This window comes from Arthrospira sp. PCC 8006, assembly GCF_046480465.1.
Lineage (GTDB): Bacteria > Cyanobacteriota > Cyanobacteriia > Cyanobacteriales > Microcoleaceae > Limnospira > Limnospira platensis.
In genome coordinates this window covers 1-57,671 of the sequence record NZ_PKGG01000001.1, presented here as the reverse complement: position 1 = coordinate 57,671, position 57,671 = coordinate 1, and the positions used below count along the sequence as shown (strand labels likewise).

General features: G+C 44.6%; 58 protein-coding genes and 1 pseudogene (1 of these 59 running past the window's edge). 16 read left to right on the top strand and 43 right to left on the bottom strand.

Annotation, left to right across the window (positions count from 1 at the left end; translation table 11 throughout):
* From B9T16_RS00295 to B9T16_RS00270, 6 genes are all read right to left on the bottom strand, one after another.
* Window positions 1–124 carry the 5' portion of an alpha/beta hydrolase gene (locus B9T16_RS00295; RefSeq protein ID WP_410243845.1) on the bottom strand. Its footprint begins 1,535 nt before the window's first position, so 124 of the gene's 1,659 nt are visible here — the first part of the coding sequence; the start codon lies at window positions 122–124; its stop codon lies beyond the left edge, outside the window.
* Between the two features lie 367 nt (window positions 125–491).
* Window positions 492–842 (bottom strand): photosystem II reaction center protein Psb28, encoded by a 351-nt coding sequence (gene psb28 / locus B9T16_RS00290; RefSeq protein ID WP_006617415.1) that lies wholly within the window; start codon window positions 840–842, stop codon window positions 492–494.
* 80 nt (window positions 843–922) lie between these two features.
* Complete coding sequence (locus B9T16_RS00285; protein ID WP_315669706.1) at window positions 923–2,182, bottom strand: hypothetical protein; 1,260 nt, start codon at window positions 2,180–2,182, stop codon at window positions 923–925.
* Between the two features lie 31 nt (window positions 2,183–2,213).
* Complete coding sequence (locus B9T16_RS00280) at window positions 2,214–2,642, bottom strand: NUDIX hydrolase (RefSeq protein WP_006617413.1); 429 nt, start codon at window positions 2,640–2,642, stop codon at window positions 2,214–2,216.
* A 38-nt stretch (window positions 2,643–2,680) separates the two neighbouring features.
* On the bottom strand, window positions 2,681–3,139 hold the full coding sequence (locus tag B9T16_RS00275; protein WP_410243844.1) for a DUF3531 family protein: 459 nt from the start codon (window positions 3,137–3,139) through the stop codon (window positions 2,681–2,683).
* A gap of 136 nt (window positions 3,140–3,275) precedes the next feature.
* Complete coding sequence (locus B9T16_RS00270; protein ID WP_410243843.1) at window positions 3,276–4,274, bottom strand: Sll0314/Alr1548 family TPR repeat-containing protein; 999 nt, start codon at window positions 4,272–4,274, stop codon at window positions 3,276–3,278.
* 137 nt (window positions 4,275–4,411) lie between these two features.
* Here B9T16_RS00270 and B9T16_RS00265 point away from each other — a divergent pair, with 137 nt between their 5' ends.
* Both B9T16_RS00265 and rsmG read left to right on the top strand, forming a co-directional pair.
* The gene (locus B9T16_RS00265) at window positions 4,412–5,080 is read left to right on the top strand and encodes an ABC transporter ATP-binding protein (RefSeq protein WP_006617410.1); all 669 of its coding nucleotides are present in this window, start codon (window positions 4,412–4,414) and stop codon (window positions 5,078–5,080) included.
* The gene (rsmG, locus tag B9T16_RS00260) at window positions 5,077–5,841 is read left to right on the top strand and encodes a 16S rRNA (guanine(527)-N(7))-methyltransferase RsmG (RefSeq protein WP_014273976.1); all 765 of its coding nucleotides are present in this window, start codon (window positions 5,077–5,079) and stop codon (window positions 5,839–5,841) included. The genes B9T16_RS00265 and rsmG overlap by 4 nt, the downstream gene beginning before the upstream one ends.
* A 244-nt stretch (window positions 5,842–6,085) precedes the next feature.
* Here the strand turns inward: rsmG and aroH are convergent, their stop codons facing one another.
* Both aroH and sppA read right to left on the bottom strand, forming a co-directional pair.
* Window positions 6,086–6,472: a chorismate mutase gene (aroH, locus tag B9T16_RS00255; RefSeq protein ID WP_006618235.1), complete on the bottom strand. Its 387-nt coding sequence runs from the start codon at window positions 6,470–6,472 to the stop codon at window positions 6,086–6,088.
* Between the two features lie 92 nt (window positions 6,473–6,564).
* Entirely contained in the window at window positions 6,565–7,386 is an 822-nt protein-coding gene (gene sppA, locus B9T16_RS00250) for a signal peptide peptidase SppA (RefSeq protein ID WP_410243842.1), read from the bottom strand.
* Between the two features lie 362 nt (window positions 7,387–7,748).
* Here sppA and B9T16_RS00245 point away from each other — a divergent pair, with 362 nt between their 5' ends.
* The 3 genes and pseudogenes from B9T16_RS00245 (at window position 7,749) to treY (ending at window position 13,501) form a co-directional block, all read left to right on the top strand.
* Entirely contained in the window at window positions 7,749–8,780 is a 1,032-nt protein-coding gene (locus B9T16_RS00245; RefSeq protein WP_410243841.1) for a DMT family transporter, read from the top strand.
* A gap of 38 nt (window positions 8,781–8,818) precedes the next feature.
* Window positions 8,819–10,639: pseudogene (gene treZ / locus B9T16_RS00240) on the top strand (malto-oligosyltrehalose trehalohydrolase).
* A gap of 51 nt (window positions 10,640–10,690) precedes the next feature.
* A complete protein-coding gene (gene treY / locus B9T16_RS00235; RefSeq protein ID WP_410243840.1) occupies window positions 10,691–13,501 on the top strand; it encodes a malto-oligosyltrehalose synthase in 2,811 nt (936 codons plus the stop codon).
* A 4-nt stretch (window positions 13,502–13,505) separates the two neighbouring features.
* Here the strand turns inward: treY and radC are convergent, their stop codons facing one another.
* From radC to B9T16_RS00210, 5 genes are all read right to left on the bottom strand, one after another.
* Window positions 13,506–14,237 (bottom strand): RadC family protein, encoded by a 732-nt coding sequence (gene radC / locus B9T16_RS00230; protein WP_410243839.1) that lies wholly within the window; start codon window positions 14,235–14,237, stop codon window positions 13,506–13,508.
* 206 nt (window positions 14,238–14,443) lie between these two features.
* A complete protein-coding gene (locus tag B9T16_RS00225; protein WP_410243838.1) occupies window positions 14,444–16,507 on the bottom strand; it encodes a calcium-binding protein in 2,064 nt (687 codons plus the stop codon).
* A gap of 505 nt (window positions 16,508–17,012) precedes the next feature.
* Window positions 17,013–18,275 carry a glycosyltransferase family 4 protein gene (locus tag B9T16_RS00220; protein ID WP_006618228.1) on the bottom strand — a complete coding sequence of 421 codons (1,263 nt, stop codon included), beginning with the start codon at window positions 18,273–18,275 and terminating at the stop codon, window positions 17,013–17,015.
* Window positions 18,276–18,293: 18 nt separating this feature from the next.
* Window positions 18,294–19,880, bottom strand: a complete 1,587-nt coding sequence (locus B9T16_RS00215) for a sulfotransferase domain-containing protein (RefSeq protein WP_410243858.1) — start codon at window positions 19,878–19,880, stop codon at window positions 18,294–18,296.
* Window positions 19,840–19,998 carry a hypothetical protein gene (locus B9T16_RS00210; RefSeq protein WP_014273980.1) on the bottom strand — a complete coding sequence of 53 codons (159 nt, stop codon included), beginning with the start codon at window positions 19,996–19,998 and terminating at the stop codon, window positions 19,840–19,842. The genes B9T16_RS00215 and B9T16_RS00210 overlap by 41 nt, the downstream gene beginning before the upstream one ends.
* A 23-nt stretch (window positions 19,999–20,021) precedes the next feature.
* Here B9T16_RS00210 and B9T16_RS00205 point away from each other — a divergent pair, with 23 nt between their 5' ends.
* Window positions 20,022–20,729 carry a methyltransferase domain-containing protein gene (locus B9T16_RS00205; protein ID WP_410243837.1) on the top strand — a complete coding sequence of 236 codons (708 nt, stop codon included), beginning with the start codon at window positions 20,022–20,024 and terminating at the stop codon, window positions 20,727–20,729.
* Window positions 20,730–20,809: 80 nt separating this feature from the next.
* Here B9T16_RS00205 and B9T16_RS00200 read toward each other — a convergent pair whose 3' ends face one another.
* A complete protein-coding gene (locus B9T16_RS00200; RefSeq protein WP_317267206.1) occupies window positions 20,810–21,394 on the bottom strand; it encodes an NADPH-dependent FMN reductase in 585 nt (194 codons plus the stop codon).
* A 6-nt stretch (window positions 21,395–21,400) separates the two neighbouring features.
* Window positions 21,401–22,138, bottom strand: coding sequence for a pirin family protein (locus B9T16_RS00195; RefSeq protein ID WP_410243836.1), 738 nt, complete (start codon window positions 22,136–22,138; stop codon window positions 21,401–21,403).
* A 635-nt stretch (window positions 22,139–22,773) separates the two neighbouring features.
* Between B9T16_RS00195 and B9T16_RS00190 the strand changes: the two genes are divergently transcribed.
* Window positions 22,774–24,354, top strand: coding sequence for an NAD(P)H-quinone oxidoreductase subunit N (locus tag B9T16_RS00190; RefSeq protein ID WP_410243835.1), 1,581 nt, complete (start codon window positions 22,774–22,776; stop codon window positions 24,352–24,354).
* A gap of 94 nt (window positions 24,355–24,448) precedes the next feature.
* Here the strand turns inward: B9T16_RS00190 and cmoB are convergent, their stop codons facing one another.
* Together cmoB and cmoA are read right to left on the bottom strand one after the other, a co-directional pair.
* Window positions 24,449–25,414 carry a tRNA 5-methoxyuridine(34)/uridine 5-oxyacetic acid(34) synthase CmoB gene (cmoB, locus tag B9T16_RS00185; RefSeq protein ID WP_410243834.1) on the bottom strand — a complete coding sequence of 322 codons (966 nt, stop codon included), beginning with the start codon at window positions 25,412–25,414 and terminating at the stop codon, window positions 24,449–24,451.
* Window positions 25,415–25,473: 59 nt separating this feature from the next.
* Window positions 25,474–26,229, bottom strand: coding sequence for a carboxy-S-adenosyl-L-methionine synthase CmoA (gene cmoA, locus B9T16_RS00180; protein WP_410243833.1), 756 nt, complete (start codon window positions 26,227–26,229; stop codon window positions 25,474–25,476).
* Window positions 26,230–26,380: 151 nt separating this feature from the next.
* On the opposite strand from cmoA, the gene B9T16_RS00175 reads away from it, so the two are divergent.
* Window positions 26,381–26,992, top strand: coding sequence for a LysE family translocator (locus tag B9T16_RS00175; RefSeq protein WP_410243832.1), 612 nt, complete (start codon window positions 26,381–26,383; stop codon window positions 26,990–26,992).
* Here the strand turns inward: B9T16_RS00175 and B9T16_RS00170 are convergent.
* The 13 genes from B9T16_RS00170 to B9T16_RS00110 all read right to left on the bottom strand — a co-directional run bounded on the left by B9T16_RS00170 (window position 26,963) and on the right by B9T16_RS00110 (window position 38,498).
* Window positions 26,963–27,610 carry a cyclase family protein gene (locus tag B9T16_RS00170; RefSeq protein ID WP_014273988.1) on the bottom strand — a complete coding sequence of 216 codons (648 nt, stop codon included), beginning with the start codon at window positions 27,608–27,610 and terminating at the stop codon, window positions 26,963–26,965. The two genes, B9T16_RS00175 and B9T16_RS00170, sit on opposite strands and share 30 nt — an antisense overlap.
* An 82-nt stretch (window positions 27,611–27,692) precedes the next feature.
* A complete protein-coding gene (locus tag B9T16_RS00165) occupies window positions 27,693–28,403 on the bottom strand; it encodes a tRNA1(Val) (adenine(37)-N6)-methyltransferase (RefSeq protein ID WP_410243831.1) in 711 nt (236 codons plus the stop codon).
* 8 nt (window positions 28,404–28,411) lie between these two features.
* A complete protein-coding gene (locus B9T16_RS00160; protein ID WP_410243830.1) occupies window positions 28,412–29,572 on the bottom strand; it encodes a U32 family peptidase in 1,161 nt (386 codons plus the stop codon).
* A 14-nt stretch (window positions 29,573–29,586) separates the two neighbouring features.
* Window positions 29,587–30,837 carry a peptidase U32 family protein gene (locus B9T16_RS00155; RefSeq protein WP_410243829.1) on the bottom strand — a complete coding sequence of 417 codons (1,251 nt, stop codon included), beginning with the start codon at window positions 30,835–30,837 and terminating at the stop codon, window positions 29,587–29,589.
* Between the two features lie 14 nt (window positions 30,838–30,851).
* Window positions 30,852–32,144, bottom strand: a complete 1,293-nt coding sequence (locus B9T16_RS00150) for an S-layer homology domain-containing protein (protein ID WP_006617576.1) — start codon at window positions 32,142–32,144, stop codon at window positions 30,852–30,854.
* Between the two features lie 51 nt (window positions 32,145–32,195).
* Window positions 32,196–32,879: an SDR family oxidoreductase gene (locus tag B9T16_RS00145; RefSeq protein ID WP_006617575.1), complete on the bottom strand. Its 684-nt coding sequence runs from the start codon at window positions 32,877–32,879 to the stop codon at window positions 32,196–32,198.
* Window positions 32,880–32,923: 44 nt separating this feature from the next.
* Entirely contained in the window at window positions 32,924–34,102 is a 1,179-nt protein-coding gene (gene bioF / locus B9T16_RS00140) for an 8-amino-7-oxononanoate synthase (RefSeq protein WP_410243828.1), read from the bottom strand.
* Between the two features lie 12 nt (window positions 34,103–34,114).
* Complete coding sequence (locus B9T16_RS00135) at window positions 34,115–34,345, bottom strand: hypothetical protein (RefSeq protein WP_006618852.1); 231 nt, start codon at window positions 34,343–34,345, stop codon at window positions 34,115–34,117.
* Window positions 34,336–35,211, bottom strand: a complete 876-nt coding sequence (locus B9T16_RS00130) for an ion transporter (protein ID WP_410243827.1) — start codon at window positions 35,209–35,211, stop codon at window positions 34,336–34,338. Before B9T16_RS00130 ends, B9T16_RS00135 begins: the two co-directional genes overlap by 10 nt.
* 116 nt (window positions 35,212–35,327) lie before the next feature.
* On the bottom strand, window positions 35,328–36,557 hold the full coding sequence (locus B9T16_RS00125; RefSeq protein ID WP_006618850.1) for an HhoA/HhoB/HtrA family serine endopeptidase: 1,230 nt from the start codon (window positions 36,555–36,557) through the stop codon (window positions 35,328–35,330).
* A gap of 33 nt (window positions 36,558–36,590) precedes the next feature.
* Window positions 36,591–36,860, bottom strand: coding sequence for a hypothetical protein (locus B9T16_RS00120; protein WP_006618849.1), 270 nt, complete (start codon window positions 36,858–36,860; stop codon window positions 36,591–36,593).
* A 24-nt stretch (window positions 36,861–36,884) separates the two neighbouring features.
* Window positions 36,885–37,865: a DnaJ C-terminal domain-containing protein gene (locus tag B9T16_RS00115; protein ID WP_006618848.1), complete on the bottom strand. Its 981-nt coding sequence runs from the start codon at window positions 37,863–37,865 to the stop codon at window positions 36,885–36,887.
* Window positions 37,866–38,057: 192 nt separating this feature from the next.
* Complete coding sequence (locus B9T16_RS00110) at window positions 38,058–38,498, bottom strand: Hsp20/alpha crystallin family protein (RefSeq protein WP_317269606.1); 441 nt, start codon at window positions 38,496–38,498, stop codon at window positions 38,058–38,060.
* A gap of 303 nt (window positions 38,499–38,801) precedes the next feature.
* Between B9T16_RS00110 and B9T16_RS00105 the strand changes: the two genes are divergently transcribed.
* Window positions 38,802–39,008 (top strand): hypothetical protein, encoded by a 207-nt coding sequence (locus B9T16_RS00105; protein WP_006618846.1) that lies wholly within the window; start codon window positions 38,802–38,804, stop codon window positions 39,006–39,008.
* Window positions 39,009–39,096: 88 nt separating this feature from the next.
* Here B9T16_RS00105 and msrB read toward each other — a convergent pair whose 3' ends face one another.
* Both msrB and B9T16_RS00095 read right to left on the bottom strand, forming a co-directional pair.
* Window positions 39,097–39,495: a peptide-methionine (R)-S-oxide reductase MsrB gene (gene msrB, locus B9T16_RS00100; RefSeq protein WP_006618845.1), complete on the bottom strand. Its 399-nt coding sequence runs from the start codon at window positions 39,493–39,495 to the stop codon at window positions 39,097–39,099.
* A gap of 46 nt (window positions 39,496–39,541) precedes the next feature.
* Window positions 39,542–39,970, bottom strand: a complete 429-nt coding sequence (locus B9T16_RS00095; protein ID WP_014273992.1) for a DUF2996 domain-containing protein — start codon at window positions 39,968–39,970, stop codon at window positions 39,542–39,544.
* 450 nt (window positions 39,971–40,420) lie between these two features.
* Between B9T16_RS00095 and B9T16_RS00090 the strand changes: the two genes are divergently transcribed.
* On the top strand, window positions 40,421–42,034 hold the full coding sequence (locus B9T16_RS00090; RefSeq protein WP_410243826.1) for a cation:proton antiporter: 1,614 nt from the start codon (window positions 40,421–40,423) through the stop codon (window positions 42,032–42,034).
* A gap of 47 nt (window positions 42,035–42,081) precedes the next feature.
* Here B9T16_RS00090 and B9T16_RS00085 read toward each other — a convergent pair whose 3' ends face one another.
* Window positions 42,082–42,969 carry a hypothetical protein gene (locus tag B9T16_RS00085; protein WP_006618842.1) on the bottom strand — a complete coding sequence of 296 codons (888 nt, stop codon included), beginning with the start codon at window positions 42,967–42,969 and terminating at the stop codon, window positions 42,082–42,084.
* Window positions 42,970–43,003: 34 nt separating this feature from the next.
* Entirely contained in the window at window positions 43,004–43,507 is a 504-nt protein-coding gene (locus B9T16_RS00080; protein WP_014273994.1) for a hypothetical protein, read from the bottom strand.
* Window positions 43,508–43,705: 198 nt separating this feature from the next.
* On the opposite strand from B9T16_RS00080, the gene B9T16_RS00075 reads away from it, so the two are divergent.
* From B9T16_RS00075 to B9T16_RS00055, 5 genes are all read left to right on the top strand, one after another.
* Window positions 43,706–45,097, top strand: coding sequence for an NAD-dependent malic enzyme (locus B9T16_RS00075; RefSeq protein WP_006618840.1), 1,392 nt, complete (start codon window positions 43,706–43,708; stop codon window positions 45,095–45,097).
* A 218-nt stretch (window positions 45,098–45,315) separates the two neighbouring features.
* Window positions 45,316–45,849: an adenylyl-sulfate kinase gene (gene cysC, locus B9T16_RS00070; RefSeq protein WP_014273996.1), complete on the top strand. Its 534-nt coding sequence runs from the start codon at window positions 45,316–45,318 to the stop codon at window positions 45,847–45,849.
* Between the two features lie 186 nt (window positions 45,850–46,035).
* Complete coding sequence (locus B9T16_RS00065) at window positions 46,036–46,557, top strand: phosphoribosyltransferase (protein ID WP_410243825.1); 522 nt, start codon at window positions 46,036–46,038, stop codon at window positions 46,555–46,557.
* Window positions 46,558–46,649: 92 nt separating this feature from the next.
* Complete coding sequence (locus B9T16_RS00060) at window positions 46,650–47,075, top strand: helix-turn-helix domain-containing protein (RefSeq protein WP_410243824.1); 426 nt, start codon at window positions 46,650–46,652, stop codon at window positions 47,073–47,075.
* A 182-nt stretch (window positions 47,076–47,257) separates the two neighbouring features.
* Window positions 47,258–48,337: a glycosyltransferase family 4 protein gene (locus tag B9T16_RS00055; protein WP_006618836.1), complete on the top strand. Its 1,080-nt coding sequence runs from the start codon at window positions 47,258–47,260 to the stop codon at window positions 48,335–48,337.
* Here B9T16_RS00055 and B9T16_RS00050 read toward each other — a convergent pair.
* From B9T16_RS00050 to fbp, 6 genes are all read right to left on the bottom strand, one after another.
* Window positions 48,327–48,683 (bottom strand): (2Fe-2S) ferredoxin domain-containing protein, encoded by a 357-nt coding sequence (locus B9T16_RS00050; protein WP_006618835.1) that lies wholly within the window; start codon window positions 48,681–48,683, stop codon window positions 48,327–48,329. The genes B9T16_RS00055 and B9T16_RS00050 overlap by 11 nt on opposite strands.
* 41 nt (window positions 48,684–48,724) lie before the next feature.
* Window positions 48,725–49,615, bottom strand: a complete 891-nt coding sequence (locus B9T16_RS00045; protein WP_006618834.1) for a hypothetical protein — start codon at window positions 49,613–49,615, stop codon at window positions 48,725–48,727.
* Window positions 49,616–49,636: 21 nt separating this feature from the next.
* Complete coding sequence (locus B9T16_RS00040; protein WP_072002869.1) at window positions 49,637–49,816, bottom strand: hypothetical protein; 180 nt, start codon at window positions 49,814–49,816, stop codon at window positions 49,637–49,639.
* Window positions 49,817–49,876: 60 nt separating this feature from the next.
* Window positions 49,877–51,208: a glucose-6-phosphate dehydrogenase assembly protein OpcA gene (opcA, locus tag B9T16_RS00035; protein WP_006618833.1), complete on the bottom strand. Its 1,332-nt coding sequence runs from the start codon at window positions 51,206–51,208 to the stop codon at window positions 49,877–49,879.
* 57 nt (window positions 51,209–51,265) lie between these two features.
* Window positions 51,266–52,795, bottom strand: coding sequence for a glucose-6-phosphate dehydrogenase (gene zwf, locus B9T16_RS00030; protein WP_006618832.1), 1,530 nt, complete (start codon window positions 52,793–52,795; stop codon window positions 51,266–51,268).
* 67 nt (window positions 52,796–52,862) lie between these two features.
* A complete protein-coding gene (gene fbp, locus B9T16_RS00025) occupies window positions 52,863–53,936 on the bottom strand; it encodes a class 1 fructose-bisphosphatase (protein WP_006618831.1) in 1,074 nt (357 codons plus the stop codon).
* Between the two features lie 186 nt (window positions 53,937–54,122).
* Between fbp and B9T16_RS00020 the strand changes: the two genes are divergently transcribed.
* Window positions 54,123–54,989, top strand: coding sequence for a peptidoglycan recognition family protein (locus B9T16_RS00020; RefSeq protein WP_006618830.1), 867 nt, complete (start codon window positions 54,123–54,125; stop codon window positions 54,987–54,989).
* Window positions 54,990–55,221: 232 nt separating this feature from the next.
* Here B9T16_RS00020 and B9T16_RS00015 read toward each other — a convergent pair whose 3' ends face one another.
* The 3 genes from B9T16_RS00015 to B9T16_RS00005 form a co-directional block, all read right to left on the bottom strand.
* Complete coding sequence (locus B9T16_RS00015) at window positions 55,222–56,148, bottom strand: TraB/GumN family protein (protein ID WP_410243823.1); 927 nt, start codon at window positions 56,146–56,148, stop codon at window positions 55,222–55,224.
* Between the two features lie 109 nt (window positions 56,149–56,257).
* Window positions 56,258–57,271, bottom strand: coding sequence for a cytochrome d ubiquinol oxidase subunit II (gene cydB / locus B9T16_RS00010; protein ID WP_006619268.1), 1,014 nt, complete (start codon window positions 57,269–57,271; stop codon window positions 56,258–56,260).
* 85 nt (window positions 57,272–57,356) lie between these two features.
* On the bottom strand, window positions 57,357–57,671 hold a 315-nt coding region (locus tag B9T16_RS00005; protein ID WP_410243822.1), incomplete at its 5' end, for a cytochrome ubiquinol oxidase subunit I.

Sequence of the window (57,671 nt, the reverse complement as noted above, 5' to 3'; positions counted from 1 at the left end):
ATATGACCATCTCCTCGGCGCTGTGAGCGGGGCTTAATGATGCGATCGCGCTCAAAACTACAGAAGATAAACCCACCCCAAATATTTGCGATACAGACGAAAACCATTTACCAGTCACAGCCATAAATTTCAATGAATTAATTTTATAATAACTTTCGCTAATATATCAACCCGAATCGATTTAATTTTTAAAAGATTGTTAAGAATTGATACATTTTTATTGAAAATTGCTTGCAAAAAGTTGACGAGATTATAGGGGTTGTGGTATCCTCGAAGAAATCGTTACCAAGGGCTTATTGTGTCTTCATCCCCAAATAAAGCCTACAACCCTTATTCTATCGTAATCCAGAATATTATCTCGGCAAAATTTAAAATTCCCGATGCACGAGTTTTACGAGAAAATCGGAGCGTCATTTTCCACCCTATTGACAAAAACCCAATTTTGTGATATGCAAGCCCCGTCCTCTGAAAAGGGCGGGGTTGTTAACAAATCAATTGGCATTATACTCAAAGCCATGGTCATCAGCGTAGCGATGCAAAAATCTCATCACCCGCCCAAAAATATCCTCAGAATGAACCTCAAAAGTACATTCGGCTTTCGAGAGTTCGTCATCTCCCACATAGAAGAACTTAACACCTGTGGGACTGACGCGGATTTCTCCTTCCTCATCCCGGAGCCATAAATGGCTAATTTGTTTGCGATAAGCCCTGAGTTTTTCGATCGCCTTGAGTTGATTAAAGACTAAAACGACAATCTTGGTGTTGCTGTCTCGGCGTTTGCGGAGGCTAACCCCACCCAGCTCCTCGTCAAGTCCATCGATAAACTGGATAGATGTAGACACAGCCTATTCCTCCATAGACTTTAGTCCGAGTTTAACTCTGAATTAAGTACAAACACTCAAAACCTCATAAAACTTAACTCTTAGGGGTTAGAGAAACTGTTGATTCTACCACCACCAATCACGCGACCGGGAGTGCTGCGAGGAGCAGTAAAGGGGGCCTGTTGCTGAATCACTTGATTTTGATTATTTGGGTTTAAATTGGTGGGACCTACCACATAGTTATTGGGATTAGGGGTGGCAGGCTGAAAGTTGGAAAAACCAGAATTGTCCGTCTGAGGCTGATTACGCCCAAAAGGATTAGTTCCGGTGTAGTTATATTGTCCGTGGGGGTTAGCGCGGTTGGGGGGTAGCACAGGGGCTGGTGGTACACCACCTGGCTGGGTTCCAGATAATGGCTGAGGTAGGGAACGGTTAGTTTGATATGGGTTGGGGGCTACATCAACAGTGGCTGCATTAGTTCCATCAATAGGAGCTACAGTTCTGGGAACCACCCAACTCGCTTCGGGAATTTGAACTGGGGGTGCGTATGCGGGTAGAGGAATACCAGAGGCGGTGTTGGTGTTATTATCCCCATTTGTCGATGATGGGGTAGCCACCTGACTATTGCTGCTTCCAGTGACTATCAGAGGGTTGAACATCCCTTGAGTTGGGGTTTGGGTTTCGCCTTCGGATTCACTTGTCGATGATGAGAAAGACTGACCCATCGCCGCCTGTAGTGGGGTGGGTGCTAAGGGGGAGTTAGTTAGGGTTTCTTGATTGTCCTGGTCAGTTGAGTTTCCCCACCCTAATAAACCAAAGGATCCGGGTCTATTATTTTGGGTATTTTGGGTATTTTGCAGAGCCTGGCTGGTAGCATTAAAGGGACTGGTGGCTGTGGGTTCGGGGAATGGTTCAGGTAGGGTGCTGGTTATTTCAGTGGGTCGTGAGTTTCTGGAACTCTCAGTTTGGGTATTTTGATCAGACCTAGAGTTACGGCGGCGAACTTCCTCGAATACGTCTTCTCCGCCTTGGATAGGATTGTTAAATAGGCTAACATCCTCAGGGGAGTTTCGGCGTAATTCTTCGATTAGTAAGCCTGAACTGTCAATTTCGGCAGCGATCGCCAATTCTTCGGGAGATAGTCCACTTTCGGAGGTTTCCGATTCCCAGTCAATCCGATAGAGTTCGGGATTTTCTGAGACTTCCCATACAAATATACTCACTAGGGAAATCACACCAATGGGTCCCCACACCCTCGGCTGGGCGATCGCCTTGAGTTTGGCAATGATCGGGTTAACTGGTTTTTCAACTTGATCGTGGTTGTGATCGTGATGTTGATGATGGTGTTGTTGATGTGACATGATGGATCACCTATTGAGTACAAGGACAGGACTACCCCAGGAATTTGATAAAGCCTTCAGGAACAAGTTGAGCTTCTCCTGACTTAAATCTCTCCACCCGAACCCAGAGGGCTAATTTTTGGCGATCGCCTTCCTTAAAGGGGATTTGCTCCTGTTGATAAAATTGGCGATCAACAAATTTACATCTATACAGTTGAATAATTTCATGCCCCTGACTACCATTATAAACGAAAATGCTTTCCAGGCAATCTAGGTATTCTATATCAGTAATTTCCGCGTTGAGTTCTTCGAGAAATTCCCTTTGCAGTGCATCTCGACTATGTTCGCCAAAATCTACACCTCCTCCTAAAGCACGATAAAAGGTTATTTGTTTTTCCTGGTCGTATCCCTGAGACACCAAAATGCGATCGTTATCCTCAATTAATCCTAGTGCAATTACCCTGATTTTCTGTTTAGCCATGATTCAATTATAATCTAATTAGATTTGAGGGGGACAATTCAAGAGATGCGATCGTTAGCAAAATCAGGATCATGACGATTATTGGAAACTGGCCAATCTTTATTTTGTCCGCCAATAATTAACTCTTCTATGGTAACATAATCTTCACTCAGTTGTTCCAAAGAATTAATCAAAACATCCAAAGCCAAAGCATCACTGGTTCCCAAATCAAACCAACAACGCGCCCACAGTCCCTCATATTCTACTTCCCCCATATTGTGCATCAGTGCCATCATAGCATCATGATTTCTGTCATTCTCATAGGTCATATAATTGAGGTCAACACCCACTTCTTGCACCTGCATTTTTTCCGCATTAAATCCCCCCAATTTACCCAACAAAAACCAGGAATTCAGAACCTCCTCAATATACTGTCTTTCTACCATGGAAGGAATCGTGCTAAACCTTAACCAAATCCAGACATCAAATTGATTAAACTCTCGAAACTTTACATCCATGAGACCAGATTAAACCTCTCTATTTTGGGTGATGATTAAGGTAGATTAACCCCCAATCAATCTGCCATTATATTACCGGAAATAACCGGAAATTATCGGGCATGACAGATAAATTGAGGGGGTGTTGATCAGCCTGTTATAAAGGCGGTAACTGAGTGGGTCCCCATAAGCCATTAGTATCTCTGATGGTATTGCGTAGGGGATGACAAGGGCGGTCTAGGCTATCAATATTATTAAGAGTTTTGCACTGCTCATAAAAAATCTGAGCCACGGTCAGCTTAGGAAGTTGATCAGGTTGTGATAATGCTACATTAAAGCTCTGGTAAGCAGCATCCAATAGCTGAGGGTTATTTTTCTGCCTACCCATAGAGGCGAGAATCTGAGCTTTGAGATAGAACAATTCTGGATGAAAAGGCACTTCTTCTAAGGCTTGGTTAACCATAGTTAAAGCCAGGTCTAATTGGTCAAGATCTCGATAGGCGATCGCAATTCCCCAAAGGGCGAGATAACGAGGACCAGCGTAACGTTGCAGGCGCTCTACAGCAGCCATGGGGTCAGAAAAGGGCAAATTTAAACCCAGAAATAAATCCATATATCCCTTGAGCAAATTTAGCTCGGGGTCTTGAGGATCAATTTGTTCGGCGGCGTTCATCAATCGTAGCACAGTTTGCAGCTTATTTAAAGCCTGGGGAGCMCCCTTAATAGTTCCTTGAGTTTGGACAATATAAGCACCCTCTAAAAAATGACCCACCGCCATATAAAGATTTCCCCGTAGAGGGTCAGAAACCATAAGAGATTGAGCAGTTTGCAGAGTTAGGTCGGCGTAGCGTTTCATAGCATCCCAGTCTTGAGCCTGATAAGCTAGAGAGGCTTGGAGAGCAAAAACCATTGGTTCATTAGTACCAAGCTGTTCAGCCTGTTTGAGGTACTTTTGCGCCTCAACATAGTGTCCTCGCTCAAACATAGCCCGAAAGGCGGCTTCGGTTTGCTCACCCATAACCCTAGGATTATTAGTGCGGAAGGGGTCAGCCGCAGTAGCAGTTAAAGATAACAGAGCGATCGCAATAGGGGTAATACCAAACAGGGTGATAGTTTTGGGGTGAATGGATTTTATAAGATTTGATAAGCTAATCATAGGGATCTTTCCTTGAAAATGCTAATGGGCTGGAGTTTTGCCAAAATTCAGCCCCTAGGTTAATCGAGTCATGCTATCATCTGCACCTAGTTGGTGCCAGGATTGATAGGTTTGAGTAACATTTAGAATTCCTCCAAATGCTATATATCAGAAATTTGCTTTATCATCCGGCCGCCTGCAATGCTCCCATTCTGAATAATATTAATTTAGAACTGCCTCCGCAACAGTTAGGCTTGATTGTGGGCCGTAGCGGTTCTGGTAAAAGTACATTACTAGAAATTTTAGCGGGTCTGGCTCAAAAAACCAAAGGGGATATTCGCTGGCGTGAACAGGAGTTAACCTCTGAACAACTACCGCAACTGGCGGGTTTAGTGTTTCAGTTTCCAGAGCGACATTTCTGCGGCGGCTCGATTTTGGAAGAGTTGCGACTGGGACACCCAGAAATCAGACTCGATATGATGCAAAATGCTTTGGGGGAAGTGGGGCTAGAGAGTCTATCCTTAGAAAAGGCTCCCCATTCCCTCAGTGGCGGACAGCAGCGACGGTTAGCCTTAGCGGTACAATTAATCAGACAACCTCATTTATTGATGTTAGATGAGCCGACAGCGGGCTTAGATTGGTCAATGCGGCGGCAGTTGGTGGCTTTGCTGGACAAGTTAAAATCTCACTGGACTTTATTGGTTGTTACCCATGATGCGGGGGATCTGTTGGAAATTGCCGATTGTTGTTGGCGACTTGATCATGGCAATTTGCAACCTGCTGACCCGCAGACTTTGCTGAAAAATGTCGATCCGGCTGTGGTGTGACGATAGTTTTGGAGGAATTGGGTTTGGGGGAAATTCAGTCGGAAGGTTGGGAAACTCTGGGTTGGATACCTAGCGATCGCCAACTGCAAATATTTAATGTACTCTATGAGCAGATTTTGGCGGGTAATCAACGGCTTAATTTAACCCGCATTACTGATCCGGTGGGGTTTTGGGAAAAGCATTTATGGGATTCTTTGCGGGGGGTCGCACCCTGGTTGTCTGGGGATAAATTGCCTTTGCGGGTGATTGATATTGGTACTGGGGCGGGTTTTCCTGGTATTCCGATCGCGATCGCTATTCCCCAAGCAGAAGTCACATTGCTTGATAGTACCGGTAAGAAAATTGCTTTTTTACAAACTCTAGTCCCTCGTTTGGGTCTGGAAAATGCTATCCCCTATTTGGGACGGGTAGAAGCGATCGCCCAACAGTCTGACCATCGCCAAACTTATGATTTAGTCGTATTACGGGCTGTAGCGGCTGCTACGGTGGCGGCTGAATATAGTTTACCCCTATTGAAAATTGGCGGGGTGGCGGTACTATATCGCGGTCAATGGACCCCACAGGAACAGCAGGATTTAGAAAATGCGATCGCTCCCTTGGGCGGTAAACTAGACTCCGTGGAAGCCTTTGTCACTCCTGTAACCGAAAGTGTCCGCCACTGCGTCTATTTACGGAAAATTAAACCCACACCCGATCGCTTTCCCCGTCCTGTTGGTATTCCCACCCAAAAACCCCTAGGGTCTCCCGAATCCAACTCGTAGGGTGCGTCAGACCCCCGAAATCGTCATGAAAAGCCGGTGATCAACAACTGACGCACCATTTCCCCCGGTCTGTATGGTAGGGTGCGTCAGACCCCCGAAATCGTCATGAAAAGCCGGTGATRAACAACTGACGCACCATTTCCCCCGGTCTGTATGGTAGGGTGCGTCAGACCCCCGAAATCGCCATGAAAAGCCGGTGATGAACAACTGACGCACCATTTCCCTAGGCTGGGGGATGATTTGATCAATGATTTAAGGATGTTAAACTCCAGTCAGGGCGGAGGTTTTTTGCACCTCGTAAATAGGGATGATGTACTTGAGTTTTGTGACTGGGAAAATTGACATGAACGAGAAAGCGAATACAGCGTTCTAGGCTACCCTTGACATACATTTGCTGGACATCTAACAGGGGAACATTTTGCCAGTGGGGACGTTCTCTGGCGATCGCCGCCGGAAAAACCGCATCCAAATCGCGAGTCACAGAAAAAGTCGTACTGATAATCTGTTCTGGATCTAACTGGTTGCGAGTTTCCAATTCATCCAGTAGCTCTGTCACCGCTTCGCGAATTGCGTCAATGGAATTTTCCCTAACCGTAGTTGCGCCACGAATCGCTCGAACTTGCCACTCCACGCCAAATCCTCCTATGATGCTTAGTAGTATAGGTTAACAGGTGGTCAAACACCACCTCGCCTGTGATTGTTTAACCGCCTGCGTGGGAATGTTTAAGGTCGATACAGCCACAGGGGTAAACCACTGGTTCCCAACTCAAATTCTACCCAATTTCGGGCATCTGAGATACTGTTAGTCGCCGCCAGATTATTACTGAGAACCCGATTTAATAAAGATTTCGRCTTCTCTAGGGTACAGCATTCAGTTTTATCGGGGTCAAGATTCACCATTTCCGCTGTCCACCGACGGGCATCTTCTTCACTTCCCAAGCGATCGATCACCCCCAACTGTAGGGCTTGTTCTCCCGTAAAAATGCGCCCATCAGCAAAAGAGCGCACCGCCTCAATTTCCAAATTTCGAGACTCAGCCACAGTGCTGACAAACTGTTGATAACTCGTATCAATCAATTCTTGAAGAATTTGCTGTTCCGGTTCCGTTAATTCCCGGTCAAAAGCTAAAATATCCTTATAAGGTCCTGATTTTATTACCTTAAAAGAAACGCCAACTTTTTCCAGTAGTCTTTCTAAGTTATTTCCCCGCAGAATTACACCAATACTGCCTGTAATAGTGCCAGGATTAGCCATAATATGTTCAGCCCCCATGCCAATATAAACACCACCAGAGGCAGAAATATTGCCAAAACTGGCAACAATTTTGACTTTTTTTCTTAAAGATTTAAGGGCGCTATAAATTTCCTGGGAGTCGCCAACGGTGCCGCCAGGACTATCAATCCTCAGCAGGAGGGCGGGAAATTTCCGTTCTTCAACGGTTTTCAGTGCCTCTAAAACCCGCTTGCGGGTATCACCAGCAATAGCACCACTAATTTCGATGCGAGCAATTTGTTTACGAAAACGAGACTTAAATGGCCAAATCATGAACTTTTGGGGCTTAATCAAATGGGACGGGTATGGCCGAGACCACCAAACAGCCAAAATTGGCTAAGGCTAAACACCTAGTATATATCGAGGAGTACAGCTACCTGATTTAAGTATAATCCTACGGGGGGCTATATTAGCCGATGTGATCCGCCCTGCCTAGACTTTTTGGCAGTTAACCCCTATGATGGGAACGGTAACTTAACGAAACTACATATAGCAGGGGACAGGGAATCAGGAACACCGGACATAAAAAGGCCAAAATCTAGGTTTCACGTTGCGTCTACTGCTATAAATAGCACAACTCACCCCACCGAATCGGGTGAGTGTATATTAAAAGATTCCTGGGAGAAAACTTGCCAATGCTAACAAAGCAGACCAACACGGATTTACCCTTCAAACCATTATTGCTGATCGCGCCATTTTTCCTATGGGGTACGGCAATGGTAGCCATGAAAGGGGTAATTCCCCACACTACACCGTTATTTATGGCGGGGATGAGATTGGTTCCGGCGGGGGTGTTGGTTCTATTATTTTGCTTCATCCAAGGAAGACCTCAACCTAAAACCTGGAAAGCCTGGCTATGGATTGGCCTATTTGCTGTGGTGGATGGGGCTTTGTTTCAGGGTTTCCTGGCTGAAGGACTGGTGAGAACTAATGCGGGTTTGGGGTCGGTGATGATTGACACCCAACCTCTGGCGGTAGCAATTCTCTGTCTGTGGCTGTTTAATGAAAGCATCCGCTTTTGGGGATGGTTGGGGTTGGTAATTGGGGTGATTGGTATTAGTGCTATTGGTTTACCTGATCAGTTGATTTTGGGGTGGTTGAACTTGCTACCTGCAGAAGAAATTGTGACTGTACAACTATTTGAGAGTGGCGAATGGTTGATGCTATTGGCGGCTTTGTCTATGGCGGTGGGGACGGTTTTGGTGCGCGGAGTATGTCGCCACTGTGACCCGGTGGTGGGGACGGGTTGGCACATGATTATTGGCGGTTTGCCTCTATTTCTGTTGTCTGGCGGCTGGGAGGCTGACCAATGGGTTAATATTGATGGCGGCGGTTGGATGGCGATCGCTTATTCGACTATTTTTGGCAGTGCGATCGCTTATGGCTTATTCTTTTATTTCGCTTCGAGTGGTTCCCTAACTAGCCTCAGTTCCCTCACTTTCCTAACCCCTATTTTTGCCCTGCTATTTGGTAATCTGTTTTTAGGAGAGGTACTCACTCCTTTACAATCAATGGGCGTGGGATTAACCTTGGTGAGCATCTATCTGGTCAATCAGAGAGATACCTTGGCTGATAAGTTCAAATTTGGTCACTCTGCTACTGAGTCTATCCCCTCAGAAACTACTCAACCTATGGAGGTATCCCTACCAGTAAAAATCCCCGAGTAGGAAACCTAAACTGTTAACCTAAACTGCGAGGTCAGACTATGAAAATTGGTGCCAACTATCTGGGAGGCGATCGCTGTGAATTTGTCGTCTGGTCTCCCATTCGAGAAACTGTCAATCTGCAAATCGAGACCCCATCACCTCGGTTAGTTCCCATGACTCAGGACTCTGAGGGATACTGGCGCGTGACCGTTTCTGATGTACCAGCAGGGACCCGCTATCGTTACCAACTTGATCGCGATACCATTAGACCTGACCCCGCCTCTCAGTATCAACCAGAAGATGTACACGGACCCTCTCAGGTCGTTAATCATGATGCCTTTAATTGGCAAGATGGCAACTGGTTAGGAGTCCCACTGGCAGATTTAATTATCTATGAATTGCACGTTGGCACTTTTACCCCAGAGGGTACTTTTGAGGCTATTATTCCCCGTCTGGGAGAATTATTAGACTTAGGCATTACCGCCATTGAATTAATGCCTGTTTCCCAGTTTCCTGGTAGTCGCAACTGGGGTTATGATGGCGTTTATCCCTACGCTGTTCAGGCTTCCTATGGGGGACCCGAAGGATTAAAAGCCCTCGTTAATGCCTGTCATCAACAGGGAATGGCAGTAGTGTTGGATGTGGTATATAACCACTTCGGACCGGAGGGGAATTATACCCGTGATTTCGGACCTTATTTTACTTCTAAATATCAAACCCCCTGGGGTAGTGCCATTAACTATGATGATGCTGGTAGTCCGGGGGTGCGGAATTTCGTGGTAGAGAATGTTCTCTATTGGTTCCGTGATTATCATATTGATGCACTGCGATTAGATGCAATTCATGCTATTTATGACTTGGGCGCTAAACATATTTTAGAGGAAATGGCAGACGAGGTAGCCGCACTATCTGAGGCACAGGGCCGCCAGTTTTACCTAATCGCTGAAAGTGATTTAAATGACGTGAGAATTATTAACCCCAAAAACCTGGGAGGTTATGGGATTGATGCCCAATGGAGTGATGACTTTCACCATGCTTTGAGAACTTTAATTACTGGAGATTTGACCGGGTATTATAAGGATTTTGGCAAAGGTGCAGATTAGGCTAAAGCCCTATCTGAGAGTTTTGTCTACTCCTGGGATTAKTCCCCTAATCGCGATCGCTATCATGGTAGTTATGCAGGCGATCGCCCTCCCTCTCAATTTGTGGTATGCTGTCAAAATCATGACCAAATTGGCAACCGTATGTTAGGAGAAAGGTTATCTCAACTCGCCTCCTTGTCAGCCCTAAAATTAGCCGCCGCCACCGTCTTATTATCTCCCTATATTCCCATGCTATTTATGGGGGAAGAGTACGGAGAAAACGCCCCATTTTTGTACTTTATCAGCCACAGCGACCCCGATTTAATTGAGGCAGTTCGCCAGGGGAGAAAATCCGAATTTGAGGAGTTTCACGCCGTCGGAGAAACCCCAGATGCCCAAAGTATTGAGACCTTTAAGCAATCTATTCTTGATTGGGAAAAACGCAGCCAGGGACACCATCAAACCCTCTTAGGTTTCTATAAACAACTGATTAGCCTACGCCATGAGATTCCGGCTATTAAAAAAGGCGATCGCCAAAACCAAAAAATCACCAGCGACGAATCCCAAAAACTTGTATCCTATCATCGGTGGACTGATAACTCCCAAATTCTGTGTATATTGAACTTTAATAAACAACCAGTCACCTACCATTTCCAGAATTCCGGTCAAACTTGGCGCAAAAAGTTAGATTCCTCTGATTCTATATGGATGGGTCCAGGTTCTCATCTTCCTGATACCATTAACAATTCCCAGGAAATCACCCTAAACCCCGAAAGTTGTATCCTCTACAACTGTTAAACATCTGTTAAACATCCATTCACCCAACTACTACTTCCCTCGACATCAATTATGCGTATTCCTGTTGCTACCTACAGAATCCAATTTAACCCTGATTTTGATTTTGAAGATGCCCAAAAAATTCTCCCTTACCTGCAAGAATTAGGCATTTCCGATATCTATGCTTCCCCAATTTTTAAAGCCAGAAGTGGTAGTACCCATGGTTATGATGTCGTTGACCCCAACCAAATTAACCCCGAATTAGGTTCCCCAGAAACCTTTGATGAACTCATCGAAGAAATCCAAGAACGCGACATGGGGTGGGTGCAAGATATCGTCCCTAACCACATGGCCTATGATAGCGAAAATAAGCTATTGATGGATGTGTTAGAACATGGTCCAGATTCCGAATATTTTGATTATTTTGAAATTGATTGGGATCAGGCTTATGAAAACATTAAAGGACGAGTCCTAGCGCCATTATTAGGAGACTTTTATGGCAACTGTTTAGAAAACGGACAGTTAAAACTTTCCTATAATGAATCTGGGTTAAGTGTCAATTACTACAATCTCAAATTCCCCCTCAGAATTGAATCCTATGCTACCCTCATCAGCTATAAAATTAACACCCTTTCCCAAACCCTAGGAAACCGTCACCCTGACGTAATTAAGTTATTAGGGGTTCTGTATATCCTCAAAAATATTCCCTCCGAAACCTCTAGCCAGCAGCGACGAGACCAGGCGGAATTTGTCAAAAAACTGCTGTGGGAAATTTATCAAGAAAATCCAGAGATTCAGAAATTCATTGATGAAAATATCGATTTCTTTAATGGGGATACCGGGAAAAGCGAGAGTTTTAATCTTTTGGATAACCTGTTATCTGATCAATTTTTCCGCCTGTCCTTCTGGAAGGTCGGCGCAGAAGAATTAAACTATCGGCGCTTTTTTACCGTTAATGAATTGATTTGTGTTCGCGTGGAAGATTATAAGGTTTTTCAACGGACCCATGATTTAATTGGTGAGTTGGTCAAGTCGGGTAAATTTACCGGATTAAGAATTGACCATATTGATGGACTTTATAACCCCGTCCAATATCTGCGCTGGCTGCGGGAAAAAACCGGAGAGATTTATATTGTGGTTGAAAAAATCCTCGAATTAGAGGAAAAATTGCCCGCTAACTGGCCGATTCAGGGAACCAGCGGTTATGAGTTTTTGAATTATGTCAATGGTTTATTTTGCCAGAGTAAAAATCAGGAAAGGTTTAATCAAATCTATGCGGAAATGACCGGACTTACCCGAACTTATAATGATTTATTGGTAGCGAAAAAACGGCTAATTGCTGATAAGAATTTGGCGGGAGATGCTGATAATTTAGCCCAGTTACTCAAGCGGGTTTGTGGTGATTATCGCTACGGACGAGATTTCACTTTAGCAGGTCTCAAAACTGCGATTATGGAGTTTTTGGTCAGGTTTCCGGTCTATCGGACTTATATTAATCAGGAAGGTGTGGGAGACGATGACCGCGCCTATGTGCAACAGGCGATTCGGGAAGCTAAGGTTAAATTGCCGGAACTGTTGAATGAACTTAATTTGATGGAAAAGTTCCTGTTTCTTGATTATGATGAGTTTTTGAGTGAGGAAAATCAACAGTTGTGGCTGCGTTTTGTGATGAAATTGCAGCAGTTTTCTGGTCCGTTAACGGCTAAGGGAATTGAAGATACTCTGTTTTATGTTTATTACCGATTTTTGGCATTAAATGAGGTGGGAGGTTCCCCTAGTCATTTTGGTATTTCTGTGGAGAAATTCCATGAGTTTAACCAAGAACGTCTGAACAGTTGGCCCCATGCGATGAATGCCACGGCTACCCATGACACCAAGCGAGGGGAAGATGTCCGATCGCGTTTAAATGTGATTTCGGAATTACCTGATCAGTGGGAAGAAAGGGTAAAGGTTTGGTCACAGTTGAACCGTGTTCATAAAACCCAAATTGATAGCAAGATAATTCCCGATCGCAATGATGAATATTTCCTTTATCAGACTTTGGTGGGTTCTTTCCCCTTCCTAGAAGAAGAATATCCTGAGTATGTGCAACGCATTAAAGATTATGTGGTGAAAGCAGTCCGGGAAGCCAAAGTACATACGGCTTGGTTACGACCAGATACTGATTATGAAAATGGCTTTGTGAATTTTGTCGAGAAAATCCTGGATTTCTCGGAGGATAATAAATTTTGGCAGGAGTTCCGACCCTTTCAAGAAAAAGTGGCTTTTTATGGGATGTTTAATTCCCTGTCTCAGACTTTACTCAAGTTGATCAGTCCTGGACTACCGGATATTTATCAGGGGACGGAATTATGGGATTTTAGCTTAGTTGACCCAGATAATCGCCGTCCGGTAGATTTTGATGGTCGCCTGTCCTATGTACAGGAAATTAAGCGACGATCGCGCACGGGAATGCAGAATTTAATTGATGATTTAATGGCGACTTGGGAAGATGGCCGTCTGAAGTTGTTTTTAATTGCGCGGGTTTTACAAGCGAGACAGGAATATCTCGATATATTCCAACAGGGAGACTATCAACCTGTAGCCGTAACTGGTAAGTATTGCGATCGCATTATGGCTGTGGCGCGCAGTTATGGTAAACATACAGCGATCGCCATTGTACCCAGGTTTTTGACTGATATTATAGAACCCCCTCAATTTCCCCTAGGTGATATTTGGGGAGATACCGCTATAATTGTTCCAGAAGGTAATGGGTCTAATTGGCATGAGGCGATCGTCAATCATGACATAGCCGCGAGTCCCAACATTCTAGTAAGTCAAATTCTCCAGTATTTCCCCGTCGGTTTACTGATCAATGAATCAGTCCCCATTTCCGACAAATAATTCCCTATTCTGCTTGGGGGTATTCTTCCCATAATTTTGTCATTTGGCGAATACTCCCATAATCCCCGTTACCTAATATCAGGTGGTCAAGGATAGGTAAAGACAAGAATTGACCCCCTTCCAGAAGTTGGCGGGTCAGCTCGATATCTTGATGACTAGGTTCAACATTTCCTGATGGGTGATTATGAGCAATAATCAGACGGGTGGCATTGTGTTTGAGTACCTCCCGGAAAATTTCACGGGGATGAGCCAGCGTTTCCGTAGCCGTTCCTATGGTCAACAGCTTAGTTCCCAATAGGCGGTTTTTCACATCCATTAACAAGATAGCAAATCTTTCTTGTGTCTGCCACATCAAATTATGGCTGAGAGCATTAGCAGCCGCTTGGGGGCTGTCAATGACCGTCAATTCCGGGGGTTTAGATAGAAAGACTCGCTTTCCCAATTCGATCGCAGCTATGATAGTAGTAGCCTTAGCCGGACCAACTCCGTGAATTTTAGTAAGTTCCCCAACCCCCACATTTCGCATCACCGAAAGGGGATCTTCCTCACACTGGCTGAGTTCCTTTAATATGTATTGTCCCAGACCAACCGACGAGAGTTTCCCGGCTCCCTGACCTGTTCCCAACAAAATCGCTATTAATTCTGCTGTAGAGAGGCTTTGGGGTCCGAAAGCCATTAATCTTTCACGGGGTCTCTCACTGGTAGGGATATCGGCAATTCTGAGGCTGTAGGTCATGCCATAATTTACACTCGTAAGTTAGATTAAGCATTCCCGGATTGTAGCTCACCAATGACCAAGTAATTCTTAAATCAAAATAAAATTCCCCCTATTCGGGGGAAAATTGACAAGATTTAGGTCTGGCATTTTTCAGGGATAGAAGCGATCGCTTTTGGTAGCTTACGCCAACCCCAATCGCCTATCGCTCCTTAACCCCTATGTCACTAAATAATCAGAATGTCACTGGCGCTGATACGTGGGAAGTTTCCATCCGGCAGTTGACCGAACTGAGCAACAGGAAATACTCCTTCTGGTTGACTGCCGTTTTCATCGTACCTCAGTACACCAGATGCTTGTTCATAAATTAGCACTGGAGTATTAATGTTGGCATCCGCATCGCGATACAGGCCAGTTGGCAAGTAAATAAACTGGTTCGGTCCAAGTTCACTGTTGCTGATTCCCGGAACCAGAGCAAAGCCAAAGCCACCAACACTAGCGTCTCTGACAAACACCAGTCGGTCATTACCACCCTGATTAAAGTCAGTAATAAAGTCCGCACTAGTAGTGGTTTTCACCGCGTCACTGAAGCGATAGAAGAACTGGTTGTCACCCTCACCACCAACTAAGGTGTTAACACCGAAGCCACCTTCAAGGGTATCATCTCCAGGTCCACCATCAAGTAAATCATTACCGCTACCACCGAAGAGGAAGTCATTACCAGCGCCACCGAGGAGAGTATCATCGCCATTACCACCTAAGAGGAGGTCATTACCTGATCCGGTTACGAGCAGGTCATTGCGCTCACTACCCTCAACGGTATTGTTACCCTGAAGGTTGGTAATGCTGACGCCCTCATTACCTTCATTGAAGAATTCAACATTAGCTGCAGTGATACTGTCATTACCCAGCGTATTGGCAGTGTCAGATAACAAGATGTCATTGGTGGTTCCGAACACAATAGTATCGTCACCAGCCCCACCAGCGATAACGTTAGTTATACTACCTTGTGCGCCGATAATTAAGTCATTACCAGCACCACCAAACAGGCTAACCTCTAGGGGAGTAGTACCGGTACGCAACCACTCGCCACCGTTCAGGGTGTTGTTGCCATCGCCACCGTCCATGATACTGAAGCGTCGCCCCAGCAGGCTATCATCTCCTTCACCACCAAATAGGGAGTCACCTAAAAATGCAGATTCCAAGGTATCGTTACCAGGACCACCATCTAGGATGCTACCTCCCGCAAAACCTGGTCGGGAACTATTAATACCCTGGGTGGTGCGTTCGTCTGAGGTGTTAGTGGATAGGAAGTCATCTCCCTCGCCGCCCAATAGGGTATCCTCAGCGGCAAAACTCATAATCGTATCGTTACCAGGACCACCATCTAGGAGGTTCTGGCCTTCGCCGAATCTGCCGATGGGACCCATAATTGAGTCATTACCAGCACCACCCATCATGGTTACTTGGGTGATACCAACCAGGGCGGGTGTAGGGTCAAAGGGGATAGTACTCTTGGTCAGAGGATCCGGATCAGATGGGCGAATACCGGTAACCCGTTCATATAATAAAGGATCTTTAACTTTGAGGATGTTTGCAGCTACTAGGGTGTCGTTACCTTCATCCCCAGAAAGGTACGATAGGCTGCCAACTCCCACAACGAAGTCATTATCTTGACCACCATAGAGACTATCTCCGGTGTTGATCCCAACAATCGTGTCATTGCCAATGTTGCCGTTAACCCAGTTGTTACCTTGGTTAGCACCACCAACGGCCGGGGGAATCACTAGACCAACATTGCTCTGACCAGAGGCGCTATAGAAACCGATTAGGTCATCTCCTTTACCCCCGTAGATGGTGTCATTACCCTGCAAACCACCTAATATGGTGTCATCATCCTGATTCCCAAACATGAGGTTGCCGCCAGAGACGGCAACTAGCAAGTCTCTTCCGGCTCCCCCATACAGGGTGGCKGGTTGTTCAGCGACGATGGTATCGCGACCGTCTCCACCCACTAAAGCTACCCCAGGGGCACGACCTACCAGAGAGTCATTACCAGGGCCACCAAATAGGGTATCACCTTGGCCACGAGCTACCAGAACATCATTTCCACTAAGGTCGCTGCCAACTAGGCTATCTCCATAAACCAAAGTACCCCCCAGGGTTGAGGTGACAATGGTGTCGTTTCCTCCAAGACCCAGGATTGTGTCTGGTCTAGGGGCAAAAGGTGCGTCCTGATTATATTGATCAGGTCCGCTAGTTAAAAAGGTTGGACCTCTTCCAGATGTCATTTTGTTTCACTCCTCCGCAATGATGTTTTTTGATCCGTTGGGACTACAGACACTGCCTGAAACACCAGAGATTGTTCCGCAGTAGTTTAACCTTTTTACCCTCAGCAAGTCTAGTCCCTTCCCCACTGTTCTGTCTACAATGTCTGTAGTGTGGTTAGGATTGCTTGGGTGTATTATGATTGGTTCTTGGATCAATTTCTCCAGAATTGTCTTGTAATCATTACTCTTAAAGATTATCTTGGGTACTCTCGTGCTTTGGGACGAAATATATCCCTACTATGTTCCTGCCCACCCCTTATTTCAGCCAGTTTCAGCCAAAAAAGGCGTTATAAGCATCGGATAAGATTTGGCTCAGATTTGATTTTGTTGCCGGGAACTCCTCCTTTTTTCGTCTAGCTCAAAGGTCTATTTGATGGGAATTATATGTTATTTATGACCACCAACTTGGCTGCACCAAATTAGATAATTTGGGGTCAAAGTTTCGGGTTAGGGAAACCTCGATCGCCTATGCAATGACGGGCTGGGAGGAAATCTGTTCCCCAGAGGTAGGCCGGGACTTTTGAGCGACTTGTTCAATCAGTTGCAGTTGTTTTGACAACAATTTAGACAGATCATAACGCTCTATAACTGTTTCCCTGGCTCGGACTCGCAAATCTGCCATGCGGTTGGGGTGGTCTAATACCTCATCAACCCGGTCGGCGATTTGTTTGGGAGAAAAGAAATCGACCAGTAAGCCGTTATAGCCATCTTGAATGACCTCCCGAATAGGGGGGGTGTCCGAACCAATGACTAGACAACCGGTGGAAAGGCTTTCTATCATAGACCAGGACAATACAAAGGGTCGAGTTAAGTATACATGGACTGCAGAGGCTTGAATCACTTTCAGGTATTGTCCATAGGGCAAGGGACCGACAAAGTGAATCCTAGATAGATCCAGGGGGATCTGAGCCAGCATTTTGTCTTTGTAACTCATGCCATTGGGTAAGGATTTACCGTAGCAAACTCGCTCTGAGCCGACAACTACCACATGGCAGTTTGGTCTTCTTTCCTGTATGTACGCCACGGCTTCGATAAATTCTGGAAAACCTCTATAAGGTTCCATACCACGGGCTACATAGGTGACTATCTCATCAACTTGACTCAAGTCTAAATTAGGTAGTACCAATTTAGCGTCTGGGTCGGGTTTGAAATAGGTGGTATCTACGCCGTCATGAATGACGGAAATCTTCGATTGCAGTTCCGGGGGAAATTGCGATCGCTGCCAATAGGTGGGGGAAATCCCCCAATCACAGGAGTATAGGTCAATTAGAATCGGGCAATTTTTTACCCTAATTCTAGCCATATCATCAACGGTGAGGGGGTCGGCGGGGTCAAAGTCCGCATCAGAACCTTTAGCGTTATAAAACCACTCGAAATAACACAGTAAGGGGGTATCGGGAAAAACCTCTTTGACGAAGAGGGTGGGACCCCAACCGGAGTGACCGCAGACGATATCGGGAACAAAACCCATGGATTTGAGTTTCTCAGCCATCCGATACACGGCTTGACCATATATTACAGCACTTTCTATTCCCCGCAAATATTGGTGAGTTTCCGGGGCGCTTTCGCGGTTGGGGGTGAATAGGGCCTTAGTAACTCCGGGAATTTTCCATTCTGGGCGTTCGTATTTGGTCCCGAAGATGATTTGATTGTTGGGGTCCGCACCGAGGGCGGTGATAATATGTCGATATTGGGCGGGAAAGTTGGGATGTAGGAATAATGCTCGCATAATGAAGGAATAGTTGGGCTATGAAGTGATGCTGACTGTGGGGGAAACGGGGGCGCGACAGACCCAAACGCAGTCACGGGGTACGGTGGTGCTGTCTTGGTGTAAGATTTCGTAGCCGATATGGTTGAGAAATTTAGCCATCAGTTGGTCGGTCATTATGGAAAAGGCGGTTCCTTGTCTACGTCCCAGCAGGTTCTGATCCCAATCTACTAGGAATTTCTGCCAACCGAGGTCACTGAGGGTGTTGGTGTGGTGGAATATACACAGGCGATCGCCTTTTAGTAGGGGGGGAATGCGGGTTAGATAATTAAAAATATCACGGGGTTCGATGTGAACCATGGTGTCATAACAGAAACAAACATCCAGGGAGGCTGGCCGAATGCCGTCTAGGGTAATGCCATCTAGTTTGACATAGTTTACTCTGTCTTCTCCGAGGCGATCGCGGGTAGCCTGTAACATTTGCTCGGAGATATCAGCACAGGTGAGGCGATCGCAATATTTCAGCAGTAGGGCTGCTGTTTTTCCGCCGCCAATGCCAATTTCTAGGACTCTATGGTGTTTCTGGATATAGGGGGCGATAAAGGTATTTTCTATAATTTGCTCATACTCCGCCCGTGATTGGGCCGCTCCTGCGGCTTTACCAATCCACTCATCACCGATATGATTAAAGTCGGGGTTGGTGCTTACCCACGTTTGGGCGTAGTCATCCCAAGCGCCTTCATAGTCTATTTTCATGGTATCGCTCACGGTTTTGGGTTTAACCTCCTGGGGGGGTACAGTTGATGGGTTTAACTTATCGTGACTATCCCAACCTAAATCTTGGCCTATAAATTCTCGTAGTTTGAGATTGTAGGGCTGGAAGTAAGCCTGCAATTGTTGGCGCAACTGCGGGGAAACTGGGGAATAGTTCCCAGCATTGTAGCGATTGTAGTGGCCTTGGTGATAAGGGGGAAGGTCTAGGAAGTTAAATACTTGGTTAACTACGGTTTCGGGGTTGCTGTATAGATCTTCGCTGCGGATAATCAGAAATTGGGATCTGGGAAATATTGCCATCCATCTTTGTAATTGTTGGACATAGATGCCTCGGTCAAGGTAACTATAGTGTTGATGGTTGAAACTGTAATAGGTTCCGTTGGCGCTGAGTTTTTGTTGTTCCCCTTCCAGGCGTTGGGCTTCGGCTGCGATCGCTTTTTCTAAGCATAGGGGTTCACAGCCTAGCTTGACTTCCCAGTAATAGTGAGAAATGGCGCGGTCTACGGGGTTCCGCAGTAGCACAATTAATTTCACCTGGGGATAATATTGGTGCAGTCTCTGGGGAACTGCGGGATGATATAGATAATAGGGCGACCCTTCCCCGGTTAGTTGCTGGGGGTGGCTGAGACGGGGAAATTGGGATTGATACCACTGCGCCGGTTGATGGTAGTTGAGGGTGAAATAGTGAATTTCTTTGCTGGCGGCGGGGAGAATTTGCGGATGTTGACAGAGATACTGATACAGAGAATTTGTCCCGCCTTTCTGGGTTCCGATAATTATAAAGTGCGGCGGTGGTGCGATCGCTTTAGTTTTATCTGGGGTCAAAGACCAAGGACTCTCTCCGGGTTCGATTACCACTATTTACTATTTCCTCAATGGCCAATTTCTCTAGCCATCTTACCCTAAATTCAGCTACAATCACCACATCCAGGACAGTGTTTTGGCGATCGCCTGAAAAATACTGAATCATCTAGCTGTGTTGTTATTGAAAGTATGTCAACGGAAACTATAGAGGCGGAACCCTTACTTTATCAGTATCGTAGATTTTTTGCTAATCAGTATCTCCATGGAGATGGCATTGAAGTGGGGGCCCTTAATCACCCTCTGGCTGTACCAGAAACTGCCAGAATTAAATATGTCGATCGCCTCTCGGTAGCAGACCTCAGACGGCATTATCCTGAGTTGGCTGATGAACCCTTAGTTGAGGTTGATATTATTGACAATGGAGAACATCTCCAAACTGTTGAGGAAGCCAGCCAGGATTTTGTCATTGCTAATCATTTTATTGAACATTGTCAAGACCCGATTACCACCATTGAAAATCTACTCCGGGTTATCAAAAAAGGCGGCATTCTCTATCTGGCGGTTCCCGACAAACGCTACTCTTTTGATAGCGATCGACCCATTACTTCCTTTGCACATCTATTGAAAGATTATCAGGAAGGCCCCCACCAATCAAAGGAAAGTCACTATCAAGAATGGGCGGAATTAGTGCTTAAAGAAACTGATAAATATCAGGTTCAGGATATTGTCAAAAAGTTAATTAAACGGGATTATAGCATTCATTTCCATGTGTGGGAGTCTCGGGACTTTTTGGATTTCTTAGTAACCCTGAAAAATCACCTTAATTTTCCCTTGGAAGTTCAGCGCCTATTTGAAAACTCAACCGAGTTTATTACCATTTTGACTAAATCCAGATAGGCATCCCTTCGGGGTAGCGTCAGACCCGAACAGGCGGAAATTATTTCTGACGCAACCCACCCCACATTTAAAGGGGATATTTACAGCAATTTTTTCAGTAGGGAGGTCAGGCTTTCTCCTAATCCTAACACATCCTGCTGTTGTTGTTCATCTTTCAGATTGCCATCAGTGTCAAAAATCTGATAACCATTGGGTAAAGTCTTCTGTTCGGGAATTACTAAGACACCAATACTTTCTAAAATAGACCGCACATGAAACAAGCCTCTTAAACCTCCTAAACCACCCGGAGAAGTTGCCATTAAAGCAGCTACTTTTCCCCGAAAACAGGTTAAGGCTAAAGGAGGTTCTCCCGGTTCCGAACGGGAAGCCCAATCAATCGCATTTTTCAGTAAAGGAGTAATTGAACTATTGTATTCAGGAGAGGCAATTAAAAAGCCGTCATGAGTTTTCAATAATTGCTTAAATTGCAGCACCGTTTCCGGTAATCCTTCCCGGTCCTGTAAGTCTTGGTCAAACAGCGGCATGGGCAAATCTTGGAAGTCGATAAAAGTAACTTCTGCCCCGGCTTGTCTTGCACCTGCAGCGGCAATTTTGACCAGTTTTTTATGCAAGGAAGCCTCTCGTTGACTGCCAGCAAATGCTAAAATTTTGGGTGTTTTTTCCATGATATTCTAGTTAGTAGAAACTGAGGGTAAGGCTAAATCAAATAGCAGGATTTCCGCCGGGTCTGATGTGCCCGTTAATTGGATTATATAGGGTTCATCGGCGGGGGGAGTTATGGCGACTCCATCTCCCTGGTCGAGAGAGCGATCGCCTAAAATTACCGAACCCCTAGCTATTTGAATCCAGGCAACTCTTCCCGGTTTTATGGTATAATCGATATGGTGTTCTTCGGTGGTTAATTTAGCCCCATATAGTTCCACATCCTGATGAATAGTGACCGAACCTTTCCGACCGTCAGGAGAACCCAATAATTGCAGTTTTCCCCACTGTTCAGCCTCAGAAAAGGCTTTTTGTTCATAACTAGGGGGGAGTCCCTTTTCATTAGGAATAATCCAAATTTGCAACAGGTGAACTGGTTGATTTTCCGACCCATTAAATTCGCTATGATAAATGCCAGTTCCTGCCGTCATTCGTTGAACTTCTCCCGGTCGAATTACTGAACCATTACCGAGGCTATCTTTATGTTCTAGGGTCCCTGATAACACATAGGTAATGATTTCCATATCTTGATGGGAGTGGGTTTTAAATCCGCCTCGGGGTTGGATATGGTCCTCATTAATTACTCGCAGGGTAGCGAAATTAATATGATTGGGATCATAGTATTGACCAAAGGAAAAGGTATGGCGACTATCTAGCCAGTCTAACTGTACTTGGCCGCGATCGCCACTATGACGAATTTGGATCATAAAATTATCCCGGCTTTAGATCAAGCGTGATTTGTGGGCAACTATTGATATTTTAATACACAACCGGATTATCTGCTTAATCAACCATTCGGGAATAATGGATAATTGGCAATTAATAATCAATAATTAGTTCCCCGTTACACAAAGAGGGCACGGGTTAGGTAGGCCGGTTAGGTGGGCCGGTTAGGTAGGCCGGTTAGGTAGGCCGGTTAGGTGGGCCGGTTAGGTAGGCCGGTTAGGTGGGCCGGTTAGGTGGGCCGGTTAGGTAGGCCGGTTAGTGGGGCGGGTTTACCAATATCCTGGTATCCAATGTAATTGACCCCAGAACCCGCCCCTACAGTCTTGGGGGTTTCGGTCGGGTTTGGGGGCGGGTTTACCAATATCCTGGTATCCAATGTAATTGACCCCAGAACCCGCCCCTACAGTCTTGGGGGTTTCGGTCGGGTTTGGGGGCGGGTTTACCAATATCCTGGTATCCAATGTAATTGACCGCAGAACCCGCCCCTACAGTCTTGGGTTCCGGTAGGGAGCTAAAGAGACCCAACAGGTGGTAAAATCGGAGAGCTAACAGACCCAAGACTGTCCCCCTAGGGGCAAAATGTTAAAGTGTGTGAATTTAATTGCTGTGGGAACCTATGGATTTTTCTAATCTAGCGGCCCAGTTGAATGCTGGGGCGATTTTACCAGAAAGTATTGTATTGATCACTTTGATGGTGGTCTTAATCGGTGATCTAATTGTAGGGCGGACAGCATCTGCTAAATGGACACCCTATGCCGCTATTGGCGGGTTGCTGCTGTCTATCGTGGCTTTATACTCCCAGTGGGATAGTACCAACACCCTGGCGTTTTTGGGGAGTTTTAATGCTGATCCCCTCAGTATTGTATTCCGGGGAATTATTGCCCTGTCGGCGGCAGTGACAATTTTGATGTCCGTTAGCTATATTGAACAAACGGGAACCGCTTTAGCAGAATTTATTTGTATTTTGCTGACAGCGACTCTGGGGGGGATGTTCCTGTCTGGGGCTAATGAGTTGGTGATGATCTTTGTGTCCCTGGAAACTCTCAGTATTTCCTCTTATATGCTGACAGGATACGCTAAACGAGACCCTCGGTCGAATGAGGCGGCGCTGAAATATCTGCTAATTGGGGCAGCTAGTGCGGCCGTGTTCCTGTATGGKTTATCGTTGCTGTATGGTCTATCTGGCGGCGAAACTAACCTAAATGCGATCGCCCAAGCCATTGCTAATAACGGAGTAAGTGACTCTCTGGGGCTGATAATTGCTTTAGTATTTGTAATTGCGGGAATTTCGTTTAAGATATCGGCGGTTCCTTTCCACCAGTGGACTCCTGATGTCTATGAAGGTTCACCCACTCCGGTGGTCGCATTCCTCTCCGTGGGGTCCAAGGCGGCCGGGTTTGCTTTGGCAATTCGTCTGTTATTAAATGCTTTCCCTGTATTGTCGGAACAGTGGCACTTTGTGTTTACTGCCCTGGCCATCCTCAGTATGATCTTAGGAAATGTCGTGGCCCTCGCCCAAACCAGCATGAAACGGATGTTGGCTTATTCTTCTATCGCCCAGGCGGGGTTTGTCATGATTGGGTTAATTGCCGGAACTGAGGCGGGTTATTCCAGCATGGTATTTTACCTGTTGATTTACCTGTTTATGAACTTGGGCGGTTTTACCTGCGTGATTCTGTTCTCCCTGCGGACGGGTACAGACCAAATTAGTGAGTATAGCGGTTTGTATCAAAAAGACCCCCTACTAACTTTGGGGTTGAGTATTTGTCTGTTGTCTTTGGGTGGTATTCCTCCCTTGGCTGGATTTTTTGGGAAAATTTATCTATTCTGGGCCGGTTGGCAAGCGGGGTTATATGCCCTGGTTTTACTGGGTTTAGTTACCAGTGTGGTTTCCATTTACTACTACATTCGGGTAGTGAAAATGATGGTGGTTAAGGAACCTCACGAAATGTCTGATGTGGTGAAAAATTATCCGCCAATTCGCTGGAATTTGCCGGGGATGCGCCCCTTACAGGTGGGCTTGGTTTTGTCGGTAATTGTCACCTCTCTGGCGGGGATTTTATCTAATCCTTTGTTTACCCTGGCTAATGATTCTGTTAGCCGTAGCCCCATATTCCAACAGGCGGCAATTTCGCAGGCGGAAACTGTGGCAACTGTTGATGTTATTTCTAGTCCGGCAATAATCGCTCAGGATTAGTAATCACCTGGTTTAGGGGCGGGTGATATCGACAGCTTTTTAGTTGCTCGCAAATCTGGCTAAACTCGCCCCTAATCATAGCGGTTGGCAGTAATTACCCCCGTTGGGCGATCGCATAAKATCTCCACGGGGCGGGGTATCCTTCCATGGTTTCTTGGGGATTTTCGGGGTTGAGAAACTCCTGTAAACTGTCGATAKTAGCCCAGGTAGTCCGCCGTTGTTCTTCTACTGATAAAGGTGAAGCGAAAATACAGCGAACTTTAGTAAATCCTGCCCTAATCATCCAGGTTTCTAAACAGGACTGGGTGGGGAGAAACCAAATTCCTTTGGCGTTGGCGTAGCGTTGGCGAGGGGTGAGGGCGATCGCTTTTTCTCCGGGGATACCCTGACAGTCGATGATGATTTCTCCTTTTGGCGCTAAGGCTTGCCGCATTTTTCTCAATAAACCAATGGGGTCGGTGTGGTGATAGAGAATACCTAAGCAGAAAATGGTATCGAAAAATTGGGGATAATAATCTATATGTTCGACTCCTAATAATTCAAAATGTAGGTTTGACTGACGGACTAGGTTTTGCATTAGTTGGAAGTTCCAAAAGTGTTTGGCGTAGGGTTCAAAGCCAATTACACAATCGGGTTGCTGGTCTGCCATGCGAAACATATAATAACCATTATGGCAGCCAATATCCGCTACTTTTCGCTGTTTTAGGGGCTGAATATGGGGGGTAATTCTCTCCCATTTTAAATGCGATCGCCATTCCGCATCTATCAGCGTTCCAAATAATTCAAAAGGCCCTTTTTTCCAGGGGCAAAAAGTTTTTAATGTCGCCTCAAACCGCCGTTGCTGGTCTGCGGAAAGTTCCCCCAAGCGTCCGATTTTCACCACCGAACCCGACAAGTCAAACCATTGAGTTTGGATATCCTCAACTGCTTCTACTGCTTCTCTATACCGGTTTATTTTATCATCAAATAACCGAGGATAAGCATATTGGCGCTGTTGCTGAATCCCATCACGGTTAATGTCGATATCATAGGCAGCCAAATAATCATCAGCATGGTACATATAACAATCCTTATTCGCTGTCAATTTTCCATCAATAATTAGCCAAGGGTCATTGGGGGTTATTTGATAGCAATAAATGAGGTGAAATTGTGAAACTTTAATAAGGAATCCACCGCCGCAAATCCACTGTCATGCAGCATGGCTACCTGTTGCATTTGAGTGAGGGGAATTAAGACATTTTCTAGGGCTTCCTTTTTGCGTTCAATCTCATTTGTCGCATAGCCGTTTCTGGTTTTAAAGGCTTCATAATGGCGGGTCATGGTTTCCTGGAATTGGGGATAAGGCGATCGTAGTTTTTCACTCAGAAATAATAAACCACCCGGCACTAACCCTTCATAAACCGCATTTAAAACCTGTTGTCTTTGGTGAACCGGCAGAAATTGTAGGGTATAATTCATCACCACAATACTGCTATTTTCAAAACTACTATTTCCCGCACTTTCACAGATTAACTCTATGTGGTGGGTGTCTTCTAAACCTGATAACTTTTCCTTAGCTTTCGCTAACATGGGTTCCGAGTTGTCAATACCAACTAGGGTAGCAGGTGTTTTTAAAAATCGCCCCAGTAACTCTAAAAACGTCCCCGTTGAACAACCCACATCAATAATTTTAGTACCAGGTTGATAATAGGCTTTAGTCCATTGTACCGCACAGGCAACCACTTCTTTATATAGGGGAACCGAACGGGAAACCATATCATCAAAAACCCGCACCACATCTTCATTAAAAGTAAAAGGTTTTGGCCATATTTCCTGTTCAAATAGTTGGTCTTTGTCGGAACTTAGATAAAGTTCTGTATCCCAGAAGTTAGTCATAATTTAATTTTCCATATCGGGTCATACAACCATATTTTACAACCAACCTGCTTCCCCAACATCAATAATGACGGTAACAGACATTACTGATAATTTCTGAAATTGATATATTTGATAATATCATGTAATAGTTCAACCATCAAATACCCAGATGAATCTTATGTTTTTGGCTAAGGGTTTAGTTATTGGCTTCTCCATTGCTGCCCCCATTGGACCCATTGGAATTTTGTGTATTAGGAGGTCTCTGACTCAAGGTAAAATAGTTGGCTTAGTGTCCGGTTTGGGGGCGGCTACTGCTGATGCAATTTATGGCTTTATGGCTGGTTTTGGACTCACAGCAATTTCTAGTTTACTCCTGGGTCAACAAACATTATTAAGAATATTGGGCGGTTTATTTTTATGCTATTTGGGCTGCAAAATTTTTGGGGATAAGCCAGCTAATGAGTCTGCTAAAATTAACCATAAACTCGGTGCTTATGCTTCCACCTTTTTGTTAACTCTCACTAATCCCATGACTATTTTAGGGTTTATTGCTATTTTTTCTGGCTTGGGTTTAGGGGAAACCAATAACTATTTTGATGCCACTTTGTTAGTGTTAGGAGTATTTTTGGGTTCCGCCCTCTGGTGGTTACTGTTGGTGGGGTTCATTGAATTATTTCGCGATCGCTTAAATTCTACTATTTTTCAATGGGTTAATCGAGTATCTGGGCTAATAATTATCAGTTTTGGTATCTTAGCCATTGCTACAGTTATATGGCAATAAAACCGCCCTAGCTGGCGCACCCTCTGACCCGATAATTTTTAAAGGGAGACAAATTAACTGATATTCTCCAGGTGCAATTTCCGCTAAATTAATGCCTTCTAAAATAACCACTCCTGCAGTCAGTAATATTTCATGAGTTAAGGGACTATCATTAAACCTTTGAACTGACAGATAATCAACACCGACTAATTGAATACCAGCATCAACCACCCATTGGGCTGCATCAGCAGTTAAGGCAACATAATCTTGTTTAAATTCCGATATTCCTCGCTCCCAAAGCTGAGAATTAGCAGTTTTAAATAAGATTCTTTCCGTGTCTTTGGGGATGTTTAATTGATTTAATAAATTAGCAGTAATTGCGGTAACATCAGCCACTGAAATTACTAAAGCCCGCCCGATTAACGTCTCTAATGATAGTTGTTCAACAGTAGGACCACCATCAATAAAATGAGAGGGAGCATCTACATGGGTTCCCACATGAACGCTGCTTGCCATTTTAGAAACATTTACCCCATGTTGGTCAATGGTTTTGGTAGACTCTAGTTGAAAGTTTAAACCTCCTGGCCAAGTGGGGAGTTGGGAGTGTAGACCAACGGAAATATCGAGTATTTTTACCATGTTGATAACCCCAGGAATTGACAACCTTGCTCTAATTATACCATGAGTTATCTTACTATTCATCTAATAATAATTAGAGACTTCAATATTTCAAATAAAAATCACGGATTAATGCGATAAATTCATCACTGTAAATGTGTCGGGATTTTTCAATTATTAAGGTGTGTGTCTGGCAGGGTTTTTGATGTTTGCTTAATTCCATAATGATGCGTTTAACGGAATGTGTGGCTGTGGGTTTGATTAACAATTGACGATCGCAATATAATCCGAAGGTTGGGGCTATGTCTTGAAAGTTGATGGCGGCTGCTGTGGGATAAATTATTGCTAGTTTCCCGGTGGGTTTTAATAATTTGGTCGTTACTTGTAAAATATCTAGCTGGGAGAGGCTGTCGCTATGTTTGGCGAGGGCTATTTGATGATTATTGGGTTTATAAGCATTGGCAAAAAAGGGGGGATTAGAAATGATTAAATCGTATTGTATATCACAGAAATCCGCATATTGTTGGATAGAATTATGATGAATTTTTAGGCGCGATCGCCAAGGGGAATTAGCTATATTTTCACTGGCTTGTATATAAGCATCTCTATCAATTTCTACAGCATCAATTTTCGCTGGTGAACGTTGGGCTAAGATTAAAGCAATTAATCCGCTTCCCGTCCCAATATCTAAGATATTATCGACAGATTTTACATCTGTCCAGGTTCCTAATATTACCCCGTCTGTGCCGACTTTCATCCCACAGCGATCCTGAAAAATGGTAAACTGTTTAAACTGAAATTTATGGCTGACCATACCTAGGATTAATTGCGTAAAATTAAACTACCTGGGGTAACTTTTTTAATCCAGTCTGTGATGATAATTTGGTCACGATCGCCTTTTTTGATTGGGTCTCCTTGGAGATTTTTAAATGTCACAGTTTCAGGAATATCAACTTTTTCTCCGGTGGGAATTACCACTTGATTAATTTCGGAGATATCAAAAGGACGTAGGACTTGGAAAACGATATATTTACCACTTTCTCCCCCCAAAACTTCGGCGACACATGAATCATTGCGATAATGGGAAATTTTAGATTTTGACTTCATTCGGGAGAAAATAGAGGTGGTGCGATTAGCTTTAAAAAATGGCGATCGCGCTTCGGTCTGCCAATTTTTTTTAAGGGTTACTGGGTCGGTGAAAATCTGCTCACATATCTGGTCAATATCTGGGGCTAAATTACCATTTTTCCCCAAATGTCTGAGGTCTAGGCGCAGGCTATGTAAACCAGCCTTTTCTAGTCCCTCTAGTTGATCTAAAATAAACCAATCTTTATCTAAAAATAGAAAAGTTCCCTGGTGAGTTTCTACCGCAGGAAGGGGGCGATCGCCATTTTCTTCAGCCATAGCTTTCACTTCAATAAAACCTTGATTATTCTCCTCTGATATATGTTCAGCTAATAGCGATCGGGGTGAGTAAAAAAGCAAAATTCTCCCCACCCCCAATACTTCACAGGGTACGGGTAATTTCCGGCAATATTCAATTAACTTATTTTCGGGAATTTCAGTTGATAAAATCAGACGTTCTAAACATCCAGCGAACAGTTGACACCATCCTATTAACGCCTCAAAATTATGATTTCCTGTCTCTACAATTAACTGAATAGGTAATTGGGGATAATGAACCATTAACCATTCCGCCGCGCCGGGATCACATACTCGAATAGCGGCAAAATTTAGGAGATCCCAATCACAGAGGCGATCGACAATTTGCATCATCACCCCTTCGGTCATTAAAATATCCCAGACCAAAACCGGACGCAACCCCCGTTTTTTCGCCTCTTCCGCCAGAAAAAACACCTCTGGCTCGGTTAACTTTCCCTGTCTAGCCAATAAAAAAGGTTCTAATAAAACCTCCCCTAAATTAGCTACCCTAGCGCATCTATCTAAGTCCTCTAAACTACCCACAAAAGTATTAAATAGCATCAATTATTCCCTAATTAACTACCAGTAACCATAGAGTATGGGGCTGTTATTTCCACTTTAGATGGAGATAATCTCAGCAAATGCAGTTGGTTAACTTGCGCCAATTTGGGGACTTTGGGGATACAAACAATCCCATCTTTTCGCATACAATTAATCTCCTCACCCACGACGGAAAATAAGCGATTAACTTGATAATTAATGGGCTGACTATGAGGAAGGATAAACTCGACTTTATCTCCCACAGATAAAGGTTCTACCAATTTGATAGCGATCGCCTCTTCAGTCGTATCTAAAACCATCCCTAAATAATCATGAGTTCCGGTATTATTTCCGGCGGCTTGCTCAAAAACCGAACCATCACCCGCCGCCGTTTCTAGGGAACCAGAAAAATAATCCCTATGGGGAATTGACTGTAAATCTGCCGCTATTTCCTGCAATAATTCCGGGGTTAACTCACCTTGAGAATAAGCATCAATCGCCCGACGATAGGCTTTACAAGTCATCGCTACATAAAAGGATGATTTCATCCGTCCTTCAATTTTTAGGGAACAAATGTGATGTTTGAAAAAATCACCCACCTGATAGATACCCCACAAATCTTTGGAGGACATAAAGGTAATTGGGGAAGCCTCAGAAGATAGTTGATAAGGAAGGCGACAGGATTGAATACATCCACCTCGGTTAGAATCCCGTCCGGCGGTATAATTAGAAATGGTACAATGTCCAGAATATGCCATACACATCGCCCCATGAATAAACATCTCTATTTCTAAGGGCGCTTTCTGGGTATTTTCGGCTGAGAATTTAGCCCGAATTTGACCAGCTTCGGGGATGCTAACTTCCCTACCTAAAATTAGGCGATCGACCCCAAATCTCGTCCAGAGTCTCGCTGCATATCCATTTAAACAGGAAGCCTGAGTTGATAGGTGAATTTTCAGATTAGAACAGTTTTTAATAACTCGCATAACTCCCAAATCGGAGACAATGACTGCATCCACATTGAGCTGTTCTAATAGTTGACAATAATCCCCAAATTCGCGAAAATCTTCATCATGAAGGAAAGCGTTTAAAGTTACATAAACTTTAGCACCCTGTTGATGAGCAAATGTGACACCTCTGTGTAATTCTTCGGGGCTAAAATTATCAGCCCTAGCCCGCAATCCATAATTTTGACCGCCCAGATAGACAGCATCTGCGCCATAGGTAATAGCAACTTGTAATCTTTCTAAATTCTTGGCTGGGGCTAATAGTTCTGGTTTCCACATAACAAAAAAACTGCTTAACTAACGGGTGTCTGATTAACTTCTAAAATCTCTCTAACGGTTCGTCCATCTCCTTGAAATCCAAAATACCATAAAGCTGTCGCTGCTTCCGCCCTAGTGACAGTTTTTTGCGGTTGAAATAGGGTAGTAAATCCAAACACGCGCCGAATATTAGCATTATCTCCGTTATCAAAATCTGCTAAAATCGCCCTGATTGCATTACTATTAATTTTCGAGGCATCCTGAAATCCCCAACGTTGTTCAACGGCATCTACAGTTCCTTGGGGTAAGCCTTGGCGAGTATCTAAGGGCACTTTCCAAAGGATTAAATACTCGCGGGTTAAGGGTGCATCTGGACGGAATTGCACGGCGGTAGAATCCCCTGATAAAGAACTAGGAATTAAGCCAGCTTCAGCTAGTCCTTGAATTTCGGAAAAATATGGATGATTCGCGGGAACATCGGTAAATACAGGTTGACTACTAGAAATGGCTAAACGAATTTGTCTACCGGGAATATCAGCATAAATTTTATTGTTAGCTTGGACTAAAGCACGGGCAAATTCTCCCCTGGTAATAGCTTGATTAGGATTAGGAAAATTTTGCTCAAAAATACCTATTTGGGCGACATCCATGGCAAACTGTTTTAATTCCTGGGGAATGTCGCTAGTTGTAGAAGTGGTGGGGGTGGGGGTGGGAGTAGTTTCAGATTCTGGGGTAGGACTTGAAGTGGTAGCTGTAGGGTCAGGAGACTCTGGGGACTCGGAGGGGGTAGTTTCGGGTTGAGAAGCGATCGCTTGTGGGTCGCGAGAATAGTCTATAGAAAACTTAGTTTTTCCCTCTAATACTTGCTCCAATTGCAGGTTAATTGTTACCTGTAAATCCTGTTTGGTCGCCACCAACAAACCATCACTTTCTTGGTCGCTATTGCTAACTATTTCCCAGCCATCTGATGTCAATCTATTTTGATAGTAGGTTTTGACTAAATCAATGGAGTCGGTGGTTCCCCAAACTGTTGAAGTTTTTTGTGTATCGCTGGCTGCGAGGGTAACATCTTGTAAGCTGGAACCGGGATAAATGGAGATTTCCTGGGGGAAATTAGCGGGTAATTTGAGAAAATCATCCGGGGGGGAAATTTGCTGATTTTCGGTATCAGTAGATTCCTGAAAAGGTTGATTTTCTTGCAGTTGTGGATCTGCTTCTAAAGATTGTTGTAAGGAGTCTCCTAGGGTACTGTTGGCACAACTACTTAATAGGGCGGTTATGCCAATTATGGGGATAAGTTTGATTAAATATGGGCGGGAATATTTCACGATTTTAGGTTCTCAATGGGTTGATAATTACTCAAGGAAATGGCTGATAATTTAATTGGGGACAGTTACGGGAACCCCATTTTTTTTGGGGCTCAGTCCTAGAATAAAAGGAACTGCTTTTTTCACCCATTCCTGTGGGGAAGTAAAAGCGGCTGCATCTTCTCCATAACAAATTTCTAACATATCTGTGTGAATAATTCCCGGACTCATGGGAATGGCTGCTAACCCTGGGGGAAGTTCCTGGGCGAGGGCTTGGGTTAACCCTTCGATCGCCCATTTTGAGGTACAATAGGTGGCTACCTGGGGAGAAGTAGATCGCCCCCAACCGGAACTCAGGTTAATGATGATACCGCTACCCCGTTTAATCATGGCGGGGACTAGATAACGGATAACATTTGCTACTCCTTTAATATTGACATCAATTACCTGATTAAATTCATGGGGTGGCACTTCCCACAGGGGCGCAAGTGGATTAATAATGGCGGCGTTATTAATAACTATATCGGGGGCAGGATAATTTTTTAATAGGTGGTTAACCCAATTTTCGACTGATTGATGGTCTTCGACATTAACTACTTGAAAATCATGGGGTTTTCCATATTGTTGGTTCAGTAGGTCTATGGGTTCCGGGGAACGGGCGCAACCAATAACGGTATGCCCTAAATTAATAAAACTCTCGGTCAAAACTCTACCTAAACCTCGACTGACTCCAGTAATTAAAATAATCTTACTCATCATTAACTCCTATTTAGCCATTAATTAGTTTAACAGATAATCGTTTAAATTGCCATCATAAACTCTATCAATCTGTCAATATGTTCTGGTTCATGGGTTGCCATTAAGGAAATCCGCAGGCGGCTGGTGGTGACGGTGGGGGGGCGAATAGCGGGGGCAAAAATTCCCTGCTGTTGTAATTKTTGGGCTACCTGTAAAGCGATCGCTGCATTTTTTAGGTGGTAGCATAAAATCGGGGAAGTAAAACTGGTAAAGCCGGAAAAATTGGGATTTTCAGAATTATCAATATTCCCTAATTTTTGCTGAATAGTTGCCACATTTTCCCATAATTGGGCGCGTCGGTGGGGTTCTTGTTGCACAATTTTAACTGCTGTTAAAGCGGCTGCTGTATCCGCTGGAGTTAAACCCGTTGTATAAATCCAACTAGGGGCGCGGTTTCGCAAAAAATCAATGGCTGTGGCTGAACCTGCTACATAACCTCCCAGACTTCCTAAAGCCTTACTTAGGGTTCCCATTTGTAACAGGGGAGTCCCGGTTAAATCGAAGTATTCGACACAACCCGCGCCAGTGTTTCCAAAAACTCCGGTAGCGTGGGCTTCATCGACTAATAACATACTATCAAACTCTTGGGCGAGTTCTACTAATTGTGGTAGGGGGCATAAATCGCCATCCATGCTAAACAGAGTGTCGGTTATAATTAGACTTCTGCGGTATTGGTGGCGATGATTTTTTAACAGGTTGGTTAGGTGATTAATGTCGTTGTGGGGATAGTTAAAAACGGTCGCACCGCTGAGTTTTGCCCCCATCTTTAAACTGGAGTGGTTATACTCATCAGAGAGAATGATATCTCGCTGATTAACTATGGCGCTAATAGTGCCAATATTAGCTAAATAACCGGAACTAAAAACTATGGCATCTTCGGTATTTTTCAGGTGAGCGATCGCCAATTCTAGCTGTCTGTGTAATTCCCGATGTCCGGTTAAAAGTCGCGAGCCGGTGGTTCCTGTTCCCCACTCACTGGTCGCGTTCATGGCGGCTTCTATTAGACGTTTATCTCCTGCTAAACCTAAATAATCATTACTGGCAAAATTGAGCATTTCTCGCCCATTTACAGTAATTATCGGACCGGGAATACTCGTAATGGGTGTAACGGAACGATACCAATTAGCCTGGTGAATAGTATTAAGCGATCGCTGCATCCACCCATAAGCATCTTTAACCATAACTCGTATTTTTTAATCGGGGAATAAATGTTCAGAGGGGTTAATAGTATCGATATCCGCACTATTGCCACGCACAGGAGGCAGCCTTTCGACTAATCCCATATCAAAGGCAATATCTGGCAACTCACCCACCATATATTGTCCGGCTTCCCAAATGCGATTAGGGGTAAAACAGATCTGGCGCAGTTCCACCACTTCGGTGGGGTCAAACATTTGCCTAGACATTCTTCTTTCTAGTCCCATTCTTCTATAATCTCCTCTTTTTTGATTCGATGACGGGCATTTTTGAGGTCATTACTATTAATCATTTTACCACAGTGGGGGCATATAAATGTAGTGACTTCATATTTTTGGGCTTTTCTTTCCTCAATTACCTCCGCAAAGCCAGAGGCGATAATACCTGCGGGAAGTGCAATAATACCAATACCAGTGATGGCTAGAACCGCCCCCAATAATCTCCCCCAGGGGGTAATGGGATAAACATCACCATATCCCACGGTGGTTAATGTCACTACCGCCCACCACATGGCTAAGGGAATATTAGCAAACTGTTCCGGTTGGGCTTCATTTTCCAAAAAATAGATGAGACTCCCGGAGAAAAACAACAAAATTATCACCATTCCTAGGGTCATGATTAACTCTTCTTTTTTATTGTTTAAAACACTTTTAATCATGTTTAATGATTTCATATATCTAGTTAATTTAAAAAACCGCAAAAATCGAATTAATCTAAATAAACGCGCCGCCCTCATATCGGGAATCATCATCGGCAAGAAAAAGGGTAAAACTGCTATTAAATCAATTAAAGCCAAAGGGGTTAACATATATTTAATTCGTCCCCAAAATGGATGCTTATAATGTTCATCGATTGTACAAGACCACAGCCTCAAAATATATTCGATGGTAAAGGAAGCAATGGAAAAATATTCAAAGTTTTGGAATAAAACATAATATCTTTGTCTAAAATCAGCCACAGTAGCTAAAGAAACTGCGATGACATTGAGGACGATTAAAATAATAATAAAAAAATCGAAAATCTTACTAAATGAATCATGGATAGTCCAGACTTCTAAAATGAGGAAAAGTCGTCTTTTGAATTTTGGTAGCATTATTCATAAACCCAGCTAATGTGATGATTTTATTATAAAACACGAAAAGTAGCGATCGCGTAATCATTACCCGATCGCCACTTTCAGAATTATCAACTTAGGGAATAGCCCCAGTGTTACCGACTCACATTAGCATCCTGTAGTTCCCCAGGACGCACCGCGATTTGTTCCGTAGCATTTCCCCGCCTAACTTCCAGTCTTAAAGGCTTCCCAATTTGGGCTTTTTCGACAACCTTCTGTAGTTGGTCTGTTTGAGTAATGGATTTACCATCAATTTTAGTCACCACATCACCGCGACGTAAACCGGCGTTGGCGGCTGGACTGTCAGGAATAACCTGCACTACCAAAACTCCCTCAATTTCAGGAATCATCACCATCGAGTTAGGATCACTATTAAATTCCTTAGCTAATTCTGGCGTTAAAGTAATCATCCGAATACCAATAAACGGATGAGGGATTCTTTCACCCCTGGCTAAATTGTCTTTAATAGCCTTAGCCGTATCAATAGGAATGGCAAAACCAATCCCTTGACCATCGGCGCGAATCGCTGTATTTATGCCAATTACTTCCCCTTGTTCATTTAACAAGGGTCCCCCCGAATTACCAGGGTTAATAGCTGCATCAGTTTGGATAAATTCTAGGCGTTTATCAGGGATTCCTACCTGAGAACTAGGACGGTTTAAAGTGCTAACAATTCCTAAAGTCACCGTGTTATCTAATCCCAGGGGATTACCAACAGCGATCGCCCAATCTCCCACCTGTACTTCCGCCGAATTACCCAACTTAGCCACAGGTAAATTATTGCCATTAATCTTAACCACAGCTAAGTCAGAAGGCTCATCAGCCCCCTTAACTTCTCCTTGAAATTCGCGGCCATCTCGCAGCGTGACAGTAACTTTATCCGCACCTCTGACCACATGGGCGTTAGTTAAAATCATGCCATTACTGTCCACAATAAAACCCGAACCTTGTCCCCGTTGTTGATATTCCCGGGGAAATTGTGGCATATCTTCCCCGAAGAAACGCCGGAAAAATGGATCATCAAAAAAAGGTTGAGGAATATTAGTAGAAACAGTCCTTTCTGTATCCAATCGCACCACCGCCGGACCCACACGATTGACAGCATCGGAAACAAAATTTCCGACCCTTTGGGGGACAAGCGCCACCGTTTCCGGTGGGGTAGTTGACCCCCTTACCACCTCCTGCTTAATGGTCGCCTGGGCTACAGGGGTTAACCAATCAGGAAACAATCGCAGGAATCCTAAAGTTAACCCTACACTCAACACAATGGCGATCGCATAACCGCCAAACCGACCCAAAAAGTTAGATCCTTTTTTGTCTTGCATTAACCAGCCTCTCAACAAGCATTTGATTATATTTTAGATTGCCGGCCACAAAATATCACTAGCTGTTTTAAACCAGCCATTCACCTTGCGCCATAACCTTTCTGGTTTATTATCTACCACCTCAGAGGCGATAGTTTCCACATCGACAACTGTGGCATTTTCCCAATCATCCCGTTCAAAATTCCGAATCGGACGGGTATAAGATGCCATATTTTCCGATTCAATTAATTTCCTTTTCACCCAGTCACGCACCTCTCCGGTTTGATTAATTACCAAATTTTCCCAGGTAGTTTGAGAGTTCATAGCTTCTCCTTTGTGTGAGTTGTTTTACTTCAGCCAATTTTCTAGGTTTTGACGAGGGTTAAAACTGCTGATTTGTTGTAGTTCTTGGTATAATTGCCGTTGGCGATCGCTTAAACTTTTCGGGGCTACCACCTTTAACCGCACAATCTGATCACCTCGCCCCCCTTTAGGAATCGGCCAACCCTTACCTCGCAGCCGCAGAGACTGTCCCGATGCCACCCCTGGGGGAACCTTCATTGTCACCTTACCGGACGGCGTAGGAACCTGAATTTCCGCCCCTAAAACCGCCTCCTCTGGACTAATTCCCACCTCACAAATTATATCGTTTCCATCAAACTGAAAAAACGGATGTGCTTCGAGTTCAACAGTCAAATATAAATCCCCTCTTTTACCAGAAGTAGGACTAACTCCCCCCTTGCCTTTTAAGCGGATCTTACTATCAGGCTTCGCCCCTGGGGGAATTTTTACCTTAATCGTTTCTCCATCCAAGTTAAATTTCTTTTCCACCCCATTAAAAGCCTCCGCAAAAGTCAGAGGTAATGTCGCCGTAAAATCGCGGGGAGGCACTTGTTCATAATCCCTATAACCGCCACCAAAAAAGTCCCCAAACTCATCAAAAGCACTATAACCGCCACCACTAGGATAGCCATAGGACTGGCGAGGATTACCCCCAAACCTGCCTAGTAACTCATTAATAAAGTCATCAAAATTACCATATTGGTTAAAGTCAAAATCACCCACCCCTCCCGGTGGTGGTCCCGCACTAGAAGGGTCCCAATATTTCCCAAATTGATCATACTTCTGTCGTTTATCGCGATCGCCAAGAACCTCGTATGCTTCATTAATATCTTTAAATCTTTGTTCCGCAGTGCGATCGTTAGGATTAACATCAGGGTGATATTTCCGCGCTAAGTTTCGGTAGGCTTTTTTGATTTCCTGTTGACTGGCATTCTTATCTACCCCCAAAATCCCATAATAATCTTTATAGTTCGTTTTAGATGACATCAGCAAGCACCTCCTTCTTAGCTTATCTACAAGATAACAAAATTGGGAATTGGGTTCAAAGCCAGATCACCTTTACTTACCCATTCCCAACTTATTAACTCTTATATTAGCAGTCTAGTCGCTATTTTTCTGGGTTCAGAGTACATATCAGCCAGCCTGATCAGCATCCAGTCTACCTAGATTATAACTGATTTAACCCAGATTGACTTTAACCACCCGATTTTTTTCTTCCTCAGCTTTAGGGAGAGTCAGGCTGAGAATGCCATCTTTATATTCTCCATGAACATTAGTATTTTGGACCCGAATTGGTAGAGGAATCACCCGGCGGAATTTACCATAGCGAAACTCACTGCGGGTTACTCCTTTTTCTTCCGTGTGTCTTTCTAATTTCCGTTCCCCACTAATAGCAATAGAATCCGCCGTTACCTGTACATCAATATCTTCGCGATTCATTCCCGGAACTTCTAATTTCAGATGTAAGGCTTCCGGGGTTTCCTGAAGTTCCGCTGGTGGTACAAATGCTGAACCCACATCTTCCGAAGTAGTAGTTAAGCTATCAAACAAGTGATTCATTTGACGTTGCAGAGTGTCAATTTCCCGGAAAGGTTCCCAACCAAAACGAACGAGTGCCATAATCTTTTCTCCTGTTTTCTATCCTGGTTTACTTGAGGTTATCTCTTACCTCTTGTCTTACAGAATAGTCGATTTATCTCAGTCGTGGATTCGGTTTTAAACACTGAGAAGATAGCAATAACCGAACTGCTTTAGTTTCCCTTTATGGTACGTTAAACCGTACCTTAATGGTCGTGAAAAGTGAACCCGCCCCAATCATTTATCAATAGACATAGTACCCCTATCTCAGCCTGATTTCCTACTTGTCTTGCCTTTTCCCCACCAGCAGCGTTATATTTAGACAATCCACAAACTGAGGCGACTATGAAAATTTGGGTCAACGAACAGCTAGATCCCAATGGTATTATCTATTCTTGTATTGCTTGTTGTGACGAAACTCAAGCTATGGAATGTCATGAGTCTTTCCAAAACAATCTCACCGAAACTCAAAAAGAAATGGGTTGGGTAGCCAGACTCCGCACTGTCGAGTCTTGGGATGATGTCCCTGTTAGCGCCTTAAAACTCAATTAGAACCCCCATCAAATTAAAATCCAGCCCCAAAGTGCCGGGCTGGATGATCTTAAACATTCTCCCTGAGACTTACTACAAACCCATTAACCTAGTCAGCCTTTTGAAAGTCTAGGGAAGCCGAATTCATGCAGTAACGCTTTCCTGTCGGTCTTGGTCCATCCTCAAAAACATGACCTAGGTGAGCATCACACTTAGCACAGAGTACCTCTACCCGGCGCATAAACAAACTATTATCCTGTTCATATCGGACACTATTTTCGGAAACAGGTTCCCAAAAACTTGGCCATCCCGTACCGGAATCATATTTGGTTTCTGAGGTGAATAACTCATTACCACAGCAAACACAACGATAAACACCCTTTTCTTTGTTATCGTAATATATGCCAGTAAAAGCCCGTTCAGTTCCCTTTTTCCGGGTGACTTTGAACTGTTCTGGCGTTAGCTGTTGCTTCCACTCTGCCTCAGTTTTTTCTACTTTATCAACCATAAATGAGTCACTCCGATTTGTGTTCTTCCAAAACCTAACTTAAAACCTAATTCAACGCCAGCCATTTTTGAGCATTCAGGCGCTGAACCACCCCAAACACCAGCAAATCTAAAGTAATCCGGCGCTCATCTCCCAAAAATCCCTCGATCGCCGATGGTTGAGTACCATTAGCCGCCCAGGAAAAAAACTTTTGACCCTTAATATCCTCTTGGGGAAAGTAGATATTGAACTTCCTTGCCCCACCTTGCCAGCTTCCCGTCACCTGCCAACAATCTTCTGCAATTTGCAGGCTAGGCGGAAACTTCGCCTTGACGAATGCCACATCGAGATCTGTAATTCCCTGTTCCTCCAGGGCTTTCTTAACCGCCGGAATATAATGATTTTCGATAAACTCTGGAAACGGCTTATCCTCCACTGCCGGGGGTTTCTCCTTTTTCGCCTTGGCGGCCGGTTTTTTCTTTTCTTCTTCTGACATCGATAGTTCCTGAGTTAAAATTCACCCAAACGTATTCTATCGCTATTCGATCGCGATCGCCTTCCCCCAACAAACCTCCCCACCTTCCACAACAGTCACCCTCAGATAATCACATCAGTTTTCCTAATCTATAGCTCCCCATAGATTTAATATTCCAAAGATTGTTAAGAATTAATACATTTTTGTTGCTAATCTCTCGCAAAAAGTTGACGAGATTATGGGGGTTATGGTATCCTCAGATAAATCGCATCCAAGGGGTTACTCTGTCTTGATGCCAAAATAGAGGCTACAACCCTGATTATATCGTCGCCTAAATTATTCTCTCACCACAAGTTAAAATTCACGATGCACGAGTTTTGAAGCCAAAAGCGATCGCCATTTTTAGACCTATTGACAAAACCGACATTATGTGCATAGGATGCAATTTTCCGAACAGAGGGAATTTAAACCATGTTAGCCAGTGCCATATTAATCCTAGTGATGGGTTTTTTTGCTGGGGAACTTGCCCGCCGCTTAGGTGCGCCGCCTTTGATTGGCATGATTTTGATTGGCATTATCATGGGCAACGAATTTGGCAACTTAATTAGTCCAGAAGTCCTAGAAGCTGCCGATGATCTGCGACTGGTAGCCGTAATGATTATTTTAATGAAAGCAGGTCTAGGACTCGATCGCTCCAAACTAGCGCAACAAGGAACAGTCGCCCTCCGGCTAGGATTTTTACCCGCCGCCATAGAAGCCTTAGTAGTAGCGATCGCCTCAATATTCCTATTCAATTTTGACTTCATGACAGGTCTACTATTAGGCTGCGTAGTCGGCGCAGAATCACCCGCCGTTATTGTCCCCGGAATGTTGCGCCTCAAAAGCCTAGGCTGGGGTGTAGCCAAAGGCATTCCCGATGCCATTTTAACAGGTAGTGCCTTATCAGATGTCCTGCTATTATTAGTATTTAGCCTACTGCTAAATTTCCTAAGTTCAGGAAGCACAGAAGCCCTTAACCTAGGTTTCATTAGCCTATCATCCTTACAAATACTACCATTCCAAGTAATCCTCGAAATCGTCCTAGGATTAGCTGCAGGTTTCCTAGCGGCGCGATTATTAGTATTTGTATTAGTCAAGCAGACCTGGACGCGCAACGTAGTTCAAGACATCATCATCGCCGCCAGTTTAGGACTGTTTCTGGTAATTTTCAGCAACACCTTTCCCTACTACTCCGGCTATCTAGCCGTCATGGCGATGGGATTCTTTTTAATTGAATTTGATGCTCCCCTAGCGCGATTAATCCGCAATGGCTTTGATGTTTTGTGGATTGTAGCAGAAATTGTTTTATTTGTACTAATGGGCGCTACCATTCAGTTACAGGTTTTAGGAGATGTCTTGTTACCGGGTTTATTGTTACTAGCAATTGGTCTGATAATAGGTAGAGGACTAGGCTGGTATTTATCCACATTAGGGAGTAATTGGAATCTCCAAGAAAAGCTCTTTTTATTACCTGGAAATATGGCAAAAGCCACCGTACAAGCGGCCATTGGTGCTTTACCCTTGGCGGCGGGAATTGAGGGAGGGGAAATAATTTTAGCGATCGCCGCCTTATCAATTCTAGTAACCGCCCCCTTGGGTGCTTGGTCTACCCAAGTATTTGCGCCCAAACTCTTAGAAAAGGGAGAAGTAGACCCCACCAAAGTAGCCGTTAAAGGTCATCCAGTTTTCTTAGCTGCTGTAGACCCATCACCCCTATCCACTTCTGTATTACTAAAAGCCGCCGACCTAGCGCGGCGCAGCCATGGTAAAATCATCGTTTTATATGTAGATAATGTGGTAGACGAACCCGGAAGATTACACCTCCAAAAACAAGCCCACCAACTTCTAGCAGATATCCGCTTTGAATTTCTAGTATTATCAGGATTAGTCCCAGAAACCATTATGAAAACCGCCACCAGTCGCGGGGTCACTGATGTAGTGATTGGTAAAAAATCCACTGACGGTAAAAAGGTCATGGTACATTCAGTCTCTCAAGCCGTTTTAGAGATGAGTACAATTCCAGTAATTACCGTCTTAGGAAACTAGAAAAAGTAGAGACAAGGCGGGTGTCTTGTCTCTACAATTTGGTAGTGTTAAATCTCAGCGTAAGCACGCTCAACTAAACGTCGCGCCAGAGTCTGAATACCCGTATGAGTGTAGTAGTTAGTGGTCATGTCTAGGAAAGCCGCCACATAATCCAACTTATCATCAGCGATATCAACAAAACTCTGGAGGTTGCTAACTACCTTAGAAGGTGTCAATTCATGATCGCTAACAAAACCACTCATCCAACCCGTGACCGAGTTAAAACTTTCCTGAACAAAATGCAACTTTCCGTCTGGGTCTCCCCCAGGAATCATGGGATTAATCCGTTTAAAACCCTCACTTTTCTCCAATTCAGAGGGAGTCAAATTCGCAATAATACTCAACCCCTTTTGAATAAAATCAGGACCCAAAGGAATTAACCCATCCAAACAGACCAAAGCCGCCATACGCATGATAGACTCGCCGCCATAGTTAGCCAGAGAAGCGACAAAATCGCCGATACTATCCCCAGGAATGCCATTAATTTGGCAAAATGCCACCAATTCAGTGACCACCTTTAAAGATAAATCGATCGCCTGTGCTTTATCAGCTTTGGGGGTCAAGTTCCCCAGAAAACCGAGAAAACTGACATTCTGACTAATTTTATTAGCCAGCGCCGCCGTCCCCAAAGCCGTCCCCGCACTGTCAATGGTTTGATATAGCCAAAGTGCGCGCTGATAGCCCTGAGATTTATCATTATAAAGCCAGAGGGCGCGCTCACTGATATCCTGAATCAGACCCGGATCATCCTCCCCAGTGATAGTTTTAACGGTATTTTCAAAACCTACCAAATTATCCCACTGACCAGGAACCGCAAAATCTAGCCCCCGCAATACCATCACAGTTATCCCACCGGTAGGGAGTTCATCAACCAATTCAATAATAGACTTACTCACAATGCAGGCTCCTTGCTCCCAAAAACTTGACAGATTAACGTAATTGTGCTATACCAGAGAGATTAAAATTTTGTAACCAGACTTCACGATCGCTGGGAGTAAAAGACTCAGAACTAGATTGAACCTTAACCTGAAAGCGATCGCCTACCAATAGCGCCGTAGTGTTTCTACCCTGAGTCACCGCCGGATATCCACCAATTCTCTGGGTAGACTCCTGAAACTTGCGGGCGGCGCTAGGGTTATTAGCCAAATCATTAATCGATAGCAGCGCCAGAGCATCACCACCACGAGAAAGTTGCGCTTGAGCAAATCCCTCTTTTTCTTGGCGGAAGGTAACACTATAGCCATCGGCACCCCTGGGAAAATATCGGTTAAACTGACCGCCAGGGAGAGGTTGAGCATCTGCGACCTGTTGAACAGCCCCGGTAGTACCAGTATCAGGCGTGCTGGTGGTTAGATCTCCGCAGCCGGAAACCAGCACCGATAGACTCAGGACAACCGCCCAGACTAACTTGGGAAAATAGTTGATTTTGATCATGGTTCCCCATTTGTGGAAGGACAGCGAATGGGACATTAGCCAAAAAGCTAATCTGATTTTATGCTATCGGTGAACTACACAAGCATTATCTGGATTTCCTGACTCAATGATGATTAATTAAACTTGTATCAAAGGAGATATCGAGATTTTCTCATAGCAAGCTAAAATCTACGGTTTAACTTCTATGGTTATTGCAGCATGGTCAATCTCACACCAAATCCGAGTTTTAGTGTCACCCTGCGCTTACAATTGCCCAATAAAGCGGGTAAGCTGGCCAGTGTTGTTCAGGCGATCGCCAATACTGGGGGAAATATGGGTCCGATTGATCTGATCGAACAAACTCTCCATACCACCGTCAGGGAGTTCACCGTTGATGCTTCGAGTACAGAACACGCCGAGGAAATTATCGAATCGGTCAAAAATCTACCCGAATCAAAGCTGCTGAAAGTTTACGATCGCACTTTTAACCTACATCGCAGCGGCAAAATTAGCATTCATAGCAAAATCCCCCTTAAATCCCAAAGCGACCTAGCCATGGCTTATACTCCCGGTGTGGGTCGCATTTGTCGGGCGATCGCCGATGACCCAGAACAGGTCTATAATCTCACCATTAAACAAAATACCGTCGCCATTGTCACCGATGGTAGTGCAGTTTTGGGTCTGGGAAATTTAGGACCCGGAGGGGCTTTACCTGTCATGGAAGGTAAGGCTATGCTGTTCAAGGAATTTGCCGATATTGATGCCTTTCCTATCTGTCTGGATACTCAAGACCCTGATGCGATCGTAGAAACCGTCAAAAATATCGCCCCGGTGTTTGGTGGCATCAATTTAGAGGATATCGCCGCCCCTCGCTGTTTTGAGATTGAAGCGCGACTGCGAGAAATTCTTGATATTCCCATATTTCACGATGACCAACATGGTACGGCTATTGTCAGTTTAGCTGCTTTAATCAATGCCCTGAAGTTGGTTAACAAATCCATAGAGGAGGTCAAGATTGTTTTAAATGGGGCGGGGGCTGCGGGAATTGCGATCGCCCGACTTCTCCGAAAAGCTGGGGCTACTCAAATTATGATGTGTGATTCTCACGGTATTCTCTCCAAGGGGCGATCGGACCTCACCCCCCAAAAACAAGAATTTGCTGTCGAGTTATCTGGGACTATTGCTGATGCTATGAAAGGGGCTGATGTSTTTATGGGGATCAGTGTTCCCGGTGTGATCACCAGGGAAATGGTTAAATCTATGGCTAGTGATCCCATTGTATTTGCTATGGCTAACCCCATTCCTGAAATTCAGCCGGAATTAATCACTGATGATGTGGCGATCATTGCTACCGGACGCAGTGATTATGCTAATCAAATCAATAATGTTTTGGCATTTCCTGGCATTTTCCGGGGGGCTTTGGACTGTCGGGCTTCCACTCTGACTATGAGTATGTATTTGGAAGCGGCGGCGGCGATCGCTGCTTTGGTGACAGCTAATGAGTTGAGCCCTGAAAATATTGTCCCCTCCGTTTTTGATAAGCGTGTGGCGATCGCTGTAGCTGCAGCCGTCTCCCATACTGCGCGCCAAGAAGGAATTGCTCGCCGTTAGAGTTTAACTATTGGGGGAATTTTCCCCCACTCCTACTCACCATTCCCAAAATTGCCATAAATACCCGCTCACAGCCTGGCCAACTTGTTTAATTTCATGATCAAAATGTCAACAACTACTCTATTATATTGGGCGGGGAGTTTTGAACAGGCTCCACCTCTATGATACGGGGCGCATATTTTAGATCGATCATAATATTGACAGGAGAAACTCAATCAATGGAGCAAAGAGGTGTAACAGTCTGGTTTACAGGCTTGAGTGGCGCGGGTAAAACCACCATTAGTCAAGCTGTAGCCGAAAAGCTGAAATCTCAGGGATATAAATTAGAAATTTTAGATGGGGATATCGTCCGCACTAACTTAACCAAAGGCTTAGGGTTTAGCAAAGAAGACCGCGATGAGAATATTCGCCGCATTGGCTTTGTTTCTCATTTGTTAACTCGCAACGGTGTGATTGTATTTGTTTCGGCAATTTCTCCCTATCGAGAAATTCGTGAGGAAGTCCGTCAACGGATTGGTGATTTTGTCGAAGTCTTTGTTAATGCGCCCTTAAATGTTTGTGAAGAAAGGGATGTTAAAGGACTCTATCAACGGGCTAGGGCTGGCGAAATTAAAGGCTTTACTGGTATTGATGACCCCTACGAATCTCCCCTAAATCCTGAGATTGAATGTCGCACCGACCTCGAAGAACTTTCGGAAAGTGTTGATAAGGTGATTCAAAGTTTACAAAAATTGGGTTATTTAGGAGCTTGAATAACTCACGATTATCAGGGAGGTAACAGGGACTAAGCCAGCACTGAGGGGAATTGATTAACTCTCCCCTTGGGGTTCTGGCTAACTCTGTTAGGTTCCTCGCTTCAATGCTAATATCCAACCTCTGGGATGCTGTTTAACTGCAATTAATCAGATAATTATCAATATATTAATGGTCAATTATCCATGAGTGACTTATATATTTCTTGGTCTGAATATCACCAAAAAATCGAAGTTTTAGCAGCTAAAATATATCAATCCCAGTGGGAGTTTAATCAGATTATTTGTCTGGCTAGGGGAGGGCTACGAGTTGGGGATATACTCTCGCGTATTTATGATTTACCCCTAGGGATTTTGGCGGCTTCTTCCTATGGCGGAACCGGCGGAAAAATCCGAGGAGAACTTCATATCGCCCATCATCTTAGCATGACTACAGAAAATTTGGGCGATCGCATTTTGTTAGTAGATGATTTAACTGATTCTGGGATTAGTCTTCAACGTTCGATGGTTTGGTTAACAGAACACTACCCTGATGAGATTACGGAAATTCGTACAGGAGTAATCTGGTATAAAAGTTGTTCTACCTTTGTCCCCGATTATTATGTGGATTTTCTGAGTAATAATCCCTGGATTCATCAACCCTTTGAATATTATGAACAAATCCAGCCCGCCGATTTAGTCCACAAGGTGAATGGACTAGATTCTTAAACAAAATTAACGTTTAACACCAAGGTATCATATATTTGATAGTCTTAATGGTTGTTAAACTGTACACTAAAGCAAACCACAGTTGAAAGCTAATGTCAGAGATTGAATCGAATCTCCAGATCTTGATGCGAACCTTGAGACGGAGACTGCATTTATCCCAAGAAGGGTTAGCCCAAAAACTTGGGGTGTCTCGTGGTAGTGTCAATCGTTGGGAAAATGGTCGCGGTGAACCTTCTCAAGCGATTCTTAATAGTATTCACCATCTATGGGAATCGGTATGTGATGAAGATGAACCCGAAGCCAGAACCTCTTACCTCAATAATGTGCCCAAATTTCGACAGTCTGATGTAATGCGGATTTTAGGAGTATCTCACCAACGGGTCAGAATTTTGCGTATTCGCCAGACCCTAAAATTTTATTGGGATGAAGAAATGAATACTTGGGTTACATCAGAAATCGAAATCAAACGTTATCTACGTCGCAAAGGAAAACGATTAAGATACAAGGAAATGCAGTAATCAAGCTCTAGCCCTATTTTCGATATTCCTAGCCCCAGACGATACGCCCATAAACCTATCCCAGGGCGGTTAGTTTTCATCTGTTTACAGCTACCCAAAGGGACAGGAAGCGATCGCCTCTGCCGTCACAGTGCATCGGACTAATTATAGCACAAAATTACTCGAGTTAATCAACTAATAATATGACTCCAACAAGCTGGAAATTACTATTTATATCAACCCCCGTAGGTCCCCTCGGTTCAGGATTAGGCGGGGGAGTCGAATTAACATTATTGAATATGGCAAAAGCCTTAAAAAGCCGAGGTCATGATATAACCGTTGTTGCGCCTTCTGGGTCAGTGTTAGAGTCCCTATCAATTATAGAAATTCCGGGGGAACTACAACCGATCGCCCAAAATCAAGACCGAGATTCTCTGATTACCATACCCGAAAATTCTGTGTTAGGAAATATGTGGGAATATGGGCGACAGGTACAGACAAACTATCATGCAATTGTCAATTTTGCCTTTGATTGGTTACCATTTTATCTCACCCCCTTTTTCGATACTCCCATCGCTCACTGGGTCAGTATGGGTTCCCTAATTTCCGCCTTAGATCAGATAGTTGGTCAGGTGATGAAACAGTTTCCGGGGACTATCGGATTTTATAGCCATATCCAAGCCGCCACCTTTGGTTCAGACCTAGACTATGCTTGTTTAGGAAGTGGCTTAGAAATGGAGCGCTATCAGTTTTGTGAGCAACCCCATCAACAACTAGCTTGGATGGGGCGTATTTCCCCGGAAAAAGGCTTAGAGGATGCGATCGCGGCGGCGGATAAAACAGGTATCCCTCTGGCAATTTTTGGCAAAATTCAGGATGATCAATATTGGCAAAATATCCTGAATACTTATCCGAATGCACCCTTAAATTACCGGGGATTTTTGAATACAGATGAACTACAACAGGGTCTGCGTCAATGTCGGGGTTTATTAATGACTCATCGCTGGGTAGAAGCCTTTGGAAATGTCGCTATTGAAGCCTTAGCCTGTGGGGTTCCCGTGATTAGTTATCGACGGGGAGGACCCGCCGAAATTGTCCGAGATGGTGAAACGGGTTGGCTAGTTGAACCCGACAGCGTAACGGGTTTGGTCGATGCGATCGCCAAATTAGAGCAAATTGACCGCCGCCAATGTCGCGCTGTAGCCGAAAAGGAATATTCCTTAGCAGCTTTAGGCGATCGCTTAGAAAAATGGTTATCTGATGTTACCCGGCTTAAAAATTGAACTGAGGATGTATCCTAGGATTGAGTTTTTCCTGGACAGGTTTTCCTCCCTGTAAATGTTGGCTGGCGATCGCCTGAACATCCTCCGGTTGAACTCGATAGTACCAAGTCTCATCGGGAATTACCCGCACCGTTGGACCTATATTACACTGTCCTAGACAGCCACTAGCCTCCACCTTCACATTAGGGATATCTGCATCCTCAAAGGCTTTCAGAGTCTCCTGGGAACCATTCCGCAAGCAGGACTGATGCTGACAAACCAGGACACACCGAGATTGATCGGAAGTCGTTTGTGGTTGGGGTGGCTGGGTTTCTGGCATTTGGGAGGTTTTGCTAAAAATTTCCATACTCCCATTATGTACAAAACCCGATCGCTAAAGCCAGGCTATCATTGCTGAGAAGGTCTCACCTCCAAAACCCCCCTATCTGTAAATACCACCTCAAATACCACTGTCTGACCCGAAGTTTCCGCCGCCATAGCATCAGATTCCACTAGAGCAGGTAGAGGGGTATTATCAACGTTTTCGGAAGCCTCAGAAGACTTAGGTTCAAATTCAGCGATCGCCCCCGTCGGAGTCACTGTCACCATATAACTGACCACCGTAGGAACCGGGGTTCCTTTCACAGTCCAAGCCCGGTCAATTTTATCGTAAATAATATTATTCAATTCTTCAATATTCACCGTCGTCTCAGGAGCAGCCGCTACCTCGTTTCCCGTGGTCATCTCAGCCGTAGGAGTTGGGTCAGGAGTCATGGCTGCTTCAGTTTCCGGGGACTCTGATACTTCTGTAGTTTCTGGTGTAGTTTCTGGAGTCGCAGCAGTAAGGTCCTCCGTAGTTTCTGGGGTCTGGGGTTCAGAAGCGATCGCATCAGGAGTTTCTGTTGTCTCCGTCGCCGTTGTCTCCTCTACTGGTGCCGGAGTCGCCGCCGTTTCTGGTGCATCAGTAGTTGTCGCTGCTGTTGTTTCCTCTGGAGTAGTTTCTGCCGTTTCTTCCACCACAGAGGCGGCGGGAGTAGTCACCACTTCCATACTACCCTCAGATTCGATCGCCATAGTCGTCTCTTCTTCCGACTGAGTTGTGGTTGTGGTAGCTGGGTCAGGACTAACCATCAGCGACCCAACCACCGCCATCATCACCACCGCAATTAGGGCTACAATAGACCCAGTTTTGAGCGCCGGGGACATTTCTGAGGTAGTCGTGGAATTATTGACATTTTGCTGAGGGATAAGTGGTTCATTTTCCGGGGTTTCCGGGGAATTATCTTTATGGGAATACATATTCAGACACCTCTGATGATATCAATGTAAATTCGCGCTATATTGTAGATGCTTTCCGTAGTCTTGCCAACCTCTGGCTGGCTGGCTTCCAATTAAACCAGGATTTTTAATACTTAAAAATATGGGTATTTTTGAAAGTAAGTGTGAGGCGATCGCCTCCATTTTGTGACAAAAGCGATCGCCAGCACCACCAAACCCCAAAACACAGACCGATTTTATAGTATCCCAGTAATTATTAAAGTAACTGATTATACCAAAACCCTAGCGCAGATTGAGAATTGCAGATACCGCCGCCAGACTTTCCTCATACAAAACATCTCGGCCCCAGCGTTGTAGCTGTTGCGCCATCAGATATTCTGCCTTTTGGTCTGTAACCGAAGTCACTTGTTCAGTCTGACAAGACTGGGCGCTACCCCCCGCCTCCATACGCATACAGCCAGTAGTTTCCGAACAGAGAATAGTGCAGCAATTAGCGCGAGGATTAGTAGAAGTCAGGCGCAGACCCACCAAATCTCCCGGAATTTCCCCAGTATCTGCCATAGGAATAGCAGCGAGTTCCCCAATAATCTCCTGATTATCAGGACCACGGAACTTAACGTGCTTGAGGTCATAGTCTCCCCCCGACTCAGTAAACTCCACTGGTTCCCACTGCAAACGACTAGCAAACCAACCCAAGAACATCAAAGCCTGAGCCGCATTACCCTTTTCATAGTCGAGAGTAATATGGTCAATATCCCCAAGAGACATCCGACGTTCTGGGGGGTCAAAAGTAGCAGCCGCCAACTCCTGCCAAGGGGAGAGACGATGCCAATTCAAATCAGCAATGTAGGTTTCTTGATCAATAAGTTCCTGCATTTTGAGTAATTCCGATTCCGGGTCGCTGAAATAACAGGAATCGACAATCACACAATTACTGCAACAGGACAAATGCTTAAACAATTCTTGTTCCGGGTTAGGGGTAGCCTTCCACCAGACAAACTTAGGCAAATCCGGAATCAATAGGGATGTTACCACATGGCCCACCCTTTCCAAAGCCGCCTTAGTACCTCGGAGGGTGACATATTCACAACAGATCAAACCCTCTTCCTTATTGTTTTTTATGGGACAATAGGCAGAAACCTGGGCAGTAACTCCGGTATCTTCTCCCAAAGTAGGACACAGGGTGATAATGCGGCAGGGATTTTGGTTAGCAATAGTTTCGCTGATGCTAAATCCGCGAGCATCAATATTTCTAATCTTTCTCTGTTCTGGGGTAAGTTTAGCAAACTCAGCCCGTAGGTGTTCCAGGGTATCCGAATCTACCCGCCCGGTAATCGGCAATTGATAAGCCTTTTGAGCATCACGAACAGCATCACGGGTCTGTGTACCATGAATACCATCGATCGCCCCTTTATAAAAGCTCAAACCCCCCAGGAGTTGCTGAAACTCTTCGGGTTCATAAATTACCATACTAAAAGTAGCAGCCCTAGTAGCGATCGCCGCCGTTTTACCCTGACCGGAACTTTGACTAAGCCAGATGCTATCAAGTTCTGCCTCAATTTCGCTCAGAGAAATATCCTTTGGTTTTTGGAGTGCAACAAGTGGTGTATTCATACTTAACTCAGTAGCTATTGATTGAACGCGAACAAAAGTTATAGACAGACCCAAATATCAAAGCCTACGCCAACGGCGACCATCCCGGTTCAGCAATAGTTCCGCCTCCACAGGTTCCCAGGTTCCCGCCTCATAAAAAGGGATACTATCTGGCGCAGCCGGAGCATCCCAGGCTTCCAATACCGGAGTTAGAACCCGCCAGGACGCTTCCACCTCATCCCCTCGCGTAAATAGAGTTTGGTCTCCCAGCATACAGTCAATCAATAACCTAGCATAAGCATCAGTGCTAGGCTTACCAAAAGCCGTATCATAGCGGAAATCCATATCCACCGAGCGAGTTCTCAGGGAATTTCCCGGAGTTTTCACCTCAAAGCGCATCGAAATTCCTTCATTCGGCTGAATTCGCAGCGCCAACACATTAGGATTAGCCTGTTTAGCAGCAGATTGGAACATTAAAAAAGGCACTTCCTTAAACTGAATCGCGATTTCCGTAACCTTCTTAGGCATTCGCTTACCAGTACGCAGGTAAAAAGGTACACCCTTCCAGCGCCAATTATCAACACTAAGTTTCAAAGCCGCATAGGTAGGCGTAGTAGACTCTGGTGATGCGCCATCTTCGTCACGATAGCCCGGAACCTGCTGACCATTCATCCATCCCTTGATATATTGTCCTCGGACTGCTGCCGCTTCTAGGTTATTAAAATCAGCCAGACGGGTAGCTTGTACCACCTTAACCTTTTCCGTGCGGATACTATCAGCATCCAAAGAGTTAGGGGGTTCCATAGCCGTGAGCGAGAATAACTGCATCAAATGGTTTTGTACCATATCCCGCAGCGCCCCAGCCGTTTCATAATATCCCGCTCGTCCTTCCAAGCCCACCGTTTCCGCTACCGTTATTTGTACATGATCAACAAACTGACGATTCCACAACGGTTCAAAAATAGCGTTAGCGAACCGAAACACCATCAAATTCTGTACTGTTTCCTTACCGAGGTAGTGGTCAATACGGTAGACTTGCTCCTCAGTGCAGACATTACGCACCACCCGGTTAAGGACTTGCGCCGAACCCAGGTCACGACCAAAAGGCTTTTCAATAACTAGGCGTTGCTTTTTGGGGTCTTCCAACATTCCGGCTTGTCCCAGTTGTTGGGCTGCTTCTCCAAAAAACCTAGGAGCCACCGATAGATAAAACACCCGATTTCCACGGGTTAGGCGTTTCGAGTCTAATTCCGCCAAAAGGGATTTTAGCTTTTGGTAGCTTTCCTGTTCGTCCATATTACCCGAACAGTAGTATAAGCCTTGGGCGAAGTTATGCCATATTTTTTCCGATTGTAGCCCGCCGCCAAATTCTTCAATACCCTGTCGAAGATGCTCGCGAAAATAGTCATCGCTCCAGTCTCGGCGCGCTACCCCAACAATGGTTAATTCTGGGGGTAACTTACGTTCGAGGTGCATTTGATAAATGGCGGGAACTAGCTTACGCTGGGTTAAATCGCCGGAAGCCCCGAAAATTACTAAAATTTGGGGTTCGGGAATGCGGTCTTGTTGTAGACCAACGCGGAGGGGATTTTCTGAGAGTGTAACCATCTAGGCTGTCGTGAATAATTAAGTTAACAGAGGTTGCCGGATTTTGTTGCCGGATTTTATGATTGATCTAAGTTTCGCTTTCGCGACGTTTGCGATCGCTTATAAATGACTCCACTAAACCTACATCCTCTTTACTACCAATAATCAGAGGCGTGCGTTGATGGAGTTTTTCGGGAACCACATTTAAGATATCCTGACTACCCGTACTAGCGCGACCCCCCGCCTGTTCCATTAAAAAGGCCATTGGTGCCGACTCATATAATAGGCGCAATTTACCATCAGGGTTTTTCACTGTTCCCGGGTATAGGAATACTCCTCCCTGACAGAGGATGCGGTGAATATCTCCCACCAAAGCCCCACTATAGCGGGCTGTGTAGCCATCATGGCGGTGAACATAACGGATATAGTCTCGGTAGCATTCCTCCCACTGCCAAAAATTACCTTCGTTAACACTGTAGACCGGACCATGTTCGGGAACTTTGATGTTTTCCTCAGCCAGGATAAATTCCCCCAGACTGGGGTCTAAAGTGAATGAATGAACCCCCGTACCAATTGAGTAAACCAGCAGGGTGCTAGGACCATATAGGATGTATCCAGCAGCGATTTGTTTATGACCGTCTTGCAATAAGTCTAGGGCTTCTCCTTCTTCGTCGTAACCTTCCTGTTGACGGATCGCGAAGATGGAACCCACATTCATATTAACATCCAGGTTAGAGGAACCATCTAGGGGGTCATAAAGCAGAGTATAGCGTCCGATGGGGCAGTTTTCCGGGATGTAGTAGGGTTTATCCATTTCTTCGGAAGCTAGGCGACACACTAAGCCGCTTTGTTTGAAGGTCGAGATAAAAACTGCATTGGAGAAAAAATCCATTTGTTTCACTTCTTCCCCCTGGATATTCACTTCTCCCGTAAATCCTAGGGTTCCTTCTACCAACCCCGCCCTTGACAGACGACGGGCGATCAGTTTCCCCGCTAGTCCAATGCGGTTCATCAGGGCGCTAATATCTTGAGCATCTGGACCGAAACTTTGGAGTTGCTGTAAAACGTGCCGCGATAGGGTTGTACAGTCGCGATCTAAGTAGTATCCTCTATCTAAACCTAGGGGATCTGGCTGCATTTGACCGCTTGCTGTCTGTACCATAAGTTAAATTCTCCGTTGAGTTCAGGCTGAGTCGATGTCGATACTGTAGCCTTGGCTTCTATTGTAGGGAACTGTTGGGAGTTTCCGGTTCAGCCTTTAGGCAAACTTTAAGATCTCGATCGCTTATCCTKAATATTTGGMTTAAACTGTTGAAAATTCCCTTATTCATGGTTTGCGGTTGCTTAGATGAAGTTAAAATTTACCCCGGTTTTGCTGTTGATCATGTTTGTGGTGGCTTTGGCGGTTCCTATGGTTTTGTCTACTGGGGGACTGGTGGTAGCCGAGGAAGTGGCTAATGTTAATTTAGAATTGCAGCCTACCTGTGGGGTTAGACCTACTACTAATGTAGCTGTGGCTTCTACCCAGGTGGGTCCCCCTATTGAACAGCCAGCACCTTTGACCCGGTTTCGTCGTCCCTTAACTCAAAATTACTCTGGTCATACTCCTCAAGAATATCAGGCGATCGCCAATCAGACTAACTACGGCCAGCGGTTTGTCTATGATATCAATGGTCAACTGAACAATAATCAGCCAATTATTGTCCTCCACGAAACTGTTACCACCAGTCAAAATGCCATTAATTTTTTCCGCACTCGCCACACTTCCGAAGATAATCAAGCCAGTTACCATACCTTAATTACCCTCAATGGGGATATTGTTTATATTGTCCCTCCCGATTTAAGGGCTTTTGGCGCAGGAAATTCTGTCTTTGTTGGTCGTCGCGGTGAAGAAGCCGTCAGGACTCATCCTAAATATCCCGCTTCTGTCAATAATTTTGCTTATCATGTTTCCCTGGAAACGCCCGTAGATGGCATGAATAACGGGTCTAGCCACAGTGGATATACTATGGCTCAATATCAGTCTTTGGCTTGGTTAGTTTCCCGCACAGGGGTTCCTAATGACCGCATTACTACCCATCAAGCTGTTGATAGATCTGGTCATAGATCTGACCCCAGAAGTTTTAATTCACAGCTTTTTTATCAACTTCTCAATAACTACCCCAGAACCCAGGAAATTATCATTGGTTGTCGGGTTCCGGGTTCTCAAGGATAATTGGGGTTTGATTGACTCTCAATAGTTATAGCGTTTCTCATATCCATAAGGTACAGCCCGCTCAAAGAGAAGCCGCTGCGCGTCTACACCCCAAACCCCTCTCCCATACGGGAGAGGCTTGTCCTGAGCTTGTCGAAGGGGGCTTTGAAAAGTACCTCACCAATCCACCGAACCGCTATAATAGTTAATTGGGCGGGTTAATTACCCGCTTTTTTTATTTCCTGAGCTGTGGTTATTGTTGTTGGACTGAATAACCTTGGTCGCGCAACATTTGGATGATACTATCTTCTCCCACTAAATGACCAGCACCAACGACGACCAAATAGTTTTTATCATCTTCTAAAAACTTCTGTATTTCGGTCATCCATTTAATGTGGCGATCGCGAAAAAGGCGATTTCCCAATTCTGGAGAATCTTTAAAGCCAGTAATTATCAAATTTTCTAAAGTCTGTTTGTCTCCCGACTTCCAAGCCTGTAGCATTTGTTGAAATGAGTTTTCTAAGGTGTCAATTTCTTTGAGGGTTTGTCTGAGCATCTCATCTTGTTGTTCCCAGGACAGGCTATCAAATATCTTGAGTTGGTCGCTCATGGTTTCTAAACTCATGATGGTTTTGTCTTGGGCGATCGCTTGCTCAAAAAAGTATCTATCCACACCATAAAGCGGGTCAAAACCCAGATTTTGCAGTTGTAATGACATCAAAGACATCGACACAAACCACGGCTTAAAATTCGCAAATATTTGGATAGGATATTGCAACTTTTCCAGGGTTTTTTGAACCAGATGATAAGTTTCATCACTGATTAAATCTAGCAAGGTTTTACCATCTGGCGGCGTAGCTATTTCTAGCATAATATCTTGGCTTTCCAGACTTTCCAGGTCATTGATATTCAGTTCAAATACCACATTATCAGCTTGATTAAAAGCATCAGTCATTACTTGGGGTAAAGGATAATCATCTGCACTCAAAACATGAATAGAACCCAAAAAATAAACTTGATTTTGGGGAGTTTCTACAGACCAGAGAAAGTGTTTAGACTCCGCCGCGTGTAAATGTGTCACCTGGTGGGAAGCATAAATAACCACCAACGCAGTAATTAGACCCGTGGTAACTAATTTTCCCAAAGTAGTTACCAACAGGGACTTGATGAATTTTCGCATAATTAACAAATTAATAGGATTTGATGGTTATTATAACGGTTGGTCGGGGTATCTGGTATAATTATAGTGATTTTATCTAGGGAGTGAGACACTCCCTAACTATTAGGGACTATTCCTCATAAGCCGCCTCGGTAACTTTCCCACGAAAGACAAAGTATTGATAAATGTTGTAAAACAACATCACCGGAATTAAAGCACCGACAAAAATAATCATAACCACCATTGAACTGGGGTCAGCCGCCGCTTGATAAATGGTAATTGTCGGGGGGATAATATAGGGAAAAACGACCATTGCTAATCCCAAAAAAGTGAGGACAAAAATTAAAATTGTCCAGATAAATGGGGTTCTTTCTTCCTGACGAGTTAGACTTCTGAGTAATAACCCAATTAAGGCTATTCCCAAAATCGGGATTAGGGAAAAGATATAAACTAGGGGTTGAGAAAATAAGCGATCGCGGGCTGATTCATAAAAAATCGGCGTTACCACAGTGATTATAATCGCGCCGATTAAAGTAGTAATAGCCGCAAGTTTAGCAGTTTGATAGTGAGTTTTTTGTAACTCGCCTTCAGTCTTCCAAATTAGATAGGTAGACCCAATCAAAACATATCCTTGAATCAAAGTTAATGCTACTACTATAGTTGGGAAACGTAACCAATCCCAAGTAGTGCCAATAAAATGACCGTTAGCATCAACCTTAATCCCTTCCAGAACCCCACCGAGGGCGAAACCTTGACCCAAAGCCGCCAGAAAACTACCCGCCCCAAAGGCAAAATTCCAGAATAACTTATTAGTAGCTTGTTCGCGAAATTCAAAAGCTACCGCCCTAAAAATTAAGCCAAAAATCATCACAAAAATCGGCACATATAGGGCGCTAAGAATAGTGCTATAAGCCAGGGGAAACGCGCCAAATAGACTACCCCCCATCAACACTAACCAGGTTTCATTAGCATCCCAAATATTACTAAGACTGGTCATCAGGATGCTGCGGCGTTTTTCGCTGGAGGAAGTGATAGACAAAATTCCCACCCCCAAATCAAAGCCATCTAGCATCACATACAAAAACAGGAATAAAGCCAAAATTCCAAACCAGACTTGAGGGAGTAAATATTGCAAAGTTTCCATTAATTCTTCTCCGGGGTGATGACTTGATGATGGGTGGGGGCGATGTAGCGATCGCCCCTAATTTTCGGGTAAGATAAAACCAGAGTTAACCTTGAGTTTCTGCTGGTCTTTCGTCCGGGGAAAACTGACCGGGGCTAGTATCAAAAGCCGGACGAACTCCACCAGGAATAGCCAACTCCAAATTCGGACCACGGCGGATAATTCGACTCCCAAAATAAATCGCAGTCACGAAGAGCAAACTATAAACCACAGCAAAACCCACCAAAGTAGTTAAGACATTTTCCGGGGGTAAATTAGAAGCAGCATCAACGGTGCGAATTTCATTATAAACCGTCCAAGGTTGTCGTCCTACACAACGGACAGTCCAGCCAGCCTCAACCGCAATATAACCCAGGGGTGC

Bases quoted from the DNA above. Each gene is read 5' to 3' on its own strand.
- B9T16_RS00285 (WP_315669706.1), bottom strand. From the start codon at position 2,182: ATGTCACATCAACAACACCATCATCAACATCACGATCACAACCACGAT.
- B9T16_RS00280 (WP_006617413.1), bottom strand. From the start codon at position 2,642: ATGGCTAAACAGAAAATCAGGGTAATTGCACTAGGATTAATTGAGGAT.
- B9T16_RS00275 (WP_410243844.1), bottom strand. From the start codon at position 3,139: ATGGATGTAAAGTTTCGAGAGTTTAATCAATTTGATGTCTGGATTTGG.
- B9T16_RS00265 (WP_006617410.1), top strand. From the start codon at position 4,412: ATGCTATATATCAGAAATTTGCTTTATCATCCGGCCGCCTGCAATGCT.
- B9T16_RS00245 (WP_410243841.1), top strand. From the start codon at position 7,749: ATGCTAACAAAGCAGACCAACACGGATTTACCCTTCAAACCATTATTG.
- treY (WP_410243840.1), top strand. From the start codon at position 10,691: ATGCGTATTCCTGTTGCTACCTACAGAATCCAATTTAACCCTGATTTT.
- radC (WP_410243839.1), bottom strand. From the start codon at position 14,237: ATGACCTACAGCCTCAGAATTGCCGATATCCCTACCAGTGAGAGACCC.
- B9T16_RS00220 (WP_006618228.1), bottom strand. From the start codon at position 18,275: ATGCGAGCATTATTCCTACATCCCAACTTTCCCGCCCAATATCGACAT.
- B9T16_RS00210 (WP_014273980.1), bottom strand. From the start codon at position 19,998: ATGATTCAGTATTTTTCAGGCGATCGCCAAAACACTGTCCTGGATGTG.
- B9T16_RS00205 (WP_410243837.1), top strand. From the start codon at position 20,022: ATGTCAACGGAAACTATAGAGGCGGAACCCTTACTTTATCAGTATCGT.
- B9T16_RS00200 (WP_317267206.1), bottom strand. From the start codon at position 21,394: ATGGAAAAAACACCCAAAATTTTAGCATTTGCTGGCAGTCAACGAGAG.
- B9T16_RS00195 (WP_410243836.1), bottom strand. From the start codon at position 22,138: ATGATCCAAATTCGTCATAGTGGCGATCGCGGCCAAGTACAGTTAGAC.
- cmoA (WP_410243833.1), bottom strand. From the start codon at position 26,229: ATGACTAACTTCTGGGATACAGAACTTTATCTAAGTTCCGACAAAGAC.
- B9T16_RS00175 (WP_410243832.1), top strand. From the start codon at position 26,381: ATGAATCTTATGTTTTTGGCTAAGGGTTTAGTTATTGGCTTCTCCATT.
- B9T16_RS00170 (WP_014273988.1), bottom strand. From the start codon at position 27,610: ATGGTAAAAATACTCGATATTTCCGTTGGTCTACACTCCCAACTCCCC.
- B9T16_RS00165 (WP_410243831.1), bottom strand. From the start codon at position 28,403: ATGGTCAGCCATAAATTTCAGTTTAAACAGTTTACCATTTTTCAGGAT.
- B9T16_RS00160 (WP_410243830.1), bottom strand. From the start codon at position 29,572: ATGCTATTTAATACTTTTGTGGGTAGTTTAGAGGACTTAGATAGATGC.
- B9T16_RS00155 (WP_410243829.1), bottom strand. From the start codon at position 30,837: ATGTGGAAACCAGAACTATTAGCCCCAGCCAAGAATTTAGAAAGATTA.
- B9T16_RS00145 (WP_006617575.1), bottom strand. From the start codon at position 32,879: ATGAGTAAGATTATTTTAATTACTGGAGTCAGTCGAGGTTTAGGTAGA.
- B9T16_RS00135 (WP_006618852.1), bottom strand. From the start codon at position 34,345: ATGGGACTAGAAAGAAGAATGTCTAGGCAAATGTTTGACCCCACCGAA.
- B9T16_RS00130 (WP_410243827.1), bottom strand. From the start codon at position 35,211: ATGCTACCAAAATTCAAAAGACGACTTTTCCTCATTTTAGAAGTCTGG.
- B9T16_RS00125 (WP_006618850.1), bottom strand. From the start codon at position 36,557: ATGCAAGACAAAAAAGGATCTAACTTTTTGGGTCGGTTTGGCGGTTAT.
- B9T16_RS00120 (WP_006618849.1), bottom strand. From the start codon at position 36,860: ATGAACTCTCAAACTACCTGGGAAAATTTGGTAATTAATCAAACCGGA.
- B9T16_RS00115 (WP_006618848.1), bottom strand. From the start codon at position 37,865: ATGTCATCTAAAACGAACTATAAAGATTATTATGGGATTTTGGGGGTA.
- B9T16_RS00110 (WP_317269606.1), bottom strand. From the start codon at position 38,498: ATGGCACTCGTTCGTTTTGGTTGGGAACCTTTCCGGGAAATTGACACT.
- B9T16_RS00105 (WP_006618846.1), top strand. From the start codon at position 38,802: ATGAAAATTTGGGTCAACGAACAGCTAGATCCCAATGGTATTATCTAT.
- msrB (WP_006618845.1), bottom strand. From the start codon at position 39,495: ATGGTTGATAAAGTAGAAAAAACTGAGGCAGAGTGGAAGCAACAGCTA.
- B9T16_RS00095 (WP_014273992.1), bottom strand. From the start codon at position 39,970: ATGTCAGAAGAAGAAAAGAAAAAACCGGCCGCCAAGGCGAAAAAGGAG.
- B9T16_RS00090 (WP_410243826.1), top strand. From the start codon at position 40,421: ATGTTAGCCAGTGCCATATTAATCCTAGTGATGGGTTTTTTTGCTGGG.
- B9T16_RS00080 (WP_014273994.1), bottom strand. From the start codon at position 43,507: ATGATCAAAATCAACTATTTTCCCAAGTTAGTCTGGGCGGTTGTCCTG.
- cysC (WP_014273996.1), top strand. From the start codon at position 45,316: ATGGAGCAAAGAGGTGTAACAGTCTGGTTTACAGGCTTGAGTGGCGCG.
- B9T16_RS00065 (WP_410243825.1), top strand. From the start codon at position 46,036: ATGAGTGACTTATATATTTCTTGGTCTGAATATCACCAAAAAATCGAA.
- B9T16_RS00060 (WP_410243824.1), top strand. From the start codon at position 46,650: ATGTCAGAGATTGAATCGAATCTCCAGATCTTGATGCGAACCTTGAGA.
- B9T16_RS00055 (WP_006618836.1), top strand. From the start codon at position 47,258: ATGACTCCAACAAGCTGGAAATTACTATTTATATCAACCCCCGTAGGT.
- B9T16_RS00050 (WP_006618835.1), bottom strand. From the start codon at position 48,683: ATGGAAATTTTTAGCAAAACCTCCCAAATGCCAGAAACCCAGCCACCC.
- B9T16_RS00045 (WP_006618834.1), bottom strand. From the start codon at position 49,615: ATGTATTCCCATAAAGATAATTCCCCGGAAACCCCGGAAAATGAACCA.
- opcA (WP_006618833.1), bottom strand. From the start codon at position 51,208: ATGAATACACCACTTGTTGCACTCCAAAAACCAAAGGATATTTCTCTG.
- zwf (WP_006618832.1), bottom strand. From the start codon at position 52,795: ATGGTTACACTCTCAGAAAATCCCCTCCGCGTTGGTCTACAACAAGAC.
- fbp (WP_006618831.1), bottom strand. From the start codon at position 53,936: ATGGTACAGACAGCAAGCGGTCAAATGCAGCCAGATCCCCTAGGTTTA.
- B9T16_RS00020 (WP_006618830.1), top strand. From the start codon at position 54,123: ATGAAGTTAAAATTTACCCCGGTTTTGCTGTTGATCATGTTTGTGGTG.
- B9T16_RS00015 (WP_410243823.1), bottom strand. From the start codon at position 56,148: ATGCGAAAATTCATCAAGTCCCTGTTGGTAACTACTTTGGGAAAATTA.
- cydB (WP_006619268.1), bottom strand. From the start codon at position 57,271: ATGGAAACTTTGCAATATTTACTCCCTCAAGTCTGGTTTGGAATTTTG.